The following is a 40,433-nucleotide window of genomic DNA, read 5'->3' as shown; positions in this document are numbered from 1 at the left end:
CGCTACGCGGCCCCGGAATGACGGTCATCATCGGCATATGCGATTGCCCTGCCCTTTGAAGGGAAGGTTAGGGGTGGGGCAATTCCATAGGCAATCGAGTGCCGCCGCCGCGTCAGATCAGGCCGACCCAGGCGCGGGCGATGGCAAGGCCGGCCGCGTCGGCACCCGGTCCGTGGTGGGCCGCCTCGCTTTCGTAGCGGTCCGGCCAGTCGGGCTGGCGCTCGGCGATGGTGCCGGCGAAGGCCGTGTTCCATTCATGCACCAGCTTGCGGTCGGCCTCGAAATGGAACTGCACGCCGTAGGTAGCGCGGCCGAGGCGGAAGGCCTGGCTGTTCGCCACCCCGCTCGAGGCTAGATGCGCGGCGCCGGGCGGCAGGGTGAAGGTGTCGTCGTGCCACTGGAAGATGCGGAACTCGGGCGCCACGCCGCCCAGCACGGGATCGACCGCGCCTTCGCCGGTCAGGCGGACCGGGCACCAGCCGAACTCCCTCGCCCCCCCGATCCGGTTCTCGCCACCGAAGGCCCGCGCCAGAAGCTGGCTGCCCAGGCAGATGCCGAGGACGGCCTTGTCCCTTGCGGTGAAGTCACGGGCGAGGTCGAGCAGCGCCGGGAAATAGGGATAGGCCTCGTCGGCCAGCGCATTCTGCCCGCCGCCCAGAAGCAGGGCGGCGTCGTAGCCGTCGGAGGTCCGCGGCAGCGCCTCGCCGTCATGGGCCATGCGCTGGTCGAGCTCGGCGCCCGCCTCGGCAAGCGCGGCACCCACCTGGCCGAGGCCGGTGGCGGGATAGTTGTGGACGACGAGAACCCGCATCGAAAATCCTGTTTCGGAATGCAAAGAGGCTTTTGCCCGATATCATGGGCGGCAGACATGTCGATAGGGCCACAGCCATGCCATTGCAGAACCGCGTCGATCCGTTCGGCGACATCCAGGCCGTGCCGGAGCGCGGCCTGTTCACGGGAAACCGCGGCGTCATCCACGACCCGGAGACCAAGACGCTGCTCGAACGGCGCTGGACGACGAAGGCCTGGATCATCTGCGAATGCGAATTCCGCGGGCACAAGCGCGCCGTGATGGGCCGCAACGCGCCCTCGGGCAATGCCGGCTGGACGGAGCTGTTCTTTCTCGACGAGGTGACGGCGCTCGCCGCCGGCCACCGGCCGTGCTTCTACTGCCGGCGAGAGAAAGCCGAGGAGTTCGCCGACTGTTTCGGCAAGGCGTTCGGCATCGCCCGGCCGAAGGCGGCGGAGATCGACGCGCGACTGCATGCGGAGCGGCTGGCGAGCGGCGGCGACCTTGTCGACCTCGACCATGACGCCATTGAGGCGCTGCCGGACGGGGCGATGCTGTTCCAGGGCGAGCGCTGCTTCGCCAAGAAGGGCAAGGACCTGCGCGCCTGGAACTTCTGGGGCTATGCCGATTCGTGGGACCATTTCGACCTGGCGCTCTACGACATCTGGCGGCTGACCCCGCCGACGACGATCGAAGTGCTCAGGGCCGGATACCGGCCGGTGTGGCATCCGAGCGCCGATCGCCGAAGACCGAAGAGCGGACACGGATAACCAGCGGAATCGTTCCCGGTCAGAAGGTGATGCTGCTCAGCGTCAGGTAGAGAACGGAGCCGATCACCCCGACCGTCACAAAGGCGGCGAGCCATGCCGACGGTTCAGCCGCCAATCGGGCGAGATGTCGCACAGGCTTCTCCTTGCCGCCCGACTGTCCGGATGACAGCCGACGATGCGTTTTCATCCGCCGGGCGGCCGGATGCATGCTTCATGAACCGGCTCAGCTCATCCGGCGGCACGCTCAGCCTGAGGTGGCCGTCGCCCATGAACCAGCAGCGCCTGGAAAGAAGCTGCCGACTTCCGGACCCTATCAGCACGCGATCGGGATAGCGAGACAATTGGAAGTCCGGCCGATTCATTCCCGTGGGGCGGTTTCCGTGATACGGTCGCCGCTCACGCTCGCAATCAGGCGCGCCTGTCCAGATCACGGATTGGACATTTCCATGCACGTCCCGGAATGGGTTTCTCCCGCCTTCCTCGGCGCGGGGGCGGGCGCGATCGCGCTGGCGGTCGCCGGCTTCGCATGGGGCGGCTGGGTCACCGACGGCACGGCGCGGCGGATGGCGGACAACGCGGCCGCGGCGGCGGTCGTCGTGAGCTTGACGCCTTATTGCCTGGAACGATCGAGAACCGATCCTCGATCCTCCGACGTCCTGGCCGACCTGAAAATCGTCAGGGCCTTTCAGCGGCCGGATCTCGTCGTTCAGGCGGGCTGGGCCACGCCGCTCGGCGAGGACAGGCCGAACCGGGCGCTGGCCAGCGCCTGCGAGCAGGCACTGGCGGCGGCTCCGAGCATTCGCTAGGCGCCGAAAGGTGCGGAAGGCAACCCGGGTCGCAGATCAAGGATCATACGCATGCTGGTCTCCACCTTCACCGCGCTCAGAACCCAGGGCGTCGCTTCCCGCACGCTGCGGCGGGCGACGGCGCTGAACTTCAACGAATCCGCCCTTTCGGCGATCCGGCTGCCCGACGACCTGCCCGATGGCGTGACCCAGGCGTTCTGGACCGAGATCGTGTCCGCCCGCCGCGCCTACCGGAAGAAGACGGGGCACAACATCGAGGACGTTCTGGCCAGCTGAGCCGGACGGGCGAGACCGCGACTCGGAGCGCGGCGCGGCTTGACCATGCCTGCCACCTGTCGCATTGCTCGGCCATGCGCGCCAATTACAAGATGCAGCGGCTGTTCCTCGGCGACGGCCTTTCGGCCGGCAAGGTCGTCGAGGCCGGGGCGCGGCACAGCCATTATCTGCTCAACGTGCTGCGCATGGGCGACGGCGCGGAGGTGCTGGTCTTCAACGGCCGCGACGGCGAATGGCGGGCGGTCGTGGAGCCGCGGTCGAAGAAGGCGGCGATGCTCCGGCTTACCGAGCAGACGCGGCCGCAGCCGCCGCATCCCGACCTCGTCTACTGCTTCGCGCCGCTGAAGCAGGGGCGGCTCGACTATCTCGTGCAGAAGGCGGTGGAAATGGGCGCCGGCCTGCTGCAGCCGGTCGTCACCCAGCACACGCAGGTGGCCAAGGCCGGCACCGACCGGCTCAAGGCCAACGCCGTCGAGGCGGCCGAGCAATGCGGCATCCTCGCGGTGCCCGAGGTGGCGGAGGCGGTGAAGCTGGAGCGGCTGCTGGCCGGCTGGGACAAGGAGCGGCGGCTGGTCTTCTGCGACGAGGATGCGTCCACCAACAACCCCCTGCCCGCGCTACAGGCGATTTCGGAGAAAAAGCTCGGGCTGCTGATCGGCCCGGAAGGCGGGTTTTCCGGCGACGAGCGCAGGCAACTCAGGGCGCTGCCCTTCGTCACCGCCATCCCGCTCGGGCCGCGCATCCTGCGCGCCGACACGGCGGCCGTGGCGGCGCTGGCGCTGGTGCAGGCGACGGTGGGGGATTGGTAGAGGCATGGCGCCGCGAGACGGCGCCATGCCCCGAAAGCTCTACACGCCGTTGACGGCGGTCATGACCTCCATGCCGCCGCGATAGATCATCTCGACGGAGACGTAGAGGATGACGGCGAGGCCGACATAGGCGATCCAGCGGTGGCGCTGCAGGATGCGGGCGATGAAGCTGGCGGCGATGCCCATCAGGGCGATGGACAGGACGAGGCCGAACACCAGGATGTAGGGATGGTCGCGCGCAGCACCGGCGACGGCCAGAACGTTGTCGAGCGACATCGACACGTCGGCGATGACGATCTGCCAGGCAGCCTGCGCGAAGGTCTTGCGCGGGGCGCCGCCGGCGACCGTGCCGTCCCGGTTGATGTCCTTGCCCTCCAGCGCCTCGGCGCCCTCGATCTCCTCGGCATGGGTGGTGCGCAGCTCCCGCCACATCTTCCAGCACACCCACAAGAGCAGCACGCCGCCGGCGAGCAGCAGGCCGACGATCTGCAGGAGCTGGGTGGTGACGGCGGCAAAGCCGATGCGCAGCACGGTGGCGGCAATGATGCCGATCAAGATGGCCTTGGCGCGCTGCTCCTTCGGTAGGCCGGCGGCGGCGAGGCCGATGACGATGGCGTTGTCGCCGGCCAGCACGAGGTCGATCAGGATGACTTGCAGAAGCGCCGACATCGCTTCCGGCGTAAAATATTCCATCATTTGGCACCCATCTTTCAAATGGGGGTGCCGGCATGGTGGAGCGCGACGCGCAACGTCCCGCGGAGGCATGTCCGGATGCCTACGCAGCAGGTTCGATCGATGCGGTCGTCAGCTGGATTCCACGAATACCGGGCCCCGAGTTTGGACTTCCAGTCCGACATCACAGCTCGTGCGAGCTGCCAGAGGGGCCCGGTCTGGTGGCCTTCCTGTAGCGGCGCGGCGCGGCAAATTCAAGAGCGGGAGAGGTGACCCTGTCGACAAATGATCGTCGTTGCCGCCCTCGTCACCGGCCGCCCCCCCTCACCTGCCTGCCGGCATCCTCCCCCGTGAAGAACCTATCGTGTTCACACACATCTGGTAGGATGCCGTCGGCGCGCCGGAGCAGTTCACAACCGGTACGGCATGGATCCCAGGGTCTGCGCCTCCGCTGCGCTCCGGCTCCGCCCCAGGATGACGAAAGCCTTGATGTTGCAGGCTAATCACCACCGTCAAAGGCTCACGGGCCGCTGGCGAGTAGCCGAACCATTCCGTCTCATCCTATGGCGGAGCAGGCCGAAGGCCGTCGCGCAGACCATAGGATCCATGCCGTGGCGCAGCGACACGCCCAGCGGAGCAGAACGAAGTACGCAAGAGCACCCGTAAAGCAGCGGCACATCAACACGATCTGCCAACGATGGAAGATGTGTGAACACGATAGGTGAAGAACGGGGAGAAGGCCGCCTGCCGCGGCTCTTTCGCAAATGTCCAGTGGCGGTGATTTGGCGAAATCGACAGCCATGCCTCGAAAGCGGGGAAGCCAAAGCCGATGCAGAAGAACCCTCAATGCGGCACCTGGTCCTCGTGAGCCCGTCGAAAGAGGGAGCGCCGGCCGCCAAGATGCGGTCGTCCTGCCCGCGGTAGCCCGCCACCCCCGTCCCACGATCAAATCGGCTAAGCTCAGGCTCAACAGATTTCGCTTGATCGGGCAGGCTCGTCTCGTCCATCAGGACGGCACCGAGTTACCAGGGGCAGGCAATGGCGCGCGACACAACGGATTCCCGGCCGATCGAGGATGTCGGCGAGCTGGTCGGCTATCTCGCCGCTGGCAACAAGCCGCGCGACAAATGGCGCATCGGCACCGAGCACGAAAAATTCCCCTTCTATGTCGACGGCCACGCGCCGGTGCCTTATGGCGGCGAGCGCGGCATCCGCGCCCTGCTGGAAGGCATGCAGCGGACGCTGGGCTGGGATCCGATCCTCGACGACGGCCGGGTGATCGGGCTGGTCGAGCCGACCGGCCAGGGCGCCATCAGCCTGGAGCCGGGCGGGCAGTTCGAGCTGTCCGGCGCGCCGCTGGAGACCATCCACCAGACCTGCCGCGAGGGCAACGCGCATCTGGCGCAGGTGCGCGAGATCGCCGAGCCGCTCGGCATCCGCTTCCTCGGCCTCGGCGGCAGCCCGAAATGGCGGCTTGCCGAGACGCCGAAGATGCCGAAGTCGCGCTACGACATCATGACCCGCTACATGCCGAAGGTCGGCACCAAGGGTCTCGACATGATGTACCGCACCTGCACCATCCAGGTGAATCTCGACTTCGAGAGCGAGACCGACATGCGCCGCAAGATGCAGGTCGGCCTGAAGCTGCAGCCGCTGGCCACCGCGCTGTTCGCCAACTCGCCCTTCACCGACGGCGAGCCCAACGGCCTGCAATCGTGGCGCGGCGAGATCTGGACCGACACCGACAACCAGCGCTCCGGCCTGCTGCCCTTCTGCTTCTCGCCAAACTTCGGCTTTGCCGATTATGTCGACTGGGCGCTGGACGTGCCGATGTATTTCGTCATCCGCGACGGCCGCTACCACGACATGACGCATCTCACCTTCCGACAGTTCATGGAAGGGGTCGCGCACAACTCCATCCCCGACGGCCTGCCGACCATGGGCGATTGGGCGAACCATCTCTCCACGCTGTTCCCCGACGTCCGGCTGAAGCGTTTTCTGGAAATGCGCGGCGCCGACGGCGGGCCGTGGCGGCGCATCTGCGCGCTGCCGGCCTTCTGGGTCGGGCTGCTCTATGACGCGGCGGCGCTGGACGCTGCCGAGACGCTGACCGCCGACTGGACGTTCGAGGAGGTGCGGGCCTTGCGCGCCGCCGTGCCGGCCGAGGGGATCGCGGCGGAGTTCCGCGGGACGAGCCTGCGCGACATCGGCCGCGAGGTGCTGACCATCGCCCGCGACGGCCTCAAGGCGCGCGCCCGCAAGAACCGCGACGGCTATGACGAGACGACGTTCCTGTCCACCCTCGACGAGGTGGTGGCGCGCGGCACCACCAGCGCCGAGGAGATGCTGCAGGCCTACCACTCGCGCTGGGGCGGCTCGATCGAGCCGGTGTTTTTGGAGTATGCGTATTAGGGGGCGGCGGGCAAACGGCCGCCTTTCCCAGCGCAAACGCGCTATCGGCCGGCCTCCCGGACCTCCGCATCAGCCAGCACATACGGCGCATAGCGGAAGTCGCGGACGTCGGCGACCGCGCCGTCCTGCCAGCCGAGCAGCATGAAGCCGCGCAGGGCGCCGTCCCGCGGGTCGCGCACGAGGATCGCAGGGCGGCCGTCGACGAAGCCCAGCGACAGCGCCCAGTCGTGCACGCGGCTGTAATTGCCGAAATAGTTGGAGACCTCGGCCTTGCCGCGCATGCGGGTGCGGTTGACCACCTCGCAGCGGACGTCCTCGGCCACCAGCGCGCGCACGGCGTCGAAATCGCGGGCGTTGAAGAAGTCGATGTAGCGGCGCAGCAGCATCTCCTCCCCGGCGTCGAGCGCCGGCTGAACGATCTCCTCGGGCGCGTCGGCGAGCGCTTTCAGCTGAGCCCGGCCGCGATGCAGGGCGGCCTTGGTGGCGGCGAGCGTCGCGCCGGTGACCTCGCAGGCCTCGTGCAGGCTCAAGCCCAGCACGTCGACCAGGATGACGGCGCTGCGCTGCGGCACCGACAGATGCATGAAGGTCTTGAGGCCGAGCCGGGCGATGTGGCGGCTGTCGGCGCGGCCGGACTCGTCCTTGACCGTGGTCATGTCGGCCTCCGTGATGCGTGCCCTTTCGCGGGCGCGGCGGCGCAGGAAATCCTGGGCGGCGTTGTGGGCGATGCGGAACAGCCACTGCTCGGGGCGTTCGACCGCGACGCTGCCGTCGAGCGCGGCGAGCGCCTTGACCAGGGTTTCCTGAACGATGTCCTCGCCGTCGATGACCGAGCCGGCCATGCGCGCGCAGTAGCGGTGCAGCTTCGGGCGGAGCTCGACCAGCAGCGTCTCCAGCCCGCTCCGGCCGGCTCCCTGTGCGGTGCTCATGGGCAGGAATCTCCAGGCTTCGGGCATCGACTATGCATGGAAGACATCGCCTAGTCGCCCTTTTGCGGCGCGCCGAGCATATGGTAGTCGCCGAGGACGGTCGCGGCCGACCGGGCGAGCGGCGAGGAGCGGCGGTCGGCGTGATCCTTGGTGAAGGCGCGGAAGGCGGCGAGCCGCGGCAGCGGCGAGGCGTCGTCGCCGTCGGGGGTGCCGACGAGGTGGATGAATTCCCCGCCCTCCAGCTCGAGCACGAGATAGCGCAGCGCATCCGGACGCGCCCGGCCGAGTTCCTCGAAGACGCCGGCGATCAGGGCGCGATTGTCCTCCAGGCCGGCATCCCCGACGCCGTAGCGAACGACCGTGTAATTGTAAGCCATCGTCTTTCTCCTGTTTCCCGAAAAAGACGTCGGACATCGGCGAAAAGATTCTTCGGCGGCCGAGAATCTTTTCGGCGGGCTGCGTCGTCTGCTCCAATGTCAGGGCTTTGCCCGCCGAACCAGGGAGAGGACAATGAGCTACATACACGGATTCGTCGCCGCGGTGCCGACCGCCAACAAGGAAGCCTATCGCGAGCATGCCGGGGCTGCGGCGGCGATCGCCAGGGAGTTCGGCGCGACCCGCGTGGTCGAGGGCTGGGGCGACGATGTGCCCGACGGCGAGGTCACCGACTTCCGCCGCTCGGTCAAAGCCGGACCTGGCGAGGCCGTCGTGTTCGCCTGGCACGAATATCCGTCGAAGGCGGTCGCGGACGCGGCGATGCGGAAGATGAGGCAGGATGCGCGCATGAAGCAGCTCGGCGCGGACATGCCCTTCGACGGCCGACGGCTGATCCACGGCGGCTTCAGCCGCCTGATCGAGGAGACGGCGGGCGGGGCGACGGGTTATGTCGACGGCTCGCTGATCGCCGTGCCGGCGGCCGCCAAGGAGGCCTACGCCAAGCTGGCGGCCGAGCTGACGGCGGTCATCATGGAACACGGCGCCACGCGGATCGTGGATGCCTGGGGCGAGGACGTGCCCGACGGCAAGGTCACCGACTGCAGGAGCGCGGTGCAGGCGGGCGGCGACGAGCAGGTGGTCTATTCCTGGATCGAATGGCCGTCGAAGGAGGCGCGCGACGCCGGCTGGGAGAAGATCATCGCCGATCCGCGCATGTATGCGGAGACCGAGCCCTACGACAACAGCCGCCGCGTCCATGGCGGCTTCATGCCGATGCTCGACGTCTGACGCGGATTTTTTACCACGGCATGACCTTGCGTCACATGCCTGTGGTCCGCTCGCCCGAGTTGGAGTAGCCTGAGGCGCCAAAACGGCGCTTCAGGAGGATCGAGATGCCTACCTTGTTCGACATGATGGCCCAGAACGGCCAGGGCATGGACCAGCTCGCCCGCCAGTTCGGGCTGTCGCAGCAGCAGGCGCAATCGGCGGTCGAGGCGCTGATGCCGGCCTTCAGCCAGGGGCTCAAGCGCAACACCGCCGACCCCTATGGAGTCGCCGGCTTCATGACAGCGCTGGCGAGCGGCCAGCACGCCAAATATTTCGAGGACGCGCAGAACGCCTTCTCGCCGCAGGGCGTGGCCGAGGGCAACGGCATCCTCGGCCATCTGTTCGGCTCCAAGGACCTGTCGCGGGCGGTGGCGGGCCAGGCGGCGCAGGCGACCGGCATCGGCCAGGACGTGCTGAAGCAGATGCTGCCGGTCATCGCCTCGATGATCATGGGCGGCCTGTTCAAGCAGTCGACGGGCCAGGCGGCGCAGGCCGGCGGCTTCGGCGGCGGCGGCAACCCGCTCGGCGAGATCATCGAGCAGATGATGCGCCAGGGCGGCGGCATGGGCGGCGGCCAGCCGCAGCAGCGGCAGCAGGCGCCGGACCCCGCGAGCCCGGCGGACAACCCGCTCGGCAAGATTCTCCAGGACATGTTCGGCGGCGGTGCCGGGCAGCAGGTGCCGTCGCAGCCGCAGCAGCGCGGGCCGGCACCGGCGAACCCGCTCGACAACCCGCTCGGCAAGGTCTTGCAGGACATGTTCGGCGGCGGCGCCGGGCAGGCGCCGTCGCAGCCGCAGCAGCCGCCATCGCGGCCGCGCCAGGCTCCGCCGCAGCCGCAGCAGGCGCCCGGGCCGTTCGGCGACAATCCCTGGGGAAAAATCCTCGAGGAGATGATGCGCGGCGGCCAGGCGCAGCAGATGCCGCAGGCGGAGCCGGAACCGCAGCCGGCGCCGCGGCAGCGCGCTCCCGAGCAGCGCGCCAACCCGAGCGGCCGCCAGCGCAACCCCTATGACGACCTGTTCGGCGACATGTTCGACACCGGCGCAAAGCAGCGCGACGACTACCAGAAAGGCGTGGAGTCGATCTTCGAGCAGTTCACGAAGGGGATGGACCGGTACCGGTAGCGATCAGACAGCAGGTCGGCCATTCCGACGACCAATCGCCGGCGCGCCATCAGGCAGCCTCGATGTCGGTCTGCGGAAAGTCGGCGCCCTTGTACATCAGCGGCTGGCCGTAGTGCCGGGCACAGGCATAGGCAAAGCAGTCGCCGAAATTGAGCCGCGCCGGATGCCGGCCCTTGCCGTATCGGTCGAATGCATCGAGCGCGAGCGGCGCGGCCGCGGGCGGCACAGCGACCATCTCGATCTCGACGAGTGCGAGATAGTCGGAGACGGCATCCGCCGCTTCCTTCACCGGCAGGTCCAGCACCCTTGCGACTGCAATCGCCGCTTCCCAGACCGCGAGCGGCGAGGTCAGGCGTTTCCTGCTCCGCTGCATGCGCGCCAGCAGTTCGCGCGCATCATCCTCATCGGTCAGCAACGCCGTCAACGCGGAGGCATCGATGAACATCATCCATCCTCATAGAGACTGTCGCGGAACGCCTTGTCGGCCGGCTGGCCGCGGTCCGGCCTCCCCTTGGCGCGGAGCCGCCGGCAAAAGTCGACGCCGACCTCGACCAGGGACGGTTTCGCCTGCTCGCGCTCGAGTTCATGAGCGAGAGCCGTATGGACGGCCTCCGTCAATCCGACGCCCTTCAGTCCGGCCACCTTCCGAGCCAGCGCTTCGGTTTGCGGATTCTTGATATGGAAAGCCAAGGCCCGGTCTCGCTATATCAGCCTGTGTAGCGGTATATAGGCGAACGGATACACCGCGTAAAGAACGGCGGGCGATTCACCCCAAGATTGATCGAGCCATAAAAAATGCCCGGTCCTAGAGGACCGGGCAGGAGTGCAGGCTACCGGCAAGGGGAGCCGGAGGGTTGGGAGCGCCTGCAAAAAGCGTCCGGCTCAGGCCTCCTCGGCCCGCGCGTCGACGATGGCGCGCAGCCTGGTCGTCGGATCGAGGCCGAATGGCGAGGTGACCGCGACATGCAGGTCGGCGCGGGTCAGGCCGATGTCCCTGAGCTCGGAGTCGGTCATGTCGCTGAGGCGGTAAAAGGCGCGCCGGTTTCGCCAGGCGCGGACGAATTTCGAGACGGTGTTGAGGCCGCGCGCCAGGAGAGTCGTGCGCCCGGCGGCGCGCGTGGTGTCGGTGGCGAGGTCGAGGGCCGTCATGTCAGGTCTCCTTCAATCGGTCCACGCGCAATCGTTCGGGCGGAATCCATCTTCCGCCACGGTGGGTTCGAGCCGCTTTTCGTGGACACAGTCACAATCGCACGGGGACATTGATTAATCCAACGAATGTTTTTAATCTTTGGGATCAACATTGGTGATGGATTGACCCGATGAGCGCGCCCCTCGACCTCGACCAGCTGCAGACCTTCATCATGATCGCCGACACCGGCAGCTTCACCAGGGCGGCCGACGAGGTGCACCGCACCCAGTCGGCGGTGTCCATGCAGATGCGCCGGCTGGAGGAACGGATCGGCAAGCCGCTGTTCGAGAAGGAGGGCCGCCTCAACAGGCTGACGGAAGAAGGCGAGAAGCTGCTGGGCTATGCGCGCCGGCTGATCCATCTCAACCGCGAGACGCTTTCGGCCTTCGACGACGCGCGGCTGGAGGGGACGATCCGGATCGGCACTCCCGACGATTATGCCGACCGCTTCCTGCCGGAGATCATGGCGCGCTTCACCCGCTCCAACCCCAAGGTCGAGATCACCGTCATCTGCGAGCCGACGCCGGGGCTGGCCGAGCACATCAAGCGCGGCAATCTCGATCTGGCGCTGGTGACCCACAGCGAGGAGCGCGGCCAGTCGGAGGTGGTGCGGCGCGAGCCGCTGCTGTGGGTGAGCTCGGCCAACCACGCCACCCAGGAGCAGGAGGTGCTGCCGATGGCCTTCGGCCGGCCGACCTGCGTGTGGCGACGCGCCGCCTGCGACGTGCTCGACCGCATGGGCCGCGAGTACAAGGTGCAGTTCACCAGCTTCTCGGCGACCGTGGTCGCCGCAGCCGTGCTGTCGGGACTGGCCGTCTCGGTGCTGCCGGAATGCGCGCTGAGGCCCGGCATGCGCGTGCTCGGCGAGGCCGACGGTTTTGGCGCCCTGCCCGACTGCAAGATCGGCATCATGCGCGGCCACACCATGCGCCCCGACCTGGTCGACGCGCTGGTGCGCCACATCAGCGAAAGCCTCGACAACATCTCGGTGCCGGCGATCGAGGAAGGCGGCTCGTTCGACTTCGCGGCGCTTGCCTTCGCCCGCGCCAAGCGGCTGAAGCCGAGCAACATGCTGCCGGGGGGATGGTGAGGTCTGGAGCGCCGGGTTCCCCGGTGCGTCCTTCGAGGTCGTGCCTGCAACGCCAACCTGCCGCATCGATCCCAGCGTCTGATCACTGATCACAGGTCAGCGACAGAACCCCCTCTCCGTCTCGCCCTACGGGCTCGCCACCTCTCCCCCACTTCGTGGGGGCGAGGAACCCAGGCTGGAGAGGGCGCCGTGGCAAGACGTCCGGACCGCGATCGGTCCCGAGATGTCACACCGCCAATGCAGCCCGGCCGCCGGCGGCGGGCGTGGCGCCGGCTGCCCGGCCGGTGAGGAAGGAAAGCTGCATCGGCCCCTTGCCCTTGACCTCGACGAGGCCGCGCTCGGCGAAGCGATAGGCGTCGCCGATGGCGTATCTCGCCTGCGGCGACACCTGGATCCAGCCCGGCTCGCCATGCGCCTCCATGCGCGCGGCGACGTTCACCGTATCCCCCCAGACGTCGTAGAACTGCTTTCGCTCGCCGATGACGCCGGCGACCGCCGGGCCGCTGTGGATGCCGATGCGCACCGCGACCTCCTCGCCGAACTCGTCGGAGAGCTTCTTCATCACGGCGAGCATGTCGAGGGCCATGTCGGCGACCGCGCCGGCATGGTCGGCACGCGGCTCGGGCATGCCGCCGGCGACCATGTAGGCGTCGCCGATGGTCTTGATCTTCTCCAGCCCGTGCGCCTCGGCAAGCCGGTCGAACTCCAGGAAGATGCGGTTGAGGAAGCGCACCAGCCGGCGCGCCGGCAGCGCCGAGGCGCGCGCGGTGAAGCCGACGATGTCGGCGAACAGGATGGTCACGGCCGGCAGGTCGTCGGCGATCACCTCGTCCGGCTGGCGCTTCAGCCGCTCGGCGATCGAGGCCGGCATCAGCGAATGCAGCAGCCGCTCGGAGCGCTCGTGCTCGGCCTCGAAGGCTTCCTCGTACTCCTCGGCGCGGCGGAAGGTGTAGAGCGCCGCAAGCAGGTTGAAGGCGGCCGACATGCACACCGACAAGAGGAAGGTGGCCGAGGTCAAAGCCTCGGACATGACGATCAGCCGGGATTTTTCCGGGAAGGTCAGCTCGATCAGCGCGAAGGCTGCAAGCATGACGAGAAAATAGAAGGCGACCAGCTTCAGCCGCCGTGAGCCGAGCACCATGACGATGGTCGACGGGCCGGCGAGCAGGAAATACTGGAAGCCGGATTCGGTGCCGGCGATCCAGGCATAGGCGGCGTCGCCGACCATGGCGGTCGCCCACAGATAGGTGCCGGCGGCGAACTCGCCGAAGCGGTGCATCAGCGGCGTGGCGAGCCACACCAGCGAAAAGACCAGCAGCGCCGCGACGAAGGGCAGAAAGTTCCGGAAGTCGAGCAGCGCGAACAGGACGGCGAATCCGGTGTTGGAGATGACCGTGGCGAGGCTGACGAAGTTGACGATCTCGCGGCCGCGCCGGCGCCTGCCGCCGGCGTCGTCGACGCCGGCCTGCACATAGGCGGCGGCGAGGTTGCGCAGCGATGCGGCCATGCCCGACACGATCTTTCCTTCACTCCGCCCGAACCGGACAGTTTTAGACCAAACGGCGGCAGGACGCGACGGGGAGACGCGCCGTGCCGCCGCCCTTGACCCCGCCCCCCGAAAGCGGGTCAATCGGCACATGGAAGACCTGTTGAACGAATCGAAGACGAACGCCGCCGAATTCACGGTCAGCGAGCTCTCCAACGCGCTGAAGCGGACCGTCGAGGACGCCTTCGGCCATGTGCGCGTGCGCGGCGAGATCTCCGGCTATCGCGGGCCGCATTCGTCCGGGCATGCCTATTTCTGCCTGAAGGACGACCGGGCGCGGCTCGACGCCGTCATCTGGCGCACCGCCATGGCGCGGCTGAAGTTCCGTCCCGAGGAGGGCATGGAGGTGATCGCGACGGGGCGGCTCACCACCTATCCCGGCAAATCCAACTACCAGATTGTCATCGACAGCCTGGAGCCGGCAGGCGCCGGCGCGCTGATGGCGCTCTTGGAGGAGCGCAAGCGGCGGCTGGCGGCGGAAGGCCTGTTCGACGCGGCGCGCAAGCGCCGGCTGCCCTACATGCCCGGCGTCATCGGCGTCGTCACCTCGCCGACCGGCGCCGTCATCCGCGACATCGTGCACCGCATCAAGGACCGGTTCCCGCTGCGGGTCGTGGTGTGGCCGGTGCGCGTGCAGGGCGACACCTGCGCGGCGGAGGTCACCGCCGCCGTGCAGGGCTTCAACGCCCTGCCGGCCGGCGGGCCGATCCCGCGGCCGGACCTCATTATCGTGGCACGCGGCGGCGGCAGCCTCGAAGACCTCTGGGGCTTCAACGACGAAGCCCTGGCACGAGCGGTGGCGGCGTCGGACCTGCCGGTCATCTCGGCGGTCGGCCACGAGACCGACTGGACGCTGGTCGATCACGCCGCGGACGTGCGTGCGCCGACGCCGACGGGTGCGGCGGAGATCGCGGTGCCGGTGCGCGCCGAGCTTGAGGCGCGGCTCGCCAATCTGGGCGCCCGGCTGCGCGGCTGCATCGGCCGCTCCGGCGACCGCAAGCGCACGGCGCTGAGGGCCGCGGCGCGCGCCCTGCCCTCGCCCGACCAGCTGCTGGCGCTGCCGAGGCGGCATTTCGACGAGGCGACCAGCCGGCTGCAGCGGGCGCTGGTGGTGGGCGTGGAGCGCAAGCGGGCCAGGCTCGGCGCCGTGCGGCTGGCGCCGGCGACGCTGGCCAGACAGATCGGCGAGACCCGCCGGCACCTGGAGCGCGATTTCGTGCGCGCGCTGACGGCGTTCCGGGCCGGCATCCGGCAAAGGCGGATAGACTATTCGCGCTGCGCGGCAAGGGTGACGCCGGCGCCGCTGCAGCGCCGCAACGGGCTGGCGCGGCAGGCGCTCGGCGCCCTCGCCGGCCGCCACGACAAGGCGATGGCGCTGCGGCTGGAACGCGTCCGGGCGCGGCTCGGCCAGGCCGACCGGCTGCTGGCGACGCTGAAACTGTCCGACCAGGCGATCCTCGAGCGGGGGTATGCGCTGGTGCTGGGGCAGGACGGCGGCGTGATCAAGCGGGCCGCCGACGTCTCGGCCGGCGCGCCGCTGTCGCTGCGCTTCGCCGACGGCGAGGCGCATGCGGTGGCGACGTCCGGAGAGGCCGCCAGGCCTGCGCGGGGCAAGCCGGCCGACAAGAAGGCGGCGCCGGGCGGACAGGGTTCGCTGTTCTGAGGCCGGCTCAGGTGGCGCCTGGCGCCTTGTCCCTATGGACGCGTCGATGACGTCCCCTCGTCGGCGCCATGATCCTTGCGCGGCAGCCGGTCCGCCTTGCCGGGCGCCGTACGCTGCCGCGGCGGCTCGACCTGGCCGGCAACGCCGGCGTCGGCCATAAACACCATGACCTGCCGGAAGGACTGCTCGACCCGGGCGAGGGCGATATAGACGATCACGGCGATCGCGACATAGACCGTCGCCATCAGCAGCGGCGGGCCAAGGCTTGCGAGGCGTGGGGGCCGCGACGCATCCGCCGTCCTGTGCGAAGTCCCGTTCACCGTCTCGCCGCCCGCCAGGTTGCGGCCGGAAGCTGCCGGCCATGCTCAGGAAGATCGTCGAAGCCCGTTGCCGGCAGCGCATCGGCCGGGAAATCCGCCCCGCCGCCGCGCAGCCTGCGGCAATCCTGCCAGAAGCGGGCGGAACGGACAACCTCGGCACGGCGCGCCGCTGCCGGCGGACCCGCGGCTGCCGATCGGCCATGCCTTGAAGACGCTTCTGCGCAGCTGCGGGATGGCCGTCGGCAGCGCAGGCGAAGGAACAATTCCCTGACCCGAAGGTTCGCCGCACTGGACAGTTCAAGGAGAAGACGATGTCGGATGCACGGGAATGGCTCATCCAATGGCTGCGGGACGCCCATGCCATGGAGGAGCAGGCCGAGACGATGCTGAACGGGGAACTGAGCCGGCTGGAGAACTATCCGGAGCTCAGCGAGCGGATCCGCCTGCATGTGGAGGAAACCAAGGAACAGGCCTCGCGCCTCAGGAACTGCCTCGATGCGCTGGGCGAGGGCACATCCACGATGAAGGACGCGGGCGGCAAGCTGATGGCCATGGGCCAGTCGCTGAGCGGCGTGTTCGCCGGCGACGAGGTGATGAAGGGTTCCCTCGCCGGCTACACCTTCGAGCATATGGAGATCGCGTCCTACACGATCCTCGTTTCGGCGGCCAATGCCCTGGGCGAGGCCGAGATCGCCCGCGTCTGCGAGCAGAATTTGCGCGAGGAAGAGGCGATGGCGGAATGGCTGAAAAACAACCTGCCCAAAACCGCGGAACAGTTTCTGGAGCGGAGCAAGTTCGACAGCGATGCGGCCAAGCGGTAGGCCGACAGTCCGCCGGCGAACAGCGGCGTTCAGGGCTGCACCGGCCTGTCGCCGCCGGTTCCCGCATCCGCCGGCGGCAGCGTCTCGTTGGGCGCGTCGCTGCCGGCATTCTGGTGCAATTCGCGCTTGGCAGGATCGACGGGACCGGAGCCCGCGGACAGGAACAGCACCAGCACGATCGCAAGAATGACGGCCGCGGCTGCGATGGCTATGATTTCCCGGCGTTTTCGCATCAGAATGGCTCCTCGACGGCAGAACACCGGATCGACCGGAAATGTTCCTCGCCGTCGGGACGGTTCCGACGATCCACGCAGGCGGCTTCGCGACCAGTGGCGGTCTGCAAGCGGCAGCCGTCGGAGCTTTTTGGCGCAAGCAGGACATGCAGCGGGAGAAACCGCTTTGCGCAGTCGGAATCTCATGGAAAACTGATGGTACGGTTGGCTGGGATCGAACCAGCGACCTCCGGATCCACAATCCGGCGCTCTAACCAGCTGAGCTACAACCGCACAGGCTGCCTGGACAGGCCCGCGGCACCGCACCGGGCGCCGCTCGCGAGGTGTGAATAAGAGCAAACGCGCAGCATTTCAAGCCGCAAAAGAAAAAGGCCGGCGGGAGGAGGTGCCGGCCTTTTCCTATGTCGCGCCAGCGGGAGGAGGTGCTGGCGGCATATCCCACGGGACAGAGGGAGGAGGAACTGTCCCGCGGGGAGTGATGGGTCGCCGGTGTCAGGCGACCTTGATATCCTTGAACGTCTTCTCGAAGACGTCCTTCAGCGGCTTGGCGACGTCCTCGGCGGCCTTGGTGGAGGCGGCCTGCAGGTCCTTCGCCTGGGCGACGCCGGTCTCGATGCTCTTGCGCACGAAAGCGGTCTGCAGCTCGATCAGCTCGGACAGCGACTTGGCGCCGACCAGCGCCTCGAGATGGGAGAAGCCGAGCTCGGCATTGGCGCGCAGGGCCGCGATCGTCTTCAGCGACAGATCGCCGCCGGCAGCCTTGGCGGATTCGAAGGTGGTCTCGACGGCCTTCTGGGTGCTCTCGGCGCCCGTCTTCAGCTTGGCGTAGACTTCCTTCGACTGCTCGACGCCCTTCTCGGCGAAGGCGCGGAACTGGTCGGTGGCCTTGGAAGCGTCGAAAGTCGGGAATTCAACGGTCTCGGTGAAATCGGCAGGTTTGGTAGCGGTCTTGGACATTTTCCATCCTTTTCGGTGGACGGGCGTGGGCGCCGTCTCGTTCATGCGTAGCCTCCATATAGCGCAATCTTTGCTGCATTGCAACATTATTGTGCGCCGCACCATATCTCGGCCGGATTAACCAAACGCCGAGAAATTCGGCGTCTAGTCAGTCACCCGGTGGACGCGAAAGCGCCCAACTTTTATTAACGATGCGTTAACCCTCAGGGACTCCGTGGGGACAGCGGGCCAGTATGCCATCGACCGCCTATTCGTTCATCGACGTCGCCGTGCTCGAGCCGGTGCGCGAGCGGTTCGCCGCCGGCGACGCCGTCGTCATCCTGTCGACCGACCTCGCCGAACTGCTGTGGGCCAACGGACCCGGTGCGGCGCTGTTCGGCCATGCCGACATCGAGGCGATCGTCGGCGCCGACAGCGGCCTCTCCTTCGCCGCCAGGCGGCAGATCATGGCGACCAGGGGCTATCCCGAAATCGGACGCGACCGCACGGTCGCCGTCCGCCTGTCCGGCGGAGCGGCGGTGATGTTTTCGGCCAGCGCCGTCACCCTGCCCGACGGCGAGGCCGCGATCATGCTGGCGATGCGCGAACCCGCCGAGCGGTCCGCAAAGGCGGCGGCCGAGCAGGCGATCAGCGGCTTCACCAATCCGGGCCACCTTGCCGCGGTCCTCGACGAAGCGGGATCGGTCGAGGCAGCCTCGCAGGGTTTTGCGGCGCTCGACATCGCCCCGCCGGTGCTCGCCGGGCTGGTGGCCGAGGTTGCCGGCGAAGCCGACCGGCTGGTCAAGAAGATCATCCCTGCCGGCACCGGCGGCCTGCCGGCCGGCATCGCGCGGCTCGGCGGCAGGCCGGCGCGGCACCTGCTGGGGGTGGTGGCGGAAGCACAGGCGGCCGACGCCGGCGCGCCGGAGGTCGCCCGCGACGGGCCGACCGATCACCAGCCGACGGTCGACATCACGGAAACCGGCGCCGGCGCGCCCACTTCGACACAGCAGGTCGAGCCTGCCGCCGAGCCGCTTGAGGTGTTCGCGCAGCCGGCGGACGAAGCCGGGCCGACGGCTTTGCCGGCGCACGGCGGCACCGGCGATCCGGATGACGGAGCGACCGCCGCGGCGCCGGCAACCCCCGACGCGGAACCGGACGAGATGGAAGCGGACGAGGCGGAGCCGGCAGCGTCCTTCGGGGAAACGCCGGCCGAGACGCCCGCAAGCGGGACGGTACCCGGCGAAGCCGCGCCGGCCGACGAGGCAGCAGCGGCAGCGGCAGCGGCCGAGACCGAAGAAACACACGAAGCCGAAGAATCGGTGGAGAGCGGGGCTGCCGCGGCCGAGGCGGGCGACAGAGGGACGGAGGCCGACAGCGCGGGTGCCGTCGCTCCCGAAGGTCCGCCCCCACCAGCGCAGGTCATCGACCGGACGGCGCCACCCATCCGCTTCGCCTGGAAGACCGATGCGGCCGGCCGCTTCAGCGCCGTCTCAGCCGAGTTCCTCGCCGCAGTCGGCATGGCCGCCGACGCGGTGATCGGGCGCTCCTTCGCCGACGTTTCCGCCACGCTGGGGATCGATCCCGACCGCGAGATCGCCGGACTGCTGGAACGCCGCGACACCTGGTCGGGCCGTTCGATCCAGTGGCCGGTCGCCGGAGCGGAGTTGCGGCTACCCGTCGATCTGGCGGCGCTGCCGGTGTATTCGCGCGACCGCAGCTTCGAAGGCTTTCGCGGCTTCGGCATCGCCCGCGTCGCCGACATGGTTGCCGACGAGAGCAGGACCGAGACGGCGGCGTCCGACGCCGAGGCGCTTGACGCCGGTGCCGCGCCGGCGGAACACGATGCCGAGGAGCCGTCGGCGGCAGAGCCGGGCGCGGAAGAAGAGGCCGCGGACCCGTTCCGCGGCGAGGTTCCCGCGCTCACGATCGTGCCCAAGCCGGACCGTCGCTCGTCGGACAAGATCATCCGGCTGGCCGAACACAGGCCGCCCGCCGGCGAAAGGAGCCTGTCGACGGTCGAACGCAGCGCCTTCCGCGAGATCGGCGAGAAGCTGCGCAAGGCGGGCGGGCTGGAGAACGGTGACGAGGCGAAGGCGGCCAGCGGGACCGACGCTGCCGAGGCGCCGCACGGCGAGGCCCCGCACGAAGGCGATGCAGACCCGGCCTTCGACGCAAGTGAGATCGAATCCGAGCCGGAAGCGGACAGCGCGGATGCGCCTGCCGGCGGCGGCGCCGTCACCGCCGTGGACGAGGACGGTGCCGAAGCGGCCGAGCCGACCATCCTGCCGGCACCGAGCGCGGCCGAGGCCGGCACCGACCGGCCTTCCGAGGAGACCGGCTTGCACGCCGCCGTGGCAACGGAGGACGGGGAGCATGCCGACGCCTTCGCTTCCGGACTGGAGCTGCAACCGGCACCGACCGAAGCGCCGGTTTCGTCGCCCGACCGCAGCGAAGGCGGACCAATCCACGCCGCCGCGACGGCGGACCTGACCATGCGGGATGCCGACCCGCAGCGGGATGCCGAGATCCACACGATCTCGGTCGAACCGGGCGACGGTCCGGCGGCCGCGGAGTCGCCGCAGCCGGCCGTCGAACCGGCTTTCCAGACCGAACCGGCGCAACCGGCGGCGGATACGATCTCACCCGCCGCCGGCGACGGTGGGCCGGCCCCGGTATCGGCGGAGGAGACGCAGGCGGCTGCGACCAGTACCGAGCCGGAGACGACGCGCACCGAGCCCGACTTGACGATCGAGGTGCAGGAGAAGACCGAACCGGCCGGCGTGACGCCGGTCGCGGCGGCGCGCGCGGCGATCGCGGAACTAAAGACCAACGGCCTCGGCCCGTCGGTCGCCGCCGGTGCACCGCTGCAGGACACGCCGATCCTGTCGCGCCTGCCGGTGCCGCTGCTCATCCATTCCGGCGACGCGCTGCACTACGCCAATGACGAGTTTTTGACGCTGACCGGCTTTGCCTCGCTGGAAGCGCTGACGGAAGCGGGCGGGCTGGACGCCCTGTTCGTCGATCCCTACGGGGAAGAGGCGCAGGACGACGTCGACCGGGCGTTGCGGCTGAAGACGGCCGACGGCACGGTGTTCCCGATCGAGGCGCTGCTGCGCTCCGTTCCCTGGAGCGGCAGGCGGGCGCTGATGCTGGTGGTGCGGCGGACCGGCGAGATGGAAGAGGCCGCCGCCGCGACCGACACCCCCAATGTGGAGATGCTGCGGGCGCGCGTCGCCGAGATGCGGGCGATCATCGACACCGCGACCGACGGCGTGATCCTGATCACCAACGAAGGTGCGATCCGTTCAATCAGCCGCCCGGCCGAGGCGCTGTTCGGGATCGATTCGGACGAGATCAGCGGGAAGGCCTTCGTGTCGCTGTTCGCCATCGAGAGCCAGAGGGCGGCGCGCGACTATCTCGCCGGACTGTCAGACCACGGCGTCGCCAGCGTGCTCAACGACGGCCGCGAGGTGATCGGGCGCGAGGCGCAGGGCCGCTTCATCCCGCTGTTCATGACCATCGGCAAGCTGCCCGGCGACAGCGGCTACTGCGCGGTCGTGCGCGACATCACGCAGTGGAAGCGCGCCGAGGAGGAACTCACGCAGGCGCGCTCGCTGGCCGAGCGGGCGTCGTCGCAAAAATCCGACTTCCTGGCGCGCATCAGCCACGAGATCCGCACGCCGCTCAACGCCATCATCGGCTTCTCCGAGCTGATGATCGACGAGCGCTTCGGCGCCATCGGCAACGACCGCTACCGCGACTACCTGATCGACATCAACCGTTCGGGCAACCATGTGCTCGACCTTGTGAACGACCTGCTCGACATCTCCAAGATCGAGGCCGGCCAGCAGGAGATGGCGCACGAGGCGGTGTCGCTCAACGAGGCGCTGGCGCAGACGGTGGCGATGATGCAGCCGCAGGCCAACCGCGAGCGCGTGATCATCCGCTCCAGCTTCGCCTCGCGCCTGCCGGATGTGGTCGCCGATTCGCGCAGCGTGCGGCAGATCGCGCTCAACCTCTTGTCGAACGCCGTGCGCTACACCCAGGCCGGCGGCCAGGTCATCGTGTCAACCGCCTACGAGCCGTCGGGCGACGTGGTGATGCGGGTGCGAGACACCGGCATCGGCATGACCCAGGCCGAGATCGAGCAGGCGCTGAAACCGTTCAAGCAGATCAACGCGCTGAAACGGTCGCGCGGCGATGGCACCGGCCTCGGCCTGCCGCTGACCAAGGCGATGGTGGAGGCCAACCGCGCCCGCTTCGCCATCAACTCGACGCCCGGCGAAGGCACGCTGGTCGAGGTGACTTTTCCATCAACGCGGGTGCTGGCGACCTGAAGGCGAGCCTCGATCGAGGCCGACCACCCGGCCGCTGCTCCAGCTCGGCTTCCAGAGAGCAACGGCGGGTGCTGCCTGTCGCCAGGTCCACGCTGAGCCATCTTCCTTGCAAAATTGGAATTTGACTCCATAATTACATGGATGATTGAACGCCGCATCACGACCGAACTTACCGAACTGCTGGACAGCATGCCTGCGGTGGCGCTGCTCGGACCCCGCCAGGTCGGCAAGACCACACTCGCGCTCGCCATAGCCGAACAGCGTCCGTCGATCTATCTTGACCTCGAATCCGACGCGGACCGCGCCCGGATTGCCGAGCCGGAGCTTTATCTGGCGGAGCATGAGGACAAGCTGGTCATCCTGGACGAAGTCCATCGGCTGCCGAACCTGTTCCAGAATCTCCGCGGACTGATCGACCGCGGGCGCCGCGGCGGCAGAAGGACCGGCCGTTTCCTCCTGCTCGGATCGGCGTCGATCGACCTCATGAAGCAGTCCGGAGAAACCCTTGCCGGCCGCATTGCCTATGTCGAAATGCACCCCATCGACGGTCTCGAGGTCGGCACCGCCGATCTTGGTCGGATATGGGTACGCGGCGGCTTTCCCGACAGCTTTCTGGCCGCCAGCGACCGCGCCAGCCAGCGGTGGCGGCTGGATTTCATCCGCACCTACCTGGAGCGCGACATTCCCCTCCTCGGCCCGCGTATTCCAGCCGAGACGCTGCGCCGCTTGTGGACGATGCTGGCGCACCACCAGTCGGGTCTGCTCAACGCCGCCGAGTTTGCCCGCGCGCTCGGTGTCGACGGCAAGACCGTCGCGTCCTATCTCGACCTGCTGGTTGATCTTCTGTTGGTCCGCCGGTTGGAACCCTGGCATGCCAATGTCAGCAAGCGCCTGGTCAAATCCCCACGCGTCTACGTTCGGGACAGCGGCATCACCCATGCACTGCTCGGCCTCCCCACTCAGGAAGATGTGCTCGGACATCCGGTGGCCGGCGCGAGCTGGGAAGGTTTCGCGATCGAAACCCTTACCGCTGCCGCCCCCACCGGCACGCTCAGCAATTTCTACCGGACGGCCGGCGGCGCCGAGATCGACCTGCTGCTCACCTTGCCGGGCCAGCGCCTCTGGGCCATCGAGGTCAAGCGAAGCCTGACGCCGAAGGTGGAAAAAGGCTTCCACCAGGCCTGCGAGGATCTTGCCCCGGAGCGACGCATCGTGGTCTTCCCGGGATCGCAGCGTTTTCCGCTCCAGCATGGCATCGAAGCGATGCCCCTGCAGGATGTCGGTCGGGCCTTGCTCGGCGAAGCATGACGCAGGAAGCGGCGGCCTCCCAAATCTTTCGTGACCGGCCCGGGACGACGGCCAATGCTTTCGGGCGTAAGCCGGATATCCATACTCAACTTATTGAAAACATGTCGGAATCCATCCAGTTTAGAATTCTTCTAAACTATTGATATTGTTGGCATTTGTATTGACGGCGGCGGCGGCTTCCTAGAATAGGTTGTTCGTTCCGGAGAGGAACCGCAGAAGAACCGCCCAGGGGCCTTTGCACCCCGCTGACCAGGAGAAGACGATGGCCAAGGGATTGAACCGGTCGAAGCTCGCCGGCTGTGCCGCGCTTGCCTTCGCCACGCTGTTTGCAGGCGCCGCATCCGCCGACGGCACCGTCAACATCTATTCATATCGCCAGCCCGACATCATCAAGCCGGTGCTCGACGCCTTCACCGCAGAGACCGGCGTAAAGACCGAGGTGCTGTTCCTCGACAAGGGGCTGGAGGACCGCATCCTCGCCGAAGGCCAGAACTCGCCGGCCGACGTCATCCTGACCGTCGACATCTCGCGCCTGACCAACGCCAAGGCGAAGGGCGTGACCCAGGCGCTGGACGACGCCACCGTCAACGCCAACCTGCCGGCCGAGTACCGCGACCCCGAGGGCCACTGGTTCGGCGTCACCAAGCGCGCCCGCGTGCTCTACGCCTCCAAGGACCGCGTGAAGGAGACGGCGATCACCTATGCCGAGCTCGCCGACCCGAAGTGGAAGGGCAAGATCTGCATGCGCTCCGGCCAGCACGACTACAATCTCGGCCTGTTCTCGGCGGCGATCGCCCATTGGGGTCCGGAGAAGACCGAGGAGTGGATGAAGGGGCTGAAGGCCAATCTGGCGCGCAAGCCGGACGGCGGCGACCGCCCGCAGGCCAAGGCGATCTTCGCCGGCGAGTGCGACCTGGCGCTCGGCAACACCTATTATGTCGGGCTGATGCGCACCAACGAGAAGGAGCCGGAGGAGAAGGAGTGGGGCAACGCCATCAACGTCGTCTTCCCGACCTTCGAGAACGGCGGCACGCATGTGAACATCTCGGGCGCCGCGCTCGCCAAGAACGCGCCGAACCGCGACAACGCCGTCAAGCTGATCCAGTTCCTGTCGAGCCACAAGGCGCAGCAGGTCTATGCGGCGCAGACCTATGAATATCCGGTCGAGCCGGGGCTGGAGCCGTCGGACGTGGTGAAGGCCTTCGGCACGCTCAACGCCGACACGCTGTCGCTCGACGAGATCGCCAAGAACCGCAAGGCGGCCTCCGAAATGGTCGACCGCGTCGGCCTCGACGACGGCCCGAGCAGCTGAACGCACGCATTCCAATTCGGCGGAGACCGCACTGCGGGCCTCCGCCGAACAGGCGTAAAAATCATCGCCGTGCTCTTTCGCACCCCCCTCTGTCCTGCCGGACATCTCCCCCGCAAGGGGGGAGATCGGCTGGCCGCTTTGCTTTCGCCAATCGCCGACGCGGCAGAATGCGGGCGGAGAGCGAAGCTGCCAATCTCCCCCCTTGCGGGGGAGATGTCCGGCAGGACAGAGGGGGGTGCTCAAGACGCAGGCCGTAACGCGGCCACAACCGCGTGATGGTTCCGCCATGGACCTGACCGCGGCAGACACAAGCCCGGGCGCAAGTCGCCCGCTGCCGGTCCGCCGCGCCCGCCATCCGCTGATGCTGGCGGTGGCGCTGGCCATATCGGCGATCGTGCTGCTGCCGGTCGCGACGCTGACCGTCATCGCGCTGTCGGGCACCGGCGAGGACTGGCCGCATCTGGCCGCCAACGTGCTGCCGACCGCGGCGATCACCACCGCGGTGCTGATCGCCATGGTGTCGGCGGGAACCGCGGTGGTCGGCGTGACCGCGGCATGGCTGGTGGTCGGCTTCGATTTCCCGCTGCGCCGGCTGTTGTCCTGGGTGCTGGTGCTGCCGCTGGCGGTGCCGCCCTATCTGGCGGCCTACGCCTTCGGCGAGTTCTTCCTGTTCACCGGGCCGGTGCAGTCGGCGCTGCGGGTCGTCTTCGGCTTCCACACACCGCAGGACTACTGGTTCCCGGACCTGCGCTCGACGCCGGGGGCGGCCTTCGTGCTCACCTGCGTGCTCTATCCCTATGTCTACCTGACCAGCCGCGTCGTCTTCCTGATGCAGGGCCGCAACATCGGCGACGTGGCGCGCACCCTCGGGGCGCGGCCGGCACGCGTCTTCTTCCGGGTGCTGCTGCCGGTGGCGCGGCCGGCGATCGCCGCCGGCGTCGTGCTGGTGCTGATGGAGACCATCAACGACATCGGCGTCGCCGAATATCTCGGCGTGCGCACGCTGACGGCCGCCGTCTACACGACCTGGATCAACCGCGGCAGCCTGGAGGGTGCGGCGCAGCTCGCCGTGCTGATGCTGATCCTGGTGCTGATGCTGCTCGCCTGCGAGCAGTTCGCCCGGCGGCTGCAGCGCTTCCACAACGCCCGCGCCACGCAGATCAGGGCGCGGCCGCCGCGCGTTCGCCTGAAGGGGCTTGCCGCCGGCGCGGCGCTGGCGGCGGTGGCAACGCCGGTCGTCTTCGGCTTCGGCGTGCCGCTGTGGGTGTTCGGCCGCTACGCCTCGCGGCGGCTCGACAGCCTGATCAACGTCGATCTGGCAAAGGCCTTCCTGAACAGCGTGCTCACCGCCGGCGTGGCTTCCCTGCTCACCGTGGCGATCGCGCTGTTCCTGATCTATGCGGTGCGCGTCTCGCGCTCCGGCCCGATGCGCGTGCTGGTGCGCCTCGCCTCGGTCGGCTACGCCCTGCCCGGCACCATACTCGGCCTCGGCCTGCTCTATTCGCTGGCCAGGGCCGACAATGCGATCGACGCGCTGGCGCGCGCCCATCTCGGCGTCTCGACCGGGCTGCTGATGACCGGGTCGGCGACCGCGGTCGTGCTGGCCTGCACCATCCGCTTCCTGGCGCTGGCCGAGGGCGCGGTGCGGACGGGCCTGGAAAAGCTGCCGGCGAGCCTCGACGAGGCGGCGCGCAGCCTGGGCAAGCCGCCGCTCGCCAGCGCCACGCTGATCCTCGCCCCGCTGCTCAAGCCGGCGATCCTGACGGCGCTGGTGCTGGTCTTCGTCGACACGGTGAAGGAGCTGTCGGCGACGATCCTGCTCAGGCCCTTCGGCTTCAACACGCTGGCGACGCTGGTCTACGAGAACGCCTCGCGCGCGGTGGTCGAGGACGGCGCGGTCGCGGCGCTGCTGATCATCGCCACGGCCACCGTGCCGGTGATGCTGCTGTCGCGCGCGCTGGCGCGCGACCAGGAAGCGTCGCTCTGACGGAAATACCCGAAGCGATCGGGTTCGCAGGGTCGGCCATGGCACGGGCACAAAGAAAAAGGCGCCCTTTCGGACGCCTAGGCTTGATGCTGTCAACTACGGGGGCTTGAGAAAGCAACCCTTGGGAGGGCAGGGATTTCTCCTTCAAGTTGAGGCAACTATGCCGCCCGTTCGTTAACGAGTCCTTACCGCGGAAGGCAAAGCTCTAGCCAACCGTGCCACGTCGGAAATCTAGGTAAATTTGATCGAAAGATTTGGTTTACCATGTTCGGCCCGGGCCCCCGTCAGGCCTTGAGCTGGGGAAGATCGCGATAGAGCTCCAGCGCCTCGGGATTGGCCAGCGCCTCCTTGTTCTTGACCGGGCGGCCGTGCACCACCTCGCGCACCGCGAGCTCGGTGATCTTGCCCGACTTGGTGCGCGGAATGTCGGCGACGGCGACGATCCTGGCCGGCACGTGGCGCGGGCTAGCACCGGTGCGGATTTTCGCGCGGATGCGCTTTTCCAGCTCCTCGTCGAGCGAGACACCCGCCGCCAGCCGCACGAACAGCACGACGCGGACGTCGTCGTCGAAATCCTGGCCGATGCACAGCGCCTCGGCGATCTCCGGCATCTGCTCGACCTGGTTGTAGATCTCGGCCGTGCCGATGCGCACGCCGCCGGGGTTGAGGGTGGCGTCGGAACGGCCGTGGATGATCAAGCCGCCATGTTCCGTCCATTCGGCGAAATCGCCATGGCACCAGATGTTGTCGAAGCGCTCGAAATAGGCGCCGCGGTACTTCTTGCCGTCCGGATCGTTCCAGAAGCCGATCGGCATGGACGGGAACGCCTTGGTGCAGACGAGCTCGCCCTTCTCGCGCTCGACATGCAGGCCGTCGTCGTCCCACACGTCCATCGCCATGCCGAGGCCGGCCGCCTGGATCTCGCCGCTCCACACCGGCAGGGTCGGGACGCCGAGCACGAAGCAGGAGACGATGTCGGTGCCGCCGGAGATCGAGGCGAGATGCACGTCCGCCTTGATCCCCTCATAGACGAAACGGAAGCCCTCCGGCGACAGCGGCGAGCCGGTGGAGAGCACCGCCCGAACGGTCGAGAGCGTGTGCGTGTCGAGCGGCCTCAGCCCGGCCTTGCGCACGGAATCGATGAATTTCGCCGAGGTGCCGAAATGGGTCATGCCTTCCCGGTCGGCATAGTCGAACAGGATGTTGCCGGAGGGATGGAACGGCGAGCCGTCATAGAGCAGCAGCGTCGCCCCGACTGCGAGCCCCGACACCAGCCAGTTCCACATCATCCAGCCGCAGGTGGTGAAGTAGAAGACACGGTCGCCCTCGCGCACGCCGGCATGCAGCCGATGCTCCTTGACGTGCTGCAAAAGCGTTCCGCCGGCCGAATGGACGATGCATTTCGGGATGCCGGTCGTGCCGGAGGAATAGAGGATGTAGAGCGGATGGGCGAAGGGCAGCGGCTCGAAGGCGACCGGCTTCGCCGCGAAGCCGGCGGTTGCCGACGCCAGCGTGTCCGCGCCCGGAACGGCCGCCGCCGCCGCCTCGGCACTGCCGAGATAGTCGACGATCAGCACCTTGCGCAGGCTGGGCAGCTTCGCAGCGACAGCCGCCACCTTGGCGGCAACGTCGATCGCCTTGCCGTTGTACCAGTAGCCGTCGGGCGCGATGAAGACGACCGGCTCGATCTGGCCAAAACGGTCGAGCACGCCCTGCTCGCCGAAATCGGGCGAACAGGACGACCAGACGGCGCCGATCGAGGCCGTGGCGAGCATCGCGGCGATGGTCTCGGGCATGTTCGGCATCATGGCGGCGACGCGGTCGCCCGCCTTCACGCCCAGCGATCGCAGGAGCTGCTGCAGCTTCGATACAAGCGCGTGCAGGTCGTCCCAGGAAAAGCGGCGCTCGACCTTGTCCTCGCCGCGGAAGACCAGGGCGTCGCCGCTGCCCGTCCTGCGCAGCAGGTTTTCCGCGAAATTCAGGCGTGCGTCGGGAAAGAAGGCGGCGCCGGGCATGCGGTCGCCGTCGATCAGCAGGCGATCGCCCTTGTCGCCGCGGATGGCGGCAAAATCCCACACCAGCGACCAGAAGGCGGCACGATCCTCGACCGACCAGCGATGCAGCTCGGCATAACTGCCGAACCGCCTGCCGGCAGCGCTTTCGACAAGCCCCGTGAAGGCCGTGATTGGCGCCTCGCCGATACGCGCCGCATCCGGAATCCACAGTGGCTGCGTGCTGCTCATGCTTTTCCTCCCGACACCGCACCGCTCATGCATAGTGCACTGCACAAGCGCAAAAAGCACACAAGCGTACCAACGGCAAGCGTCATTGGCCGACCACAATCGGTTGAAATGCCGCGCCAGTCCGCTAAACCCGGAAGCCGGCTGACCGCGTTCCAAGAAGGGCTTGATCGAGCATATGCCATCGTCAACGCTGAGGCGGAGCATCTGGGTACTCGCGGCCGCGACCGTGCTCGCCGCCGCGGCGCTCGCGATAATCCCCTACGTCGCCTCCACCCGCATCGTGCGCGACCGCATCGCCGCCGAGATCGGCACCTGGAGCGGCTACCGCGTCGAGATCGGCGCGCCGCCCGAGCTGGTGATCTGGCCGCAATTGCACGCGGTGCTGACAGATATCACCTTTTCCGACCCGGCGTCGGCGTCCGGTAACCCCGTCGGAACCGTCGAGCGGATGGAGATCGAGCTCGCTCCGCTGGCGGCGATGCGCGGCGACGCCGTCTTCACATCGGCAACGCTGGTGCGGCCCACCCTTGCCGTCGGCACGGACGGCGATCCGCTGACCGTCTTCGCGGGCAAGGGGCGCATCCGCGCGGCCGTGGAGCGGACCCGCGCCACTCTTGCGGAGAAAGGCCCTGCCGCGGCACGCGCCGACCTGCCGGACGATGCGTTCGGCAGCCTGCGGATCGTGCAGGGCCGCATCGTCGGTCCGGATGGCGGCGCGGCGGAACCGCTGGCGACCGGCATCGAAGGCAGCATCGACTGGCCCGCCTTCGACGAGGCAGGCAGCCTCGCTTTGCGCGGCAGCTGGCGCGGCGAGGCCGTGCGGCTCGAGCTCGGCAGCGCCAATCCGCTGCTGCTGATGGCCGGAGCCGCGGCACCGCTGCGCGTCTCCGCTTCGGCCGCTCCCGCCTCCGCTTCCTTCGACGGCACCGCCACGCTCGCCGCAATTCCGTTCCTCAACGGCCGGATCAGCCTCTCCGCGGGTTCGTTCGACCGGCTCGCCAACTGGCTGGGCACCGACAACCCGGACTGGGAGAACCTGCGCGCCTTCTCGCTTTCAGGCGCGGTCTCCAGCGACGACCGCCGCATCAAGCTGGAAGAGGCCAGCCTGCAGGTCAACGAGGCCAGGGCGACCGGCGCCGTCGAGCTGGTGTTGCGGTCCGGCGGGCCCGCGGTGTCCGGGTCGCTCGCCTTCGACAGCGTCGGGTTCGACCAGGTGCTGAAGGCGCTGCTGCCGCTGACGGGAAGCCGACCGGAGCCGGACGGGGCACCGGCCGGCGATCATCTGCTTCTGGACATGCGGCTCTCCGCCGACCGCGCCGCCATGGGCGGCCTGCAGATGGCGGAAGTCGCGGCCGCCATACAGGCCCGCAAGGGATCTGTGGCGCTCGACATACTCGACGCCCGCTCTCTTGGCGGCGAATTCCGGGCGGGCATGCGCTTTACCAGGCAGGCCGCCGGGATCGGCGCCGAGATGACGCTTACCGCCTCGAACGTCGACGGCCGCGCCTTCGGAGCCGCCGCGGGGATGACGCAGCTCGTGCCGAGCGGGCGCGGCGCGGTGTCGCTGACGCTCCGCGGCGAAGGCAGCGACGCCCGGTCCGCGCTGCAGTCCGGCAGCGGCAGCTTCGCCGCGCGCTTCGGCGCCGGGACGCTGTCGCGGTTCGATCTCACGACCTTCCTGGAGCTCTGCCGCAAGGGCGGCTTCTTCTCGCTGGCCGAGACCGCCAATGGCGAGTTGCAGATCGACGGCCTCGACCTCGGCGCCGAGATCGTCGCCGGCGTCGCCCGGATCGACGAGGCGGAAGCGCGCTTCGGCGATCGCCGGCTGTGGATTTCCGGCCTCGCCTCCTACGCCGATCTCGGGCTGGCGCTGACCGGCGGGATCGGCCCGCTCAGGCCGCCCGCCCCGCCGAACCCGCTCCCGGACGAGGCCGGTTTCTTCGTCGGCGGCTCCTGGGCGGCCCCGCTCATCTCGCCGACGGCGCCGGCAGGGAATTGAACGGCCGCGGCCGCGGCGCGGCCGTGCCCCCTATCCCCGCTGGGCGGCCTGCTCGTCTCGCGCCCGCTGCACCTCGCGGCGCTTGTTGGCGACCGAGGCGATGATGACGCCGACGGCGACGATGGCGATCAGCAGCGTGCAGGCGGCGTTGATCTCCGGCGTCACGCCGAGGCGCACCTGCGAATAGATCTTCATCGGCAGCGTGGTGGCACCCGGCCCCGAGGTGAAGCTGGCGATGACGAGATCGTCGAGCGAGAGCGTGAAGGCCAGCATCCATCCCGACACGATGGCCGGCAGGATCACCGGCAGGGTGATCTGGAAGAAGGTCTTCACCGGCGGCGCGCCGAGGTCCATCGCCGCCTCCTCGAGGGAGCGGTCGAAGGTCATCAGCCGCGACTGCACCACCACGGCGACGAAGCACATGGAGAATGTGATGTGGGCGAGCGTCACCGTGAAGAAGCCGCGGTCGAGCCCGATGGCGACGAACAGGAGCAGCAGCGACAGGCCGGTGATGACTTCCGGCATGACCAGCGGCGCGAATACCATGCCGGAAAACAGGATTCGCCCGCGAAAGCGCGTGTAGCGGGTGAGCGCAAGCGCGGCCAGCGTGCCGAGCACCGTCGCCACCGTCGCCGAGATGAAGCCGACGCGGATCGTCACCCAGGCGGCGTCCATCAGGCCCTGGTTGTTGAACAGCGACACGTACCACTTGGTGGAGAAGCCGCCCCACACCGTCACCAGGCGGGACTCGTTGAAGGAGAAGACGACGAGCAGCACGATCGGCAGATAGAGGAAGGCGAAGCCGAGCACGATCGAGACGATGTTGAAGCGCGTCCAGTTGCCGCTCATCTGCCCTGCTCCTGGGCGCGCGCCTGCGCGTTCTGGAAGATCATGATCGGCACGATGAGGATCAGCAGCAGGATCACCGCCACGGCCGACGAGACCGGCCAGTCGCGATTGGCGTTGAATTCGTTCCACAAGGTCTTGCCGATCATCAGCGTCTCCGAGCCGCCGAGCAGGTCGGGGATGACGAACTCGCCGACGGCCGGGATGAAGACCAGCATGCAGCCGGCGACGACGCCGGGCAAAGACAGCGGGAAGGTGATCTTCCAGAAGGCGCTGATGGGCGGGCAGCCGAGGTCCTGCGCGGCCTCGATCAGCGAATAGTCCATCTTCTCCAGCGAGGAGTAGAGCGGCAGCACCATGAAGGGCAGGTAGGAATAGACGATGCCGATGAAGATGGCCGTATGGGTGTTCAATATGACCAGCGGCGTGTCGATGATGCCGGTCGCCAGCAGCACCTGGTTGAGCAGGCCCTCGGGCTTGAGGATGCCGATCCAGGCGTAGACGCGGATCAGGAAGCTCGTCCAGAACGGCAGGATGACGAGCATCAGCAGGGTCGGCCGGATGGATGCCGGCGCGCGCGCCATGCCGTAGGCGATGGGATAGGCGATGAGCAGCGCCAGAACGGTCGAGATGCCGGCGATGACGACGCTCGACACATAGGCGTTGAAATAGAGCGCATCCTCGGTCAGCCAGACATAGTTGTCGAAATTGAGCTGGCTCAGCGCATCGAAGAAACCGTCGACGCCGAACACCGGCGTATAGGGCGGCATGGCGATCGCCGTCTGCGACAGCGAAATCTTGAAGACGATGAAGAACGGGACGAGGAAAAAGAACGTCAGCCACAGATAGGGAACAACGATCACCAGCCGGCCGGTGATGGCGCCCAGCAGCGTGCCGGACGCCGCGGATGCGGTTTGGGCCGCCTGGATCGTGGGCGAGGAAGATACTGCCGTGTCGGCCATCTTCCCCTCCTACCGCGTCAGCACGACGCCGGCATCCGGCGCGAAGGACACCCAGGCGCGGTCGTTCCAGCTCAGCGGATCCTCGGTGATACGCGAGCTGTTGAGCGCGCTGGCCTTGAGCACCTGCCCGTCGGCCAGCCTGACGTGGTAGACGGTCATGTCGCCGAGATAGGCGAGGTCGTAGATCTCGCCCTCCATGACATTGGCCGTGCCTTCCGCCGGCGGGCGCGACGACACTTTTATCTTCTCCGGGCGGATGGCGAAGGCGACCGTGTTGCCCGCGGCCGCGTCGCCGGCATTCTCCACAACGATCTCAGCGCCGCTGGCGCCGGTTATCCTTGCGCGGTTTTCGGTGCGCTCGGCGACGGTGCCTTCCAGCATGTTGACGTTGCCGACGAAGCTGGCGACGTAGCGCGAGCCCGGCGCCTCGTAGACTTCGGCCGGGGTGGCGACCTGCATCACCTCGCCCTTGTCGAGGATGGCGATGCGGTCGGCCATCGTCATCGCCTCTTCCTGGTCGTGCGTGACGATGACGAAGGTGAGGCCGAGCGACTGCTGCAGGTCCATCAGCTCGAACTGCGTCTCCTCGCGCAGCTTCTTGTCAAGCGCGCCGAGCGGCTCGTCGAGCAGCAGCACCTTCGGGCGCTTGGCCACCGAGCGGGCCAATGCGACGCGCTGGCGCTGGCCGCCGGAGAGCTGGTGCGGCTTGCGCTTGGCGAACTGCGTCAGCTTGACCAGCTTCAGCATGTCGGCGACGCGCGTCTCGATCTCCGGCTTCGGCATGCCCTCCTGCTTCAAGCCGAAGGCGATGTTCTGCTCGACCGTCATGTGCGGGAACAGCGCGTAGGACTGGAACATCATGTTGACGGGGCGGCGATAGGGCGGGATGCCGCGCAAATCCTGCCCGTCGAGCAGGATGCGGCCCGAAGTCGGCTCGTCGAAGCCGGCGAGCATTCGGAGCAGCGTCGACTTCCCGCAGCCGGACGCGCCGAGCAGCGCGAAGAACTCGCGCTCGTAGATCGACAGGGACAGGTTGTTGACCGCGGTGAAGTCGCCGAACCGTTTCGTGACGTTCTCGAAGGCGATGTACGGCCTGGCGTCAGGATCGTTCCACGGCGCGAACGACCTGCGGATGCTGCCGAGCGATTTCATTGTCCCTGTCCCCTGTCCCCTGTCCCCGACATGAAAGTCCCGGCGGGATGACCGCCGGGACCTTTGCTTCACTGCCCCGTGGTGATCCTGGTCCAGGAGCGCGTCAGCAGACGCTGCGACTTCGGATCGTAGGGGGCCACGGTGAACAGTTTCTGCAGAGTAGCTTCGTCCGGATAGATCGCCGGGTCGTCGAGAATCTCCTTGTCGATGAACTGCTGCGAGGCCTTGTTGCCGTTGGCGTAGAAGATGTAGTTCGAGGCCTTGGCGGCGACCTCCGGCTTCATGATGTAGTTCAGGAACTCATGCGCCTCTGCGGCATGCGGCGCGTCGGCCGGGATGGCCATCTGGTCGAACCACATCTCCGCGCCTTCCTTCGGCACCACGAAGTCGACGGTGACGCCCTGGTTGGCTTCCGAGGCGCGATCGCGGGCCTGGAAGACGTCGCCGGACCAGCCGACCGCCAGGCAGATGTCGCCGTTGGCGAGCGCGTTGATGTATTCGGAGGAGTGGAATTTGCGGATGCTCGGCCGGATCGCCAGCATCGCCTCCTCGGCCTTGGCGAAATCCTCGGCCGTGTTGGCTTCGGGGTCCATGCCGAGATATTTGAAGGTGGTGGGGATGATGTCCTGCGGGGAATCGAGCACGTAGACGCCGCAATCCTTCAGCTTGGCGAGATTCTCCGGCTTGTAGAAGACGTCCCAGCTGTCGACCTTGTCGATGCCGAGGGCCGCCTTCACCTTGTCGACATTGTAGCCGATGCCGACCGTGCCCCACATGTAATTGATCGAATATTCGTTGCCGGGATCGTATTTGGCGGTGCGCTCGTTGACCACGTCCCACATGTTGGAAATGTTCGGCAGCTTCGACTTGTCGAGCTTCTGGAACACGCCGGCCTGGATCTGGCGGGCGAGGAAGTTGGCGGTCGGCACCACGACGTCATAACCGGTGCCGCCGGCAAGCAGCTTGGTCTCCAGTATCTCATTGGAATCGAAGACGTCGTAGACGACCTTGATGCCGGTTTCCTTGGTGAACTCGTCGATGATCGAGCTATCGATATAGTCCGACCAGTTGTAGACGTTGACGACCCGCTCCTGCGCGCCGGCGCCGGCGGCGAAAACGGTCAGAAGGGCCGTGGCTGCGGACAGCCGGAGCGCGTTTCGGATCATGATGTTCTCCTCTTCAACTGTTCCCGGCGGACGCGCGCTTCGGATGGTTCGGCGTCCGGTTTTCAACAAAGATTATTGGCGTTGCGGCGGTGCGACAAGCCGGATTTGACCGGCGGACATTTCGTCCCAGCCCGGCCGCGACGAAGCCGGGCACGGGCAAGCCTACGAATCCTCCGGAGGAGTGGGAAGTCGCGTTCGACAGGACCGCAAGGGCGGCTGCCGAGCGCCGGCACGCGGACCGGATCGTTTTTCTGAAACCTGCACGGCCCTCGATGCGGCCCGCTGCGGATGCTGGCAAGATACGCCTGTCGGTTTGTTCAGACGGCGGTCAAGGTGCGCCCTGGACCGCGAAGCTGTCAATGGGGCGCGGGAATTCCGGTGACGCCGGGCCGTGCCGGACGGGACTGCCGCCGCAACTGCATGCCGATATGCGCCAGCAGCGCGGCAAACACCACCGCGCCGCCGACGACGGTGCGGGCGGAGGGGACCTCGCCATGGATCAGCCAGACCCATAGCGGACCGGCAATGGTCTCGAAGGTGCCGAGCAGCGCGGCCATGGAGGCCGGCACCAGCCGGGCGCCGCTGGCGAACAGCGCCATGCCCAGCCCGAGATTGAGCGCGCCGAAAGCGAAGAGCAACCCCAGGTCACGCAGGGAAACCGCCAGCGACCCGGACATGACGAAGCCGACGGCGCAGGCGACGATGGTGCCGAAGCAGACGGCCGAGGTCATGCGCACGCCCGAATAGCGGCGGGTGATCACGGTTGCGGACGCGAAGGAAACGGCGATGGTCATGGCGAGCAGGTCGCCGACCGGCGAGATACGGCCGTCGAAGGAACCCGACACCATGACCGCCACGCCGGCCAGCACGGCGAAGATCGCCACCCAGGTCGCCGCCGACACCTTGTCGCGAAAGAACACCCAGCCGAGCAGGGCGGCGATCAGCGGCACGCCGGCATTGATCAGGAGCACGTTGGCGATGGTGGTGTGGGCGATGGCGAGCACGAAGCAGGTGGAGGCGGCGGTGAAGAACAGCCCGACCGCCACGCCCGGCCAACCCATCTGCCGGAACTGCAAGGCGGCCCCGCGGGGCCCGTCACGCAAGAGCAGGAATCCGAGCAGGAACAGAGCGGCGAACAGCGAGCGCCAGAACACGATGGTCCAGTCGTCGTCCGCCTCGAGGAAGCGGGCGATGGCGCCGCCGGTGCTCCAGGCGAAGGCCGACAGGAAGACCAGCAGCATGCCGATCCGCTCCTCGCCTTGCGAGGAGGCGGGTGCCGGTTGCGCAGCGGTCATATCGGTCATCGCGGCAAAGGCCCGTCGCCAGGGAGGCAGGGCGCGGTCCGCCCCGGCCGGAGATCACGTCGGCTCCGCTTCGCCTAGCGGATGATCGCCATGCTGGCGTGATCCAGGCAAGGCATCCGGTTGGGACAATTCGCGGCCGATGCAGGCGAGCATGGCCGGAATGCTCCGCTGCCGGCCATCGGACTAGCCGGGCGCCTCGCCGGGCGGTTCTCGCCGAAACTCGGGCTCCTGAGCTACGATCCAGCCGGCGAACGCCAGCATGGCGGCGGTCGGCTGCCGCGACTTGAGCCTGGTCAGCCAGTAGCTGCCGAGCGAAATGGAGGCGCGGAACGGCCGCCGGATCGAGCCGTTGCGCAACTGGCGCGAGAACATCAGCGCGGGAGCCAGGGCGACGCCCACGCCCTGCTCGGCCGCCTCCATCATGGCGAGCGAGGAGTCGAAGACGATGGCGCCGGCAAGGTTCGGCGGAGCCTCGACGCCGGCGGCAGCGAACCAGCGGCTCCATTCGTCGGCGCGATAGCTGCGCAGCAGCGTGAGTTCGCCGAGATCCTGCGGAGAGCGGAGCGCGGCGGCCAGGGCGGGGGTGCAGAGCGGCGTCAGCGGCGCCTCGAACAGTTCGGTCGCATCGAGGCCGTGCCAGGCGCCGTTGCCGAAGCGGATGGAAAAATCCAGCCCTTCGGCAGCCAGGTCGACGCGGTTGTTGTTGGTGGACAGCCTCAGCTCGACGAAGGGGTGCGCGCGCCTGAAGCTTTCGAGCCGCGGCAGCAGCCAGCCGACCGCGAAGGTGCCGACCGCTCCCACCACCAGCAATTCGCGGACCTTTCCCGAGCCGACCCGGTCGAGCGTCGTTGCCAGGCGGTCGAAGGCATCGCTCACGACCGGCAGCAGCGCCTCGCCCTCTGCCGTGATCCTGAGGCCGCGCGGCAGCCGGCGGAACAATTGCACGCCCATTCGCTGCTCGAGGGTGCGGACCTGCTGGCTGACGGCAGCCTGCGTCACGGAAAGCTCGATGCCGGCCCGGGTGAAGGAGAGATGGCGGGCCGAGGCCTCGAAAGCCCGCAACGCGTTGAGCGGAAGATAAGGCCGAACCATTGACGATGCCCCAGGAAAACTTATGGCTGGACCGACTTATCATCGTTTGTGGGCAGTTCCAGCGGGTCATAAACCGGTCCCTGTCCAAACCGAGGAGTTCGCCTTGTCCAAACGATCCCACGTAAAGCTCGCCGCAGGCCTGCTTGCCTGCATGCTGGGCGGCCTATCTGGTGCCTTCGGCGCCAGCCCCGAGGACGCGAGGGTGCGGCAGCTGGTGGACGAGGCGGTGAAGCCGGTGATCGAGCAATACGGCATACCGGGCATGGCGGTTGCCGTGACCATCGCCGGCGAGCATCACTTTTTCGAGTACGGCCTGGCGTCGAAGAAGCCGCGGGTCGCCGTCACGCGCGATACGCTGTTCGAGCTGGGCTCGATCAGCAAGACCTTCACGGCGACCCTTGCCGCCTATGCCGAGGTCGAAGGCAAGCTTTCATTGACCGACAGCGTCAGCGACCACATGCCGGAGCTCAAGGGAAGCGCGCTGGACGCGGTGCGCGTGCTCGATCTCGCCACCCACACGACGGGCGGTTTTCCGCTGCAGCTGCCGGACGACGTCAAGAACCAGAAGCAGCTCGTCGCCTATTATCGCGGATGGAAGCCGCAGTTCGAGCCCGGCACGCACCGCAGCTATGCCAATCCCAGTGCCGGCCTTCTCGGCATCGTTGCCGCAAAGGCCATGGGGTCGAGCTTCAAGGCGCTGATGGAAGAAAAGCTGTTCCCGCAGCTCGGCCTGCAACGCACCTATATCGACGTCCCCAAGGGCGAGATGAAATCCTACGCCTGGGGATACAACCGGCGGGACAAGCCGGTGCGGGTCACGCCCGCGCTGCTGGCGCACGAAGCCTATGGGGTCAAGTCGAACGCCGTCGACATGATCCGCTACGTCGACGTGAACATGGGCATCGCAATCGTGCCCGGCCCTGTCGCGCGGGCGGTCGATGCGACGCATGTCGGCTATTTCCGCGCCGGCGAGATCGTCCAGGACCTGATCTGGGAGCAGTATCCCTACCCGGTCGCGCTGGACAGGATGCTCGCCGGCAATTCCCCGGAGATGGCCCGGAGCGCCACGCCGGCCAAAGCGATCGAACCGCCGATGCCGCCGCAGGCCGACGTGATCGTCAACAAGACCGGCTCGACCGGCGGCTTCGGCGCCTATGTCGCCTACATCCCGGCGAAGAAGATCGGCATCGTCATGCTCGCCAACAAATTCTATCCCAATGCCGAGCGGGTGAAGGCTGCGTATGCGGTGCTTTCGGGGCTGGCGGAGTAGTCGGAGTCGACGGCGGAACGGAACCAGAGCACGCTGACCTCGACGCGAGCCCCTTCGCCTCACTGAAAATCGAAGGCGCTCAGACCCGTCACCATCTCGTCCAGCCCCAGCGGGCGGGTGACCGGCGGCTCGGCGCGGGCGAGGCAGCCGACGCGCTCGCACAGCCGGCAGGCCGGGCCGATCGAGGTCGCAACGAACTCGCGCGGTCTTGCGGAAATGCCGCCCGCAGCGGCTGAACGCGTGTACGGCGCGGCGGGAAGAGCCGCGCCGTACACGGTCTCGTCCGTGAAGCCGATGTCGCAGCCCAACAGAAGCGCGGTTCGGCGCGGCCGCTCGTCGAAGGCGCCCTGCGGCCCTTCCAGCGTGCGGGCGACGGTCAGGAAGGCGGCGCCGTCCGGCATCTCGACGGCTTCGACCAGGACCTGGCCTGGCTGGCCGAAGGCGGCGTGGACGGCGAGCTTCGGGCAGCCGCCGCCGAAGCGGTTTTGCGGAAAACCCTGGCTGCCTGCCCGGCGAAACCGGTTGCCGGCATTGTCGACCTCCAGCATGAAGAACGGGATGCCCACAGCCCCCGGCCGCTGCAGCGTCGTCAGCCGGTTGGCCGCCTGCTCGAAGGAGACGCCGAAGCGCGAGCGCAGCACGTCGACGTCGTAGCGGGCGCGGACAGCGGCCGCGTGGAAGGCGGCGTAGGGCATCATCAGGGCGTGCGCGCCATAGCGGCCGAGCTCGAAGCGGGCGAGGCGACGCGCCTCGTCCGACGACAGTTCCAGCGCCTGGATCTCCGCTGCCACCGCCGCGCGCATGCGGATGAGGCACGCCTCCATCGCCACCTCGCGCAGCCTATCGAAGGGCGACAGGCGCTCGGAAATGAAGAGACGCTGCGAATGGCGGTCGTAGCGGCGGCGCCAGTTGGGCATGGTGGCGGCCGGCAGCACCCGCACGGCGATGCCGTATTCGCGCTTCAGCCAGGCCTTCAGCGCGCCGAACAGATCGTCGCCGGGCTCGAGCGCGGCGGCGAAGGCTTCCGCTTCCTCCTCCAGGGCCGCAAAATGGTTGGGCCGCCGCTCGAACACGTCGCGCACCTCGTCGGCCGGCAGGCGCGCCGCCGAAAGGGCGCTGCCGCGCCCTTCCCGCGCCAGCAGTTCCGATAGACCGGACAGCCGCTCCGCCTGCTCGCGATAGGCGCGGAAAAGCTTGATCACGCCCGCGGCCGCGTTGGGTGCGGCCTCGGCCACCTCGACCAGCTCCTGGTCGCCCGGCAGCTCGCCGGCCAGCAGCGGATCGGAAAACACCTCCTTCAGCGCCGCCACCGAGCCCCGCGCCTCGCCCTGCAGCTCCTCCGGCTCGACCTTGTAGGCCGAGGCGAGCTTGAGGATGAGCTGGACGGTGAGCGGCCGCTGGTTGCGCTCGATCAGGTTGAGATAGGAGGGCGAGATGCCGAGCCCCTCGGCCATCGCCGTCTGGGTGAGGCCCTTGGCATTGCGGATGCGGCGGATGCGCGGACCGGCGAAGATCTTTTGGTCGGGCATGGGTCAGCAGCCCGACTTCGGGATGTTTTTGCCGCCACACGCGTCTACGCCGGGATTCTTCCCACCCCCCTCCGGCCTGCCGGCCATCTCCCCCGCAAGGGGGGAGATGGCCGGCTTAGGCTCCTCCGCCCCTTCTGCAATGCCGGCGGTTGGCGAAAGCCGCGCGGCCGACCAGTCTCCCCCCTTGCGGGCAGGGCAATCGCATATGCCGATGATGACCGTCATTCCGGGGCCGCGCAGCGGAACCCGGAATCCAGAGCGTTGGTGTCGAAGG

Annotated in this window: 36 protein-coding genes and 1 tRNA gene; 17 read left to right on the top strand and 20 right to left on the bottom strand. The window is 67.9% G+C overall.

From position 1 onward, the window contains the following. Positions 1 to 112 precede the first annotated feature (112 nt). A complete protein-coding gene (locus AC5JDC_RS17820) occupies positions 113 to 811 on the bottom strand; it encodes a type 1 glutamine amidotransferase (RefSeq protein WP_495843230.1) in 699 nt (232 codons plus the stop codon). Between the two features lie 77 nt (positions 812 to 888). Between AC5JDC_RS17820 and AC5JDC_RS17815 the strand changes: the two genes are divergently transcribed. The 4 genes from AC5JDC_RS17815 (at position 889) to AC5JDC_RS17800 (ending at position 3,451) form a co-directional block, all read left to right on the top strand. Further along, on the top strand, positions 889 to 1,560 hold the full coding sequence (locus tag AC5JDC_RS17815) for a hypothetical protein (protein WP_495843228.1): 672 nt from the start codon (positions 889 to 891) through the stop codon (positions 1,558 to 1,560). Between the two features lie 206 nt (positions 1,561 to 1,766). Next, positions 1,767 to 2,366, top strand: coding sequence for a hypothetical protein (locus tag AC5JDC_RS17810; RefSeq protein WP_495843225.1), 600 nt, complete (start codon positions 1,767 to 1,769; stop codon positions 2,364 to 2,366). Positions 2,367 to 2,417: 51 nt separating this feature from the next. Further along, positions 2,418 to 2,642, top strand: coding sequence for a hypothetical protein (locus AC5JDC_RS17805; RefSeq protein WP_106773584.1), 225 nt, complete (start codon positions 2,418 to 2,420; stop codon positions 2,640 to 2,642). Positions 2,643 to 2,716: 74 nt separating this feature from the next. Continuing rightward, on the top strand, positions 2,717 to 3,451 hold the full coding sequence (locus tag AC5JDC_RS17800) for a 16S rRNA (uracil(1498)-N(3))-methyltransferase (RefSeq protein ID WP_495843223.1): 735 nt from the start codon (positions 2,717 to 2,719) through the stop codon (positions 3,449 to 3,451). 39 nt (positions 3,452 to 3,490) lie between these two features. On the opposite strand, the gene AC5JDC_RS17795 is transcribed toward AC5JDC_RS17800, so the two are convergent. After that, the gene (locus AC5JDC_RS17795; RefSeq protein WP_106773589.1) at positions 3,491 to 4,147 is read right to left on the bottom strand and encodes a TerC family protein; all 657 of its coding nucleotides are present in this window, start codon (positions 4,145 to 4,147) and stop codon (positions 3,491 to 3,493) included. A gap of 1,014 nt (positions 4,148 to 5,161) precedes the next feature. On the opposite strand from AC5JDC_RS17795, the gene AC5JDC_RS17790 reads away from it, so the two are divergent. Beyond that, on the top strand, positions 5,162 to 6,535 hold the full coding sequence (locus AC5JDC_RS17790) for a glutamate--cysteine ligase (protein WP_495843219.1): 1,374 nt from the start codon (positions 5,162 to 5,164) through the stop codon (positions 6,533 to 6,535). A 41-nt stretch (positions 6,536 to 6,576) separates the two neighbouring features. Here the strand turns inward: AC5JDC_RS17790 and AC5JDC_RS17785 are convergent, their stop codons facing one another. Both AC5JDC_RS17785 and AC5JDC_RS17780 read right to left on the bottom strand, forming a co-directional pair. Then, complete coding sequence (locus tag AC5JDC_RS17785) at positions 6,577 to 7,464, bottom strand: sigma-70 family RNA polymerase sigma factor (protein WP_495843218.1); 888 nt, start codon at positions 7,462 to 7,464, stop codon at positions 6,577 to 6,579. Between the two features lie 50 nt (positions 7,465 to 7,514). Continuing rightward, positions 7,515 to 7,841, bottom strand: a complete 327-nt coding sequence (locus AC5JDC_RS17780) for a hypothetical protein (RefSeq protein WP_495843216.1) — start codon at positions 7,839 to 7,841, stop codon at positions 7,515 to 7,517. A gap of 133 nt (positions 7,842 to 7,974) precedes the next feature. On the opposite strand from AC5JDC_RS17780, the gene AC5JDC_RS17775 reads away from it, so the two are divergent. Next, positions 7,975 to 8,688 (top strand): DUF1428 domain-containing protein, encoded by a 714-nt coding sequence (locus AC5JDC_RS17775; protein ID WP_495843215.1) that lies wholly within the window; start codon positions 7,975 to 7,977, stop codon positions 8,686 to 8,688. Positions 8,689 to 8,792: 104 nt separating this feature from the next. After that, positions 8,793 to 9,851: a DUF937 domain-containing protein gene (locus tag AC5JDC_RS17770; protein ID WP_106773593.1), complete on the top strand. Its 1,059-nt coding sequence runs from the start codon at positions 8,793 to 8,795 to the stop codon at positions 9,849 to 9,851. A gap of 49 nt (positions 9,852 to 9,900) precedes the next feature. Here AC5JDC_RS17770 and AC5JDC_RS17765 read toward each other — a convergent pair whose 3' ends face one another. From AC5JDC_RS17765 to AC5JDC_RS17755, 3 genes are all read right to left on the bottom strand, one after another. After that, positions 9,901 to 10,296: a type II toxin-antitoxin system VapC family toxin gene (locus AC5JDC_RS17765; protein WP_495843234.1), complete on the bottom strand. Its 396-nt coding sequence runs from the start codon at positions 10,294 to 10,296 to the stop codon at positions 9,901 to 9,903. Continuing rightward, the gene (locus AC5JDC_RS17760) at positions 10,296 to 10,541 is read right to left on the bottom strand and encodes a type II toxin-antitoxin system VapB family antitoxin (RefSeq protein ID WP_495843213.1); all 246 of its coding nucleotides are present in this window, start codon (positions 10,539 to 10,541) and stop codon (positions 10,296 to 10,298) included. The genes AC5JDC_RS17765 and AC5JDC_RS17760 overlap by 1 nt, the downstream gene beginning before the upstream one ends. Positions 10,542 to 10,733: 192 nt before the next feature. Continuing rightward, positions 10,734 to 11,000, bottom strand: a complete 267-nt coding sequence (locus AC5JDC_RS17755; RefSeq protein ID WP_106773596.1) for a DUF1127 domain-containing protein — start codon at positions 10,998 to 11,000, stop codon at positions 10,734 to 10,736. A 170-nt stretch (positions 11,001 to 11,170) separates the two neighbouring features. On the opposite strand from AC5JDC_RS17755, the gene AC5JDC_RS17750 reads away from it, so the two are divergent. Next, positions 11,171 to 12,130, top strand: coding sequence for a LysR substrate-binding domain-containing protein (locus AC5JDC_RS17750; protein WP_106773597.1), 960 nt, complete (start codon positions 11,171 to 11,173; stop codon positions 12,128 to 12,130). A 226-nt stretch (positions 12,131 to 12,356) separates the two neighbouring features. Here the strand turns inward: AC5JDC_RS17750 and AC5JDC_RS17745 are convergent, their stop codons facing one another. Further along, the gene (locus AC5JDC_RS17745) at positions 12,357 to 13,637 is read right to left on the bottom strand and encodes an adenylate/guanylate cyclase domain-containing protein (protein ID WP_120785124.1); all 1,281 of its coding nucleotides are present in this window, start codon (positions 13,635 to 13,637) and stop codon (positions 12,357 to 12,359) included. A 130-nt stretch (positions 13,638 to 13,767) separates the two neighbouring features. Here AC5JDC_RS17745 and xseA point away from each other — a divergent pair, with 130 nt between their 5' ends. Further along, the gene (gene xseA / locus AC5JDC_RS17740) at positions 13,768 to 15,339 is read left to right on the top strand and encodes an exodeoxyribonuclease VII large subunit (RefSeq protein WP_495843210.1); all 1,572 of its coding nucleotides are present in this window, start codon (positions 13,768 to 13,770) and stop codon (positions 15,337 to 15,339) included. Between the two features lie 32 nt (positions 15,340 to 15,371). Here xseA and AC5JDC_RS17735 read toward each other — a convergent pair whose 3' ends face one another. After that, positions 15,372 to 15,659 (bottom strand): hypothetical protein, encoded by a 288-nt coding sequence (locus AC5JDC_RS17735; RefSeq protein WP_495843208.1) that lies wholly within the window; start codon positions 15,657 to 15,659, stop codon positions 15,372 to 15,374. A 41-nt stretch (positions 15,660 to 15,700) separates the two neighbouring features. Between AC5JDC_RS17735 and AC5JDC_RS17730 the strand changes: the two genes are divergently transcribed. Beyond that, positions 15,701 to 15,868, top strand: coding sequence for a hypothetical protein (locus AC5JDC_RS17730; RefSeq protein WP_495843206.1), 168 nt, complete (start codon positions 15,701 to 15,703; stop codon positions 15,866 to 15,868). A gap of 102 nt (positions 15,869 to 15,970) precedes the next feature. Next, positions 15,971 to 16,480: a YciE/YciF ferroxidase family protein gene (locus tag AC5JDC_RS17725; RefSeq protein ID WP_495843204.1), complete on the top strand. Its 510-nt coding sequence runs from the start codon at positions 15,971 to 15,973 to the stop codon at positions 16,478 to 16,480. 29 nt (positions 16,481 to 16,509) lie between these two features. Here the strand turns inward: AC5JDC_RS17725 and AC5JDC_RS17720 are convergent, their stop codons facing one another. The 3 genes from AC5JDC_RS17720 to AC5JDC_RS17710 form a co-directional block, all read right to left on the bottom strand. Beyond that, positions 16,510 to 16,713 (bottom strand): hypothetical protein, encoded by a 204-nt coding sequence (locus AC5JDC_RS17720; RefSeq protein WP_495843202.1) that lies wholly within the window; start codon positions 16,711 to 16,713, stop codon positions 16,510 to 16,512. 196 nt (positions 16,714 to 16,909) lie between these two features. After that, positions 16,910 to 16,986, bottom strand: a tRNA-His gene (locus tag AC5JDC_RS17715). 219 nt (positions 16,987 to 17,205) lie between these two features. Then, complete coding sequence (locus tag AC5JDC_RS17710) at positions 17,206 to 17,670, bottom strand: phasin (protein WP_495843200.1); 465 nt, start codon at positions 17,668 to 17,670, stop codon at positions 17,206 to 17,208. Between the two features lie 233 nt (positions 17,671 to 17,903). Here AC5JDC_RS17710 and AC5JDC_RS17705 point away from each other — a divergent pair, with 233 nt between their 5' ends. The 4 genes from AC5JDC_RS17705 to AC5JDC_RS17690 all read left to right on the top strand — a co-directional run bounded on the left by AC5JDC_RS17705 (position 17,904) and on the right by AC5JDC_RS17690 (position 26,596). Continuing rightward, the gene (locus AC5JDC_RS17705) at positions 17,904 to 21,989 is read left to right on the top strand and encodes a PAS domain S-box protein (protein WP_495843198.1); all 4,086 of its coding nucleotides are present in this window, start codon (positions 17,904 to 17,906) and stop codon (positions 21,987 to 21,989) included. A 141-nt stretch (positions 21,990 to 22,130) separates the two neighbouring features. Next, complete coding sequence (locus tag AC5JDC_RS17700) at positions 22,131 to 23,297, top strand: ATP-binding protein (protein ID WP_495843196.1); 1,167 nt, start codon at positions 22,131 to 22,133, stop codon at positions 23,295 to 23,297. A 262-nt stretch (positions 23,298 to 23,559) separates the two neighbouring features. Beyond that, on the top strand, positions 23,560 to 24,609 hold the full coding sequence (locus tag AC5JDC_RS17695) for a Fe(3+) ABC transporter substrate-binding protein (protein WP_106773607.1): 1,050 nt from the start codon (positions 23,560 to 23,562) through the stop codon (positions 24,607 to 24,609). 286 nt (positions 24,610 to 24,895) lie between these two features. Beyond that, a complete protein-coding gene (locus AC5JDC_RS17690) occupies positions 24,896 to 26,596 on the top strand; it encodes an ABC transporter permease (RefSeq protein ID WP_495843194.1) in 1,701 nt (566 codons plus the stop codon). A 284-nt stretch (positions 26,597 to 26,880) separates the two neighbouring features. Here the strand turns inward: AC5JDC_RS17690 and AC5JDC_RS17685 are convergent, their stop codons facing one another. Then, on the bottom strand, positions 26,881 to 28,839 hold the full coding sequence (locus AC5JDC_RS17685; protein ID WP_495843192.1) for an acetoacetate--CoA ligase: 1,959 nt from the start codon (positions 28,837 to 28,839) through the stop codon (positions 26,881 to 26,883). A gap of 175 nt (positions 28,840 to 29,014) precedes the next feature. On the opposite strand from AC5JDC_RS17685, the gene AC5JDC_RS17680 reads away from it, so the two are divergent. Beyond that, complete coding sequence (locus AC5JDC_RS17680) at positions 29,015 to 30,838, top strand: AsmA family protein (protein ID WP_495843190.1); 1,824 nt, start codon at positions 29,015 to 29,017, stop codon at positions 30,836 to 30,838. A gap of 30 nt (positions 30,839 to 30,868) precedes the next feature. Here the strand turns inward: AC5JDC_RS17680 and AC5JDC_RS17675 are convergent, their stop codons facing one another. From AC5JDC_RS17675 to AC5JDC_RS17650, 6 genes are all read right to left on the bottom strand, one after another. Further along, a complete protein-coding gene (locus AC5JDC_RS17675; RefSeq protein WP_106773612.1) occupies positions 30,869 to 31,687 on the bottom strand; it encodes an ABC transporter permease in 819 nt (272 codons plus the stop codon). Beyond that, a complete protein-coding gene (locus AC5JDC_RS17670; RefSeq protein ID WP_495843187.1) occupies positions 31,684 to 32,646 on the bottom strand; it encodes an ABC transporter permease subunit in 963 nt (320 codons plus the stop codon). The genes AC5JDC_RS17675 and AC5JDC_RS17670 overlap by 4 nt, the downstream gene beginning before the upstream one ends. 9 nt (positions 32,647 to 32,655) lie before the next feature. Beyond that, a complete protein-coding gene (locus AC5JDC_RS17665) occupies positions 32,656 to 33,798 on the bottom strand; it encodes an ABC transporter ATP-binding protein (RefSeq protein ID WP_106773614.1) in 1,143 nt (380 codons plus the stop codon). A 68-nt stretch (positions 33,799 to 33,866) separates the two neighbouring features. Next, positions 33,867 to 34,964 carry a polyamine ABC transporter substrate-binding protein gene (locus AC5JDC_RS17660; protein WP_106773615.1) on the bottom strand — a complete coding sequence of 366 codons (1,098 nt, stop codon included), beginning with the start codon at positions 34,962 to 34,964 and terminating at the stop codon, positions 33,867 to 33,869. Positions 34,965 to 35,320: 356 nt separating this feature from the next. Next, complete coding sequence (locus tag AC5JDC_RS17655; protein WP_106773616.1) at positions 35,321 to 36,268, bottom strand: DMT family transporter; 948 nt, start codon at positions 36,266 to 36,268, stop codon at positions 35,321 to 35,323. Between the two features lie 183 nt (positions 36,269 to 36,451). Beyond that, positions 36,452 to 37,360, bottom strand: coding sequence for a LysR family transcriptional regulator (locus tag AC5JDC_RS17650; protein ID WP_495843184.1), 909 nt, complete (start codon positions 37,358 to 37,360; stop codon positions 36,452 to 36,454). A gap of 151 nt (positions 37,361 to 37,511) precedes the next feature. Between AC5JDC_RS17650 and ampC the strand changes: the two genes are divergently transcribed. Then, complete coding sequence (gene ampC, locus AC5JDC_RS17645) at positions 37,512 to 38,630, top strand: class C beta-lactamase (RefSeq protein ID WP_495843232.1); 1,119 nt, start codon at positions 37,512 to 37,514, stop codon at positions 38,628 to 38,630. Between the two features lie 59 nt (positions 38,631 to 38,689). Here ampC and AC5JDC_RS17640 read toward each other — a convergent pair whose 3' ends face one another. Then, a complete protein-coding gene (locus AC5JDC_RS17640) occupies positions 38,690 to 40,159 on the bottom strand; it encodes a helix-turn-helix domain-containing protein (RefSeq protein WP_495843182.1) in 1,470 nt (489 codons plus the stop codon). Between the last annotated feature and the right edge of the window lie 274 nt (positions 40,160 to 40,433).

The sequence above is a fragment of the Kumtagia sp. genome (assembly GCF_059502445.1).
This window is presented reverse-complemented; position numbering and strand designations above follow the sequence as displayed.

Coding starts and splice junctions, on each gene's coding strand:
- AC5JDC_RS17770 (WP_106773593.1), top strand. CDS start 8,793: ATGCCTACCTTGTTCGACATGATGGCCCAGAACGGCCAGGGCATGGAC.
- AC5JDC_RS17660 (WP_106773615.1), bottom strand. CDS start 34,964: ATGATCCGAAACGCGCTCCGGCTGTCCGCAGCCACGGCCCTTCTGACC.
- AC5JDC_RS17805 (WP_106773584.1), top strand. CDS start 2,418: ATGCTGGTCTCCACCTTCACCGCGCTCAGAACCCAGGGCGTCGCTTCC.
- AC5JDC_RS17685 (WP_495843192.1), bottom strand. CDS start 28,839: ATGAGCAGCACGCAGCCACTGTGGATTCCGGATGCGGCGCGTATCGGC.
- AC5JDC_RS17680 (WP_495843190.1), top strand. CDS start 29,015: ATGCCATCGTCAACGCTGAGGCGGAGCATCTGGGTACTCGCGGCCGCG.
- AC5JDC_RS17665 (WP_106773614.1), bottom strand. CDS start 33,798: ATGAAATCGCTCGGCAGCATCCGCAGGTCGTTCGCGCCGTGGAACGAT.
- AC5JDC_RS17675 (WP_106773612.1), bottom strand. CDS start 31,687: ATGAGCGGCAACTGGACGCGCTTCAACATCGTCTCGATCGTGCTCGGC.
- AC5JDC_RS17670 (WP_495843187.1), bottom strand. CDS start 32,646: ATGGCCGACACGGCAGTATCTTCCTCGCCCACGATCCAGGCGGCCCAA.
- AC5JDC_RS17750 (WP_106773597.1), top strand. CDS start 11,171: ATGAGCGCGCCCCTCGACCTCGACCAGCTGCAGACCTTCATCATGATC.
- AC5JDC_RS17785 (WP_495843218.1), bottom strand. CDS start 7,464: ATGAGCACCGCACAGGGAGCCGGCCGGAGCGGGCTGGAGACGCTGCTG.
- ampC (WP_495843232.1), top strand. CDS start 37,512: ATGCTGGGCGGCCTATCTGGTGCCTTCGGCGCCAGCCCCGAGGACGCG.
- AC5JDC_RS17710 (WP_495843200.1), bottom strand. CDS start 17,670: ATGTCCAAGACCGCTACCAAACCTGCCGATTTCACCGAGACCGTTGAA.
- AC5JDC_RS17640 (WP_495843182.1), bottom strand. CDS start 40,159: ATGCCCGACCAAAAGATCTTCGCCGGTCCGCGCATCCGCCGCATCCGC.
- xseA (WP_495843210.1), top strand. CDS start 13,768: ATGGAAGACCTGTTGAACGAATCGAAGACGAACGCCGCCGAATTCACG.
- AC5JDC_RS17655 (WP_106773616.1), bottom strand. CDS start 36,268: ATGACCGATATGACCGCTGCGCAACCGGCACCCGCCTCCTCGCAAGGC.
- AC5JDC_RS17800 (WP_495843223.1), top strand. CDS start 2,717: ATGCGCGCCAATTACAAGATGCAGCGGCTGTTCCTCGGCGACGGCCTT.
- AC5JDC_RS17650 (WP_495843184.1), bottom strand. CDS start 37,360: ATGGTTCGGCCTTATCTTCCGCTCAACGCGTTGCGGGCTTTCGAGGCC.
- AC5JDC_RS17700 (WP_495843196.1), top strand. CDS start 22,131: ATGATTGAACGCCGCATCACGACCGAACTTACCGAACTGCTGGACAGC.
- AC5JDC_RS17725 (WP_495843204.1), top strand. CDS start 15,971: ATGTCGGATGCACGGGAATGGCTCATCCAATGGCTGCGGGACGCCCAT.
- AC5JDC_RS17720 (WP_495843202.1), bottom strand. CDS start 16,713: ATGCGAAAACGCCGGGAAATCATAGCCATCGCAGCCGCGGCCGTCATT.
- AC5JDC_RS17815 (WP_495843228.1), top strand. CDS start 889: ATGCCATTGCAGAACCGCGTCGATCCGTTCGGCGACATCCAGGCCGTG.
- AC5JDC_RS17810 (WP_495843225.1), top strand. CDS start 1,767: ATGCTTCATGAACCGGCTCAGCTCATCCGGCGGCACGCTCAGCCTGAG.
- AC5JDC_RS17795 (WP_106773589.1), bottom strand. CDS start 4,147: ATGATGGAATATTTTACGCCGGAAGCGATGTCGGCGCTTCTGCAAGTC.
- AC5JDC_RS17775 (WP_495843215.1), top strand. CDS start 7,975: ATGAGCTACATACACGGATTCGTCGCCGCGGTGCCGACCGCCAACAAG.
- AC5JDC_RS17820 (WP_495843230.1), bottom strand. CDS start 811: ATGCGGGTTCTCGTCGTCCACAACTATCCCGCCACCGGCCTCGGCCAG.
- AC5JDC_RS17705 (WP_495843198.1), top strand. CDS start 17,904: ATGCCATCGACCGCCTATTCGTTCATCGACGTCGCCGTGCTCGAGCCG.
- AC5JDC_RS17730 (WP_495843206.1), top strand. CDS start 15,701: ATGCTCAGGAAGATCGTCGAAGCCCGTTGCCGGCAGCGCATCGGCCGG.
- AC5JDC_RS17790 (WP_495843219.1), top strand. CDS start 5,162: ATGGCGCGCGACACAACGGATTCCCGGCCGATCGAGGATGTCGGCGAG.
- AC5JDC_RS17765 (WP_495843234.1), bottom strand. CDS start 10,296: ATGTTCATCGATGCCTCCGCGTTGACGGCGTTGCTGACCGATGAGGAT.
- AC5JDC_RS17780 (WP_495843216.1), bottom strand. CDS start 7,841: ATGGCTTACAATTACACGGTCGTTCGCTACGGCGTCGGGGATGCCGGC.
- AC5JDC_RS17745 (WP_120785124.1), bottom strand. CDS start 13,637: ATGGCCGCATCGCTGCGCAACCTCGCCGCCGCCTATGTGCAGGCCGGC.
- AC5JDC_RS17755 (WP_106773596.1), bottom strand. CDS start 11,000: ATGACGGCCCTCGACCTCGCCACCGACACCACGCGCGCCGCCGGGCGC.
- AC5JDC_RS17695 (WP_106773607.1), top strand. CDS start 23,560: ATGGCCAAGGGATTGAACCGGTCGAAGCTCGCCGGCTGTGCCGCGCTT.
- AC5JDC_RS17690 (WP_495843194.1), top strand. CDS start 24,896: ATGGACCTGACCGCGGCAGACACAAGCCCGGGCGCAAGTCGCCCGCTG.